The sequence below is a fragment of the Streptomyces sp. NPDC016845 genome (assembly GCF_044332585.1).
GTDB lineage: Bacteria > Actinomycetota > Actinomycetes > Streptomycetales > Streptomycetaceae > Streptomyces.
Map to the genome: position 1 here is coordinate 281924 of NZ_JBIRPI010000006.1, position 56355 is coordinate 338278.

49 protein-coding genes, 2 pseudogenes and 1 riboswitch (2 of these 52 only partly in view) are annotated in these 56355 nt (G+C 72.8%); of the genes and pseudogenes, 27 read left to right on the top strand and 24 right to left on the bottom strand.

From position 1 onward, the window contains the following. On the top strand, positions 1–869 hold the 3' portion of the coding sequence (locus tag ACH4RC_RS19270) for an SMP-30/gluconolactonase/LRE family protein (RefSeq protein WP_398202175.1). It extends 169 nt beyond the left edge of the window; only the last 869 of its 1038 coding nucleotides appear in the window; its start codon lies beyond the left edge, outside the window; its stop codon occupies positions 867–869. Positions 870–950: 81 nt separating this feature from the next. On the opposite strand, the gene ACH4RC_RS19275 is transcribed toward ACH4RC_RS19270, so the two are convergent. Together ACH4RC_RS19275 and ACH4RC_RS19280 are read right to left on the bottom strand one after the other, a co-directional pair. Next, positions 951–1535 carry a TetR family transcriptional regulator gene (locus tag ACH4RC_RS19275; protein ID WP_398202177.1) on the bottom strand — a complete coding sequence of 195 codons (585 nt, stop codon included), beginning with the start codon at positions 1533–1535 and terminating at the stop codon, positions 951–953. 49 nt (positions 1536–1584) lie between these two features. Further along, positions 1585–2466 carry a DUF3152 domain-containing protein gene (locus tag ACH4RC_RS19280; protein ID WP_398202180.1) on the bottom strand — a complete coding sequence of 294 codons (882 nt, stop codon included), beginning with the start codon at positions 2464–2466 and terminating at the stop codon, positions 1585–1587. Between the two features lie 161 nt (positions 2467–2627). Between ACH4RC_RS19280 and ACH4RC_RS19285 the strand changes: the two genes are divergently transcribed. Genes ACH4RC_RS19285 through ACH4RC_RS19295 form a run of 3 tightly spaced genes read left to right on the top strand, consistent with a single transcriptional unit; the run spans position 2628 to position 5532 of the window. Then, entirely contained in the window at positions 2628–3317 is a 690-nt protein-coding gene (locus ACH4RC_RS19285) for a response regulator (protein WP_398202183.1), read from the top strand. Positions 3318–3349: 32 nt separating this feature from the next. Continuing rightward, complete coding sequence (locus ACH4RC_RS19290; protein ID WP_398202330.1) at positions 3350–4834, top strand: sensor histidine kinase; 1485 nt, start codon at positions 3350–3352, stop codon at positions 4832–4834. Then, positions 4831–5532, top strand: coding sequence for a hypothetical protein (locus ACH4RC_RS19295; RefSeq protein ID WP_398202185.1), 702 nt, complete (start codon positions 4831–4833; stop codon positions 5530–5532). Before ACH4RC_RS19290 ends, ACH4RC_RS19295 begins: the two co-directional genes overlap by 4 nt. Here the strand turns inward: ACH4RC_RS19295 and ACH4RC_RS19300 are convergent. Together ACH4RC_RS19300 and ACH4RC_RS19305 are read right to left on the bottom strand one after the other, a co-directional pair. Further along, entirely contained in the window at positions 5501–6043 is a 543-nt protein-coding gene (locus ACH4RC_RS19300; protein WP_398202188.1) for a DUF3592 domain-containing protein, read from the bottom strand. The genes ACH4RC_RS19295 and ACH4RC_RS19300 overlap by 32 nt on opposite strands. An 8-nt stretch (positions 6044–6051) precedes the next feature. After that, positions 6052–6654, bottom strand: coding sequence for a TetR family transcriptional regulator (locus ACH4RC_RS19305; protein WP_398202189.1), 603 nt, complete (start codon positions 6652–6654; stop codon positions 6052–6054). Between the two features lie 110 nt (positions 6655–6764). On the opposite strand from ACH4RC_RS19305, the pseudogene ACH4RC_RS19310 reads away from it, so the two are divergent. Next, positions 6765–7712, top strand: a pseudogene (locus ACH4RC_RS19310) (oxidoreductase); the annotation flags it as partial. 20 nt (positions 7713–7732) lie between these two features. On the opposite strand, the gene ACH4RC_RS19315 reads toward ACH4RC_RS19310, so the two are convergent. Further along, positions 7733–8443: a class I SAM-dependent methyltransferase gene (locus tag ACH4RC_RS19315; RefSeq protein ID WP_398202191.1), complete on the bottom strand. Its 711-nt coding sequence runs from the start codon at positions 8441–8443 to the stop codon at positions 7733–7735. A 306-nt stretch (positions 8444–8749) separates the two neighbouring features. Here ACH4RC_RS19315 and rho point away from each other — a divergent pair, with 306 nt between their 5' ends. The 6 genes from rho (at position 8750) to ACH4RC_RS19345 (ending at position 15856) form a co-directional block, all read left to right on the top strand. Next, a complete protein-coding gene (gene rho, locus ACH4RC_RS19320) occupies positions 8750–9886 on the top strand; it encodes a transcription termination factor Rho (RefSeq protein ID WP_398202192.1) in 1137 nt (378 codons plus the stop codon). A gap of 30 nt (positions 9887–9916) precedes the next feature. Next, entirely contained in the window at positions 9917–10408 is a 492-nt protein-coding gene (locus tag ACH4RC_RS19325; RefSeq protein WP_398202195.1) for a GNAT family N-acetyltransferase, read from the top strand. Between the two features lie 88 nt (positions 10409–10496). Further along, positions 10497–11000 carry an inorganic diphosphatase gene (locus ACH4RC_RS19330; protein WP_398202196.1) on the top strand — a complete coding sequence of 168 codons (504 nt, stop codon included), beginning with the start codon at positions 10497–10499 and terminating at the stop codon, positions 10998–11000. Between the two features lie 28 nt (positions 11001–11028). Further along, a riboswitch (cobalamin riboswitch) is annotated at positions 11029–11252 on the top strand. A gap of 30 nt (positions 11253–11282) precedes the next feature. After that, positions 11283–12434, top strand: coding sequence for a HoxN/HupN/NixA family nickel/cobalt transporter (locus ACH4RC_RS19335; RefSeq protein ID WP_398202199.1), 1152 nt, complete (start codon positions 11283–11285; stop codon positions 12432–12434). Positions 12435–13866: 1432 nt separating this feature from the next. After that, the gene (locus ACH4RC_RS19340) at positions 13867–14844 is read left to right on the top strand and encodes a hypothetical protein (protein ID WP_398202333.1); all 978 of its coding nucleotides are present in this window, start codon (positions 13867–13869) and stop codon (positions 14842–14844) included. 268 nt (positions 14845–15112) lie between these two features. Further along, the gene (locus ACH4RC_RS19345; RefSeq protein ID WP_398202202.1) at positions 15113–15856 is read left to right on the top strand and encodes a dienelactone hydrolase family protein; all 744 of its coding nucleotides are present in this window, start codon (positions 15113–15115) and stop codon (positions 15854–15856) included. A 74-nt stretch (positions 15857–15930) separates the two neighbouring features. Here ACH4RC_RS19345 and ACH4RC_RS19350 read toward each other — a convergent pair whose 3' ends face one another. Further along, a complete protein-coding gene (locus tag ACH4RC_RS19350; RefSeq protein WP_398202205.1) occupies positions 15931–17895 on the bottom strand; it encodes a M13 family metallopeptidase in 1965 nt (654 codons plus the stop codon). 99 nt (positions 17896–17994) lie between these two features. Continuing rightward, positions 17995–20214, bottom strand: a complete 2220-nt coding sequence (locus ACH4RC_RS19355) for an NADP-dependent isocitrate dehydrogenase (RefSeq protein WP_398202208.1) — start codon at positions 20212–20214, stop codon at positions 17995–17997. A gap of 247 nt (positions 20215–20461) precedes the next feature. Between ACH4RC_RS19355 and ACH4RC_RS19360 the strand changes: the two genes are divergently transcribed. Next, positions 20462–21850, top strand: coding sequence for an MFS transporter (locus ACH4RC_RS19360; protein ID WP_398202210.1), 1389 nt, complete (start codon positions 20462–20464; stop codon positions 21848–21850). Between the two features lie 45 nt (positions 21851–21895). Here ACH4RC_RS19360 and ACH4RC_RS19365 read toward each other — a convergent pair whose 3' ends face one another. The 7 genes from ACH4RC_RS19365 to ACH4RC_RS19395 all read right to left on the bottom strand — a co-directional run bounded on the left by ACH4RC_RS19365 (position 21896) and on the right by ACH4RC_RS19395 (position 28907). Next, a complete protein-coding gene (locus ACH4RC_RS19365; RefSeq protein WP_398202212.1) occupies positions 21896–23830 on the bottom strand; it encodes a helix-turn-helix domain-containing protein in 1935 nt (644 codons plus the stop codon). 21 nt (positions 23831–23851) lie between these two features. Further along, the gene (locus ACH4RC_RS19370) at positions 23852–24652 is read right to left on the bottom strand and encodes a 3-hydroxybutyrate dehydrogenase (RefSeq protein WP_398202214.1); all 801 of its coding nucleotides are present in this window, start codon (positions 24650–24652) and stop codon (positions 23852–23854) included. A 107-nt stretch (positions 24653–24759) separates the two neighbouring features. Continuing rightward, entirely contained in the window at positions 24760–25272 is a 513-nt protein-coding gene (ectA, locus tag ACH4RC_RS19375; protein WP_398202217.1) for a diaminobutyrate acetyltransferase, read from the bottom strand. 6 nt (positions 25273–25278) lie between these two features. Then, complete coding sequence (locus tag ACH4RC_RS19380) at positions 25279–25758, bottom strand: NUDIX hydrolase (protein ID WP_398202219.1); 480 nt, start codon at positions 25756–25758, stop codon at positions 25279–25281. Positions 25759–25793: 35 nt separating this feature from the next. Beyond that, positions 25794–27404 (bottom strand): apolipoprotein N-acyltransferase, encoded by a 1611-nt coding sequence (lnt, locus tag ACH4RC_RS19385; RefSeq protein WP_398202222.1) that lies wholly within the window; start codon positions 27402–27404, stop codon positions 25794–25796. A gap of 58 nt (positions 27405–27462) precedes the next feature. After that, positions 27463–28044: a hypothetical protein gene (locus ACH4RC_RS19390; RefSeq protein WP_398202224.1), complete on the bottom strand. Its 582-nt coding sequence runs from the start codon at positions 28042–28044 to the stop codon at positions 27463–27465. A 77-nt stretch (positions 28045–28121) separates the two neighbouring features. Beyond that, positions 28122–28907 (bottom strand): glutamate racemase, encoded by a 786-nt coding sequence (locus tag ACH4RC_RS19395; protein ID WP_398202225.1) that lies wholly within the window; start codon positions 28905–28907, stop codon positions 28122–28124. 58 nt (positions 28908–28965) lie between these two features. Here ACH4RC_RS19395 and ACH4RC_RS19400 point away from each other — a divergent pair, with 58 nt between their 5' ends. Then, positions 28966–30138 carry a glycosyltransferase gene (locus ACH4RC_RS19400; RefSeq protein WP_398202228.1) on the top strand — a complete coding sequence of 391 codons (1173 nt, stop codon included), beginning with the start codon at positions 28966–28968 and terminating at the stop codon, positions 30136–30138. Positions 30139–30147: 9 nt separating this feature from the next. On the opposite strand, the gene ACH4RC_RS19405 is transcribed toward ACH4RC_RS19400, so the two are convergent. Further along, on the bottom strand, positions 30148–31410 hold the full coding sequence (locus tag ACH4RC_RS19405) for a TerD family protein (RefSeq protein ID WP_398202231.1): 1263 nt from the start codon (positions 31408–31410) through the stop codon (positions 30148–30150). A gap of 262 nt (positions 31411–31672) precedes the next feature. Here ACH4RC_RS19405 and ACH4RC_RS19410 point away from each other — a divergent pair, with 262 nt between their 5' ends. From ACH4RC_RS19410 to ACH4RC_RS19425, 4 genes are all read left to right on the top strand, one after another. Further along, on the top strand, positions 31673–32125 hold the full coding sequence (locus ACH4RC_RS19410) for a DUF6643 family protein (protein WP_398202234.1): 453 nt from the start codon (positions 31673–31675) through the stop codon (positions 32123–32125). A gap of 55 nt (positions 32126–32180) precedes the next feature. Next, entirely contained in the window at positions 32181–33002 is an 822-nt protein-coding gene (locus ACH4RC_RS19415) for an MOSC domain-containing protein (RefSeq protein WP_398202236.1), read from the top strand. A gap of 100 nt (positions 33003–33102) precedes the next feature. After that, complete coding sequence (locus ACH4RC_RS19420; protein WP_398202239.1) at positions 33103–33708, top strand: hypothetical protein; 606 nt, start codon at positions 33103–33105, stop codon at positions 33706–33708. 128 nt (positions 33709–33836) lie between these two features. Beyond that, positions 33837–36254, top strand: a complete 2418-nt coding sequence (locus ACH4RC_RS19425; protein ID WP_398202242.1) for a right-handed parallel beta-helix repeat-containing protein — start codon at positions 33837–33839, stop codon at positions 36252–36254. Here ACH4RC_RS19425 and ACH4RC_RS19430 read toward each other — a convergent pair. Beyond that, complete coding sequence (locus ACH4RC_RS19430; RefSeq protein WP_398202245.1) at positions 36224–38671, bottom strand: hypothetical protein; 2448 nt, start codon at positions 38669–38671, stop codon at positions 36224–36226. The genes ACH4RC_RS19425 and ACH4RC_RS19430 overlap by 31 nt on opposite strands. A gap of 236 nt (positions 38672–38907) precedes the next feature. Between ACH4RC_RS19430 and ACH4RC_RS19435 the strand changes: the two genes are divergently transcribed. Together ACH4RC_RS19435 and ACH4RC_RS19440 are read left to right on the top strand one after the other, a co-directional pair. Further along, entirely contained in the window at positions 38908–39753 is an 846-nt protein-coding gene (locus ACH4RC_RS19435) for a DeoR/GlpR family DNA-binding transcription regulator (RefSeq protein ID WP_398202248.1), read from the top strand. An 86-nt stretch (positions 39754–39839) separates the two neighbouring features. Continuing rightward, positions 39840–40322, top strand: a complete 483-nt coding sequence (locus ACH4RC_RS19440) for an SRPBCC family protein (RefSeq protein WP_398202251.1) — start codon at positions 39840–39842, stop codon at positions 40320–40322. A gap of 37 nt (positions 40323–40359) precedes the next feature. Here ACH4RC_RS19440 and ACH4RC_RS19445 read toward each other — a convergent pair whose 3' ends face one another. Then, positions 40360–41535 carry a PLP-dependent cysteine synthase family protein gene (locus ACH4RC_RS19445; protein ID WP_398202254.1) on the bottom strand — a complete coding sequence of 392 codons (1176 nt, stop codon included), beginning with the start codon at positions 41533–41535 and terminating at the stop codon, positions 40360–40362. A gap of 319 nt (positions 41536–41854) precedes the next feature. On the opposite strand from ACH4RC_RS19445, the gene ACH4RC_RS19450 reads away from it, so the two are divergent. Together ACH4RC_RS19450 and ACH4RC_RS19455 are read left to right on the top strand one after the other, a co-directional pair. Then, entirely contained in the window at positions 41855–42169 is a 315-nt protein-coding gene (locus ACH4RC_RS19450; protein ID WP_398202257.1) for a hypothetical protein, read from the top strand. 240 nt (positions 42170–42409) lie between these two features. Then, a complete protein-coding gene (locus tag ACH4RC_RS19455; protein WP_398202259.1) occupies positions 42410–42970 on the top strand; it encodes an ATP-binding protein in 561 nt (186 codons plus the stop codon). A 283-nt stretch (positions 42971–43253) separates the two neighbouring features. Here the strand turns inward: ACH4RC_RS19455 and ACH4RC_RS19460 are convergent, their stop codons facing one another. The 4 genes from ACH4RC_RS19460 to ACH4RC_RS19475 form a co-directional block, all read right to left on the bottom strand. Beyond that, complete coding sequence (locus ACH4RC_RS19460; protein WP_398202262.1) at positions 43254–44510, bottom strand: ROK family protein; 1257 nt, start codon at positions 44508–44510, stop codon at positions 43254–43256. 59 nt (positions 44511–44569) lie between these two features. Beyond that, entirely contained in the window at positions 44570–45220 is a 651-nt protein-coding gene (locus tag ACH4RC_RS19465) for an alpha-ketoglutarate-dependent dioxygenase AlkB family protein (protein WP_398202264.1), read from the bottom strand. A gap of 149 nt (positions 45221–45369) precedes the next feature. Then, positions 45370–46221, bottom strand: a complete 852-nt coding sequence (locus ACH4RC_RS19470) for a ketose-bisphosphate aldolase (protein ID WP_398202266.1) — start codon at positions 46219–46221, stop codon at positions 45370–45372. 40 nt (positions 46222–46261) lie between these two features. After that, positions 46262–47146, bottom strand: a complete 885-nt coding sequence (locus ACH4RC_RS19475) for an SIS domain-containing protein (protein ID WP_398202269.1) — start codon at positions 47144–47146, stop codon at positions 46262–46264. Positions 47147–47288: 142 nt separating this feature from the next. Between ACH4RC_RS19475 and ACH4RC_RS19480 the strand changes: the two genes are divergently transcribed. The 3 genes from ACH4RC_RS19480 to ACH4RC_RS19490 all read left to right on the top strand — a co-directional run bounded on the left by ACH4RC_RS19480 (position 47289) and on the right by ACH4RC_RS19490 (position 50658). Continuing rightward, a complete protein-coding gene (locus ACH4RC_RS19480; protein ID WP_398202272.1) occupies positions 47289–48068 on the top strand; it encodes a DeoR/GlpR family DNA-binding transcription regulator in 780 nt (259 codons plus the stop codon). Positions 48069–48541: 473 nt separating this feature from the next. Next, positions 48542–49759, top strand: a complete 1218-nt coding sequence (locus ACH4RC_RS19485; RefSeq protein ID WP_398202274.1) for an MFS transporter — start codon at positions 48542–48544, stop codon at positions 49757–49759. A 161-nt stretch (positions 49760–49920) separates the two neighbouring features. Further along, positions 49921–50658, top strand: coding sequence for a maleylpyruvate isomerase family mycothiol-dependent enzyme (locus ACH4RC_RS19490; RefSeq protein ID WP_398202334.1), 738 nt, complete (start codon positions 49921–49923; stop codon positions 50656–50658). Positions 50659–50680: 22 nt separating this feature from the next. Here the strand turns inward: ACH4RC_RS19490 and ACH4RC_RS19495 are convergent, their stop codons facing one another. Then, complete coding sequence (locus tag ACH4RC_RS19495; RefSeq protein WP_398202277.1) at positions 50681–51094, bottom strand: MarR family winged helix-turn-helix transcriptional regulator; 414 nt, start codon at positions 51092–51094, stop codon at positions 50681–50683. 86 nt (positions 51095–51180) lie between these two features. Between ACH4RC_RS19495 and ACH4RC_RS19500 the strand changes: the two genes are divergently transcribed. Continuing rightward, the gene (locus ACH4RC_RS19500) at positions 51181–52713 is read left to right on the top strand and encodes an MFS transporter (protein WP_398202280.1); all 1533 of its coding nucleotides are present in this window, start codon (positions 51181–51183) and stop codon (positions 52711–52713) included. A 14-nt stretch (positions 52714–52727) separates the two neighbouring features. Here the strand turns inward: ACH4RC_RS19500 and ACH4RC_RS19505 are convergent. Continuing rightward, positions 52728–52940: pseudogene (locus tag ACH4RC_RS19505) on the bottom strand (response regulator transcription factor); the annotation flags it as partial. 34 nt (positions 52941–52974) lie between these two features. Then, complete coding sequence (locus tag ACH4RC_RS19510) at positions 52975–54198, bottom strand: geranylgeranyl reductase family protein (protein WP_398202282.1); 1224 nt, start codon at positions 54196–54198, stop codon at positions 52975–52977. A gap of 152 nt (positions 54199–54350) precedes the next feature. Between ACH4RC_RS19510 and ACH4RC_RS19515 the strand changes: the two genes are divergently transcribed. Together ACH4RC_RS19515 and ACH4RC_RS19520 are read left to right on the top strand one after the other, a co-directional pair. Next, positions 54351–55712: a dipeptidase gene (locus tag ACH4RC_RS19515; protein ID WP_398202284.1), complete on the top strand. Its 1362-nt coding sequence runs from the start codon at positions 54351–54353 to the stop codon at positions 55710–55712. A gap of 68 nt (positions 55713–55780) precedes the next feature. Continuing rightward, positions 55781–56355, top strand: the 5' portion of a protein-coding gene (locus tag ACH4RC_RS19520; RefSeq protein ID WP_398202286.1) for an MBL fold metallo-hydrolase. Its footprint extends 184 nt past the window's final position; the window shows 575 of its 759 coding nt (coding positions 1–575); it begins with the start codon at positions 55781–55783; its stop codon lies beyond the right edge, outside the window.

The following is a 56355-nucleotide window of genomic DNA, read 5'->3' on the forward strand; positions in this document are numbered from 1 at the left end:
TGCACGAGGCCACCGGCATGACGCTCCTCGAGGGCCCGGTCCTCGACGAGCGTGGCCGCGGGCTCACGCTCGTCGACGTCACCGCGCCGCCCGGCGAACCGAAGGTCCTCTCCGTCGACGTGGCGAGCGGCAAGCACAAGGGCCTCTACACCGACAAGACGGGCGCCTACACCTCCGCCCAGGTCAGCCCGTACGACGACCGGCTCTACCTGAGCGACTTCGCCACGGGCGCCGTCGTCAGCGTCGCCCGGGACGGCTCGGACCCGCGCACCTTCTTCACCGGTGAGGTCGACGGGGCCCGGATGACCCCCGACGACATCGCCTTCGACGACGCGGGCCACCTGTACATCAGCGACGCCCAGGGCACGGAGCCGGACGAGTCCGACGGCCGGATCGTCCGGATCGACCGCGACGGGAAGAAGACGACCGTCCTGGCCGACGGGCTCGCCCAGCCGAACGGGATCATGTTCGACCCCGAGCGGCGCGGCCTGTGGATCAGCGAACTCGCGAAGGACACCGTCTCCTACCTCCTCCTGGACGCCGAGAAGACGACGGTGGCCTCGCGCCACGAAGCGATCCACGTCGACGGCGGCCTGGCCCAGACCGACTCGATCGCGGTGGACGCCGACGGCAACCTCTACCAGGGGCTGCACGGCCGCCCGGCCATCGCTGTCTACAGCGAGTACGGCGCCCGCCTGGCCACCGTCGAGATCCCGGCGAAAGACGCCGCGGGTCTGAAGTCGGCCACCAACGTCGCGATCACTCCGGGCGGCAAGAAGGCGTACATGACCGTGAGCGGTTCCGACGGCGGATACGTCTACGGGTTCACGGCCCTGGGCAAGGGCATCCGCCAGTCGAACGGCGGCTGAGCGCGCCCACGCGTTGTCCGCGTGTTCGTCGTCCGCGTGCAGGTTGTCCGCGTGTTCGTCGTCCGCGTGCGGGTCGTCCGCCTACGCGCTGTCCGACTGTTCGTCGGCCGCCGTCGTCTCCGGCTGCCGCAACGGGCCCACCTCGACGCCGAGCAGCCGCCACGCCCGCAGGGCGACGCGCTCCCGCTCGGCGAGGGTGGGCCCCGCGACGGCCCCGGAGACCATCGCGACCGCCAGCATGAGCTCGTCCGCGGAGAGGTCGCGCCCGGCCGGGCCGAACCCGGCGAGGACGCTGTGGACGCGCCCGGCAAGGGCCCGCGCCTCCGCCCCGTCGCCGCGCACGCGCAGCAGGTCGACGAAGGCGGTGGACCGGGTCAGATGCCAAGTGACCACGCCGAGCACGCTGGTGAGGCTCGCGTCCGGCGCGGCGGCGGCCCGTTCGATCTGCCGCACGTTCTCGTCGAGGACGGCGGTGGCAAGCGCCACGCGGTCGGCGAAGTGCCGGTAGAGGCTGCCCTGGCCGACCCCCGCCCGGCGGGCGACGGCGGACAGCGGCGCGTTCAGCCCCTGCTCGGCGAAGACCTCGCGTGCGGCGGTGATGAGGGCGGCCCGGTTGCGCGCGGCGACCCGGCGCCCCTGATTGGCCGGGCGTTCTTGCTTCGTCACCTGGTCAGCGTAGTTCAGAGCAGTACGGCGGTACGGGGCCGCGGTTCCCCTACGGGACGCTCGGGCCGCCCAGGTACGTGCCGTGCCCGTCGTACGGCCAGGCGTTGGCGCGGCAGCCCTTCAACCCGTCGATCTGCTGCATCATCGCGGGCGCGGGCCGTCCGGGCCCGGGACAGGTCTCGTGGCCGTGGCCGATCCGGTGTCCGACCTCGTGGTTGATGATCAGCGCCCGGTACTCGTGCAGCGGCCCGGCGAACTGCGGTGACCCCGTGTTCCAGCGCTTGAGGTTCACGATGACCTGGTCGCCGACGTCGCAGTTGACCTCGCCGCGCGTGTGCAGCCCGGCCGCGCCGCAGATCCGGTCCACCGTGTCCGGCGTCGCGATCTTCACCTCGAAGTCGTACGGGCCCGAGGCGACGAGCCGGAACCCGTCACGGCCGTCGGCCGTCCAGCCGCGCGGGTCGCCCAGGACGCCGTCGATCTCCTTGGCCGCGGCCTCGGCCGAGATCCCCGTCCCGTGCTCGACCTGCACTTTGTACCGCCGGATCGTGCCCTTGCCGACCGCCGTGCCGGAGGCGGAGGCCGTGTCGAACGTGCCGGGACCGCTCGTCGGCCCCGCAGAACCGGACGCGGGCGCCTTCTCCGACTCCTCCTCCGACCCCTTCTCCGATGCCTGCTTCGACTCCTTCTTCGGCTTCTTCGGCTTCTTCGGCGGGCCGGTGAGCTCCGAAGGTTTCGGCGCCGCGCTGATCCTCGGCTCCCGGGTCCCGGCGCCCGCCTCACCCGACGGACCGGCGGTGCCCTCGTTCCCGTAGACCATCAGCAGGGTCAGCGACGTGATGACCCCGAGCGCGAGCAGTCCGAGCAGGCGCACCCCACCACGGGCACGGGGTCTGCGGCGGCGTACGGAAGGCTTCTTGGCGTGGCGCATGGCCCCAGGTTTGGAAACCCATGTGATGGGACGTGGCGCGCGAGATCACGGAAGGATAACGGGCGGCTGGGGCGGGCGGTCAGTAAGACCATTGCGTAACGACTGCCGCCCGCGCCCCCTCCGCCGTCCGGGGCCGCGACACGCGCGCGCATACTGAACCCATGTCCCGCGTGCTGCTCATCGAGGATGACGACTCCGTCCGCCGGGCCGTCGAACTCGGACTCAGACGCCAGGGGCACGAGGTCCGCACGGCCGTGACCGGGGAGGACGGACTCCTCCGCATGGTCTCCTTCCGCCCCGACGTCCTGGTCCTCGACCTGATGCTGCCGGGGATGGCCGGGCTCGACGTGTGCCGCCGGGTACGGGAGACCGAGCAGTTGCCGATCATCATCGTGACCGCCAAGGGCGACGATGTGGACGTGGTCGTCGGCCTGGAGGCGGGCGCGGACGACTATGTCGTGAAGCCGGTACGGGCCCGGGTCCTGGACGCCCGGATCCGCGCGGTGCTGCGGCGGGCCGATTTGCCGGTCCCGGCAGGCGCCGCCCCGCGCGTCGAGTCGCACGGCTCGCTCTCCATCGACCGGACCGGCCTCGCCGTCGCCCGGCACGGCGAACCGGTCCTGCTCGCCCCCTCCGAACTGCGGCTCCTGCTGACCCTTTCGGCCTCGCCCGGCCAGGTGTTCAGCCGCCAGCAACTCCTCGAAGCCGTCTGGGAGCACAGCTACCACGGTGACATCCGGCTGGTCGACGCCTGCGTGAAGCGGCTGCGTGCCAAGCTGGGCGAGTCCCGCGCGGAGCCCCGCTGCGTCGAGACGGTGCGCGGCTTCGGCTACCGCTTCCGCGCGGCGTGAGCGGGATCCTGGGCAGACGCGGCGCGCTGAGGATGTGGTCCGCCGCCCGGCGCGCCCTGACCGGCCTCCGGGTCCGGCTGCTGCTCTCCTTCGTCCTGGTCGCCGCGGTGAGCGCGCTCGGCACCGGCGCCCTGACCTTCCGGGAGGCGCGGACCGGGGTGCTCCAGCAGAGCCAGGACACCGTGGTCAACCAGTTCCGGCAGAGCGTCGACGCGCTGATCCACACGGTGCCGCCCGCCCCGGTCCAGGCCGATCTCGACCACCTCGTGTCACAGCTCGCGCGCGACCACCGCCAGCAGGGCTGGCGGGTCCTGGGCACGTACGCGCGGCTGACCGCCGACTCGGCGCCCTCCCCCGGGCCCAGCGAACTGACGCCCGAGCTGCGGAAGTCGGTCACCACCCGCGCCGTCGCCGTCTTCCAGCGCGTCCGTACGGAGGGCCACTCCGTCCTGGTCGTCGGTCTGCCGGTCACCTTCGGCGCCGACGCCTCGCAGGCCCGCACCCTGTCCGGCCTCTCGCTCTACCTCGTGGTACCGCAACGAACCGAACAGACCTATGTGAACGCGCTGGTCACCGCGGTCGAACGGGCCACACTGCCCGCCCTCGGGCTCGCCGTCCTGCTGGCCCTGCTGCTCGCGCGCGGAGTGCTCCGCCCCGTACGGGCGCTGCGCGGCGCGACCCGCCGCATGGCCGGCGGGCACCTCGACACCCGGCTCACCGTCCAGGGCTCCGACGAGCTCGCCGAACTGTCGCGGGCGTTCAACGACACCGCTGCCGCCCTAGAGGAGTCCGTCGCCGAGCTGCGCCGCATGGAGGACCGGGCCCGCCGCTTCGCCGCCGATGTCTCGCACGAACTGCGCACCCCGCTGGCCGCTATGAGCGCCGTCACCGATGTCCTCGCCGAAGAGGCGCCGGGTCTCACGGGCGACACCGGGGACGCCGTCCGGCTGATCACGGAGGAGACGGTACGGCTGACCCGGCTCGTCGACGACCTGATGGAGATCTCCCGCTTCGACGCGGGGGCGGCCCGGCTCCACGCGGACGACATCGACGTGGCCGAGTCCCTGCGGCGCACGCTCTCGGCGCGCGGCTGGCTCACGGAGGTCGACACGGACCTGGCGGACGGGGTCCGCGCCCGGGTCGATCCGCGCCGCCTCGACGTGGTGGCCGCCAACCTGGTCGGCAATGCGCTGCGGCACGGCGGCCGGCCGGTGACGCTGACGTTGCGTCCGGCCCAGGACGTGACGGACAGCGGTCCGGGTCCTTGGGTGGTGATCGAGGTCGCCGACCGCGGGCCCGGCATCCCGGAGGCGGCGCTGCCGCACGTCTTCGACCGGTTCTACAAGGCCGGTACCGCCCGGAGCCGCAGCGAGAGCAGCGGCCTGGGCCTCGCCATCACCGCGGAGAACGTCCATCTGCACGGCGGCCGGGTCCACGCCGCCAACCGGCCGGACGGCGGCGCTCTCCTCACCGTCGTCCTGCCCGTGAGCCCCGACGCCGGAAGGGACGCGCAATGAGGCACCGTACGCGGCGGACGGCGCCGCTCCTGGGGACGGCTGCCCTCGCTCTCGGTCTGGCGGGGTGCGGGGTGCCGCCCTCGGAGGTGGTCGAGGTCGGCGAACCGGCGACCGGTATGTCACCGGCGACGGTGGTCTACTTCCTGGCCAGGGACGCGGCGGTCGGTCAGCCGCCAGAGCCGGAAGGCGCTTCGGCAGAGGCCGCTGACGGCGCCGCACCGGATGAGCCGATCGCCGCGGACGGCCCGGGAAGTCTGCAGGGCGTGCCCCGCCCCGCGGCGGCGACCGGCGCCGACCCCGTCTCGTACGCCGTGCGGAAGCTCCTCGCCGGGCCGACCGCCGCGGAGGCCGGCACACTGACGACGGCGCTGCCGCGACTGCCGGACGCGTCACGCCTCGCCGTGGAGACCGGCAGCGCCTCCGGGGCCGTCGTCGTCCGCTTCCCCGCGGGCACCGATCAGCCGTCCGTCACCGGTCTGCGCCAGCTGGCCTGCACGGTCGCAAGGGCCCATCAGGAGGACGGCGCACGACGCGGCGAGCCGGTCCCGGCGCCGTCGGCCGACACCGGTTCGGTCAGCGGGTCCGTCACCGGAGCGGTACCGGAGAGGCTGAGCCCGGTCGAGATCCGCGTCACCGGCGGGCGGCCGGGCGCGGACGGCTGGCAGGTCACCGTGGCGGCCGAGCGGTGCCCTTCGTGAGCGGGACGACCGCGCCGGCCGCGGGGACCCCAGGGTTGGCTCGCCGTCGTCGCCGCACGATCGCGACGGTCGCCCCGCCCCCGGCGATCAGCACTCCGACGCCGCCGAAGATCAGCGGCAGCAGCCACAGCGACTGAAAGCCGTTGATCTTCGCGTCCTCGGGGGATTCGGCCCGGTACAGCACCTCGACCCGCTCCCCCTCGTCGTAGGCGGGCGGCTTGGAGCCCGACGAGTCCGTGAAGGTCCTGCGCTCACCGTCCGCCGGGACGAACTCGACCACCGGGTACGCCACCGGCCCGCCGGAGGACGACCGGTGTTTCCGGGACCCGCTGCTGTGATCCGCGCGCCAGTCGAGGCCGACGACCGTCCCCGGCGCGCGCTCGGCGTTCGCCACGTACGAGGCCGACACCCCTGCCGTGATCGCCCCGATGACCATGAACAGCGCCCCGAACGCGATCAGCGCGAAGGTGATCCACCACGCGGGGCCGCGCCCCCGTGTCCGCGTCCGCACGATTCCCCTCACCGGTCCAGCGCGCCCGCGACGACCGCGAACGCCTCGTCGAGCAAAGCTACGGGGTCCTGCGCCGCGTCGCTCGCGCTCCAGCGCTCCAGGACGACGTGGAACGCGTTGAGCGCGGTGCCCGTGGCGAGGCGCGGGTAGAGGTCGGCCTCGGGGTCCAGGCCGACGCGGGCGGCCAGCTCACCGGCGAGATCGTCGCGCCACTGGACCTGGCGCTCCAGGAAGCGGGCGTGCAGCGCCGGGGTACGCAGGATCAACTGGACGACGCGCAGCGCCCGTTCGGAGTCTGCGGCGCAGGTGGTGACGGGTACCCGCACCGCGTGCAACAGGGCCTCGGCGGGCGCCTCACCGGCCGGGCGCCCGGCGAGAGCGGCGCGCATGTCCGCGCCCATGCCGGCCAGGAACTGGACGACGACGTCCTCCTTGGACGCGAAGTACCGGAAGAAGGTCCGCTTGGAGACTCCGGCCGCCGCGACGATCTCGTCGACGGTGACCGTGTCGAAGCCCTTGAGCGCGAGCAGCTGCAAGGCCGCCTCGGTCAGTTCGTCCGACACGAGCTGTCTCTTGCGCTGGGCCAGGCTCAGCTGGGGTCGCGTGCTCACCCGCACACCCTACATGCGGCTTACATCCCATGCCCTCACCGACACTCGGTAGCATTCTGACACTCAGTATCTTCTTGACACCAAGTGCCACCAAGGTCAGGCTGTGCCGCATGAGTGGAAACAGCGAGAGCGAGCAGGGCGAAGCGCGCGGACGGCGGTGGAGCGCGGACCGGATCCCCGACCAGACCGGACGGGTCGTCGTCATCACGGGGGCGGCCGGTGGTCTCGGCCTGGCCGCCACCAGAGCTCTCGCACGGCGGGGCGCGCAGGTGGTCCTCGCCGTGCGCGACCCGGACAAGGGGCGGGCCGCCGCCGCGACGGTCACCGCGCGCCGGCCGGACGCGCGGCTCGACGTGCGCCGCCTCGACCTCACCGACCTCGACTCGGTGCGGGCCTTCGCCGACGGCCTGCACGCCGACCACCCGCACATCGACCTCCTGCTCAACAACGCCGGGGTGATGGCGCCGCCGCGCACGCTCAGCGCCCAGGGCCATGAGATCCAGTTCGCGACGAACCACCTCGGGCACTTCGCGCTCACCGGCCTGCTGCTCGACCAGCTGAGCCGGGCGCCGCAGCCGCGCGTGGTGACGGTGAGCTCGCTCGAGCACCGCAAGGGCCGCGTCGACTTCGGCGACCTGAGCGGTGAGCGCGGCTACGACCCGATGGCGTTCTACCGGCAGTCGAAGCTGGCCAACGCTCTCTTCGGCCTCGAACTGCACCGACGCCTGGCGGCCGTCGGCTCCCCGCTGCGCAGCGTGCTCGCGCACCCCGGGTACAGCGCGACCGGCCTGCAGACCAACGGCACGGTCCGGCTGCCGCGCCTGGTCTTCGGGTACCTGGCCAGGCCCCTGGCCCAGTCGGCCGACCATGGCGCGCTGCCGCTCCTGTACGCGGCGGCCGAACCCGGCGTCCGGGGCGGCGAGTTCATCGGGCCCGGCGGCCGGGGAGAGCTGCGCGGTGCGCCGACGCGGGTCCGCCCGGCGCCGGCGGCGCTCGACACCGGGGCGGCGCGGCGGCTGTGGGAGGTCTCGGAGGAGCTGACGGATGTGCGCTTCCCCCGGGACCGCGCGGGCACGCCTCAGAGCCTGGTGGCCACGACCAGCCGGCAGCGCGGGCTGCCGTCGGGCCGCTCGCCCAGCTCGGGCAGGTCCCGCAGCGCGACGTCGAACCCGGCCGACGCCAACTCCCGCCGCACGTAGCTCAGCCGGAACGGCCGGTAGTACATGACGAACGGCGGACGCCACACGGCGTTGCGCACGCGCATCACGCCGTCGAAGCCGAGCATCATCCAGTACGCGGGCGACCCCGGCCGCGCCGGAGCGGGCAGCGGGAACGCGAACTGCCCGCCCGGGCGCAGCACTTGACGCACCTGCGTGAAGAGACCCGGGTACTGGCCCGGCAGGAAGTGGCCGAACGCGCCGAAGCTCACCACCAGGTCGAAGACGGGGCGGAAGGGCAGCGCGAGGGCGTCGCCGCGCACGTACGAGGCGGCCGGTTCCTCCCCGCGCGCGACGTCCAGCATGCCCGCGCTGAAATCGACGCCCACGGTCCGCCCGGCGCACACCTCGCGCAGCACACCGAGCCCCGCCCCGGTTCCGCAGCACAGGTCGAGCCCGTCCCCGTACGGGCCGAGGTCGCGCAGCGCCCGCCCGACCGGCGTGAGGACGCTGTCCGGCGTGCGGAACGGGGTCTGGTCGAACTTCGGGGCGAGCAGGTCGTAGCCGCGCTCGACCGACGACAGCGCCTGAACGGCCAGCTCGCGGAGGGTGGGGCCGTGGGGTGTGAACATGGCCGGTCAGCATAGATCGGCGGGGCCGTGAAGTCCGCTGTTGCCGTCCGCCCGGACATGAGTGCTACAGTGCGAGTGGCACGTGTGTACGCCCCTTCCGTGGCGCCGGTGCCGATCCCTTCTCGCTTCTCGGCGATCTGTCTTTCCCAGCGCCTCAGCGCGCGCATCTCTTCCGGCCACGGGCTGTCCTGCCCGTCCCACGGGGCGTGATGTTCCGCCCCGCCGCCCGCCGGTCCCCCTTCCCTTCTCCACTTCCCTTCTTCACTCCGCGTACGAACAGCGTCCGCGAAAGGACCGTGATCGACCATGACCACCACCACACTGGAAGCACCGGACACCTCGGTGAGGACGGCCGCCGCCGGTGTCCTCGACATCGGCGCGAACGGGGCGGGGCACCTGCGCGCCGCCGACCTGCTGCCGACCTCCCACGACGTCCAGGTCCCCGCGGCGCTCGTCCGCCGGCTCGGGCTGCGCAAGGGCGACTTCGTCGACGGGCTGTGCGCGAGGCCGCACACCCTCGCCCAGGTCGAGACCGTCGACGGCGCACCCGTGGACGCCGTCCGAAGCCGCCCCCGCTTCGGCGACCTCACCCCGCTCCACCCGTCCGAGCGGCTGCGCATGGAGAGCCCGGCGAGCAGCCTCGGGGGCCGCGTCGTCGACCTCTTCGCGCCGGTCGGCAAGGGGCAGCGCGGCCTGCTCGTCGCGCCGCCGAAGACCGGCAAGACCGTCCTGCTGCAGCAGCTCGCCGCCGCCGTCGCCGCCAACCACCCCGAGGCCCACCTCATGGTGGTGCTCGTCGACGAACGCCCCGAGGAGGTCACCGACATGCGGCGCTCCGTGCGCGGCGACGTGTACGCCTCCACCTTCGACCAGCACGCCAAGGCGCACATCGCGCTCGCGGAACTCGCCGTCGAACGCGCCAAGCGCCTGGTCGAGCGGGGCCGCGACGTGGTCATCCTGCTGGACTCCCTCACCCGGCTGTGCCGCGCCCACAACAACGCGGCCTCCTCAGGCGGCCGCACCCTGTCCGGCGGAGTCGACGCCGCCGCGCTGCTCGGCCCGAAGCGGCTGTTCGGAGCCGCCCGCAACACCGAGGAGGCCGGCTCCCTGACGATCCTCGCCACCGCCCTCGTCGACACCGGCTCCCGCGCCGACGACTACTTCTTCGAGGAGCTGAAGAGCACCGGCAACATGGAGCTGCGCCTCGACCGCGCACTCGCCGACCGCCGCGTCCACCCGGCCGTCGAGATCGCCCCGTCCGGCACGCGCCGCGAGGAACTCCTGCTCTCCGGGCCCGAGTTGGCGGCCCGGCGCGGGCTGCGCCGGGCGCTCCAGAACCGGGACGGCCACTCCTCCTATGAAGCGCTGCTCGACAAACTGCGCCACACCCCCGACAACGCCGCGTTCCTGCGCCAGGTCCACACGACGGTGCCCACGAGCTGAGGCCGCGATCAGATACGTAACATTCGAGGCATGACATCGAGCATCACGCGGCGCGGCGGTGGTCCCGCCGTCACGGTGCGCCGGGCCACGGCGCGCGACGCCAAGCGCCTGACCCGGCTCGTACGCGGCTCCCGCGCTTACGAGGGGCCGTACGCGGCGATGGTCGCGGAGTACCGGGTCGGCCCCGACTACATCGAGGCGCACCGGGTCTTCGTCGCGGCATCCCTGGCCGACGACCGCGTGCTCGGCTTCTACTCCCTGCTCCTCGCCCCGCCGGAGCTGGACCTGATGTTCGTCGCGAACGACGCGCAGGGGCTGGGCATCGGGCGGCTGCTCGTCGCGCACATGCGGGACGAGGCGCACACCGCGGGGCTCGACCACGTACGCGTCGTCGCCCATCCGCCGGCCGAGGGCTTCTACCGCAGTGTCGGGGCGCACCGCACGGGCACGGCCGTCGCACGCCCCCCGGTCGTCGCATGGGACCGGCCAGAACTCGTCTTCCCCATCGCCCCCGCAGCCTGAGGAGCTGTCCGAGGGGTTCCGCCCCCGGCCCGCGCGGCGCACACTCGGTGGCAATTCGAGCGGGCGGCAATGCGGCAAGGAGGCCACATTGGGCGGCAGCGAGACGCGCGGCGACGCGTTCGACGTGATCGTGGAGATCCCGCAGGGCTCCAGGAACAAGTACGAGATGGACCACGAGATCGGGCGGATCCGGCTCGACCGGATGCTGTTCACCTCGACCCAGTACCCCGCGGACTACGGCTACGTACAAGGCACCCTCGGCGGCGACGGCGATCCCCTGGACGCGCTCGTGCTGACCGGTGACGCGACGTTCCCCGGCTGCGTCATCCAGTGCCGGGCCATCGGCATGTTCGTGATGAGCGACGAGAAGGGCCCGGACGAGAAGATCCTGTGCGTGCCCGCGCACGACCCGCGCCACACGGACATCCAGGACATCGACGACCTCCCCGAGTTCGACCGCCTGGAGATCACCCACTTCTTCGAGGTCTACAAGGACCTGGAGCCCGGCAAGTCCGTGGAGGGCTCGCACTGGGAGGGGCGGGAGAAGGCGTACGAGGAGATCGGGCGGGCGCGCGAACGCCGGGATCGGTAGCCGCCCGTGGCGCCGCGGCGGCCGTCCTCTATGGTGGGCGGGCCGTGGTGCTCGGGAAGACCGGTGACGGCCCCCAGGGGTCAAGTCCGGAGCGGCCCTCGCCACTGTGATCGGGTTCCGCGCCGTCCCTCCCGGGCCGGTGGGGAGCGCTCCGTTCCCTCACGCCACTGGCTGCCTCCGGGCGGCTGGGAAGGCAGGAGCGGTGCGCCATGCCCGTAAGCCAGGAGACCGGCCACGGCATCTCACGAAGTGATCCACGAGGTGCTGGAGCGTGATCAAGGCATGGCCCTGCCCGGAAACTCCCCTGTCGACTCCCCGGTCGGCTCTTCCGCCGACTCCTCCGTCGGCTCCCCCGTCGGCTCCCCCGCTTTCCGCTGGCGCCGTGAGGACACCGTCCGTACGGCGGGTCTCCTGGCGGTGATCGCGGTGCTGCACGTCGTCGCGTTCGGTGTGCTGTTCCTCCTGGTCGTCCCCGAGCACTACGAGGTCGGCAACAAGGCGTTCGGCATCGGGCTCGGCATCACCGCGTACACGCTCGGGATGCGGCACGCGTTCGACGCCGACCACATCGCGGCCATCGACAACACGACCCGCAAGCTGATGGCCGACGGCAAGCGCCCCGTCTCGGTCGGGTTCTGGTTCGCGCTCGGCCACTCCAGTGTGGTCGTCGCCATGGCGGCGCTGGTGGCGGGCGGCGCGGCGCTCGCCGGAACCCTGCTCAACGACGAGTCCCGCACGCACCAGGTCCTGGGCGTGGTGGGCACGACGGTGTCGGGCACGTTCCTGTACCTGATCGCGGCGCTCAACCTGGTGGCGCTGCTGGGCATCCTGAAGGTGTTCCGGGCGATGCGCGAGGGCTCGTACGACGAGCGGGAACTGGAACAGCACCTGGACTCGCGGGGATTCATGAACCGCATCCTCGGCCGCTTCACCAGGTCGATCACCCGCCCCGGCCAGATGTACCCGCTCGGCTTCCTCTTCGGCCTCGGCTTCGACACGGCGACCGAGGTGACGCTGATGGTGATGGCGGGCAGCGGGGCCGCGGCCGGACTGCCCTGGTACGCGATCCTCTGCCTGCCGCTGCTCTTCGCGGCGGGCATGAGCCTGTTCGACACGCTGGACGGGACGTTCATGAACTTCGCGTACCAGTGGGCTTTCTCCAACCCGGTGCGCAAGGTGTTCTACAACCTGACCATCACCGGCCTGTCGATCGCGGTCGCGTTCTTCATCGGCACGATCGAGCTGGTCGGCGTCCTGCACGAGAAACTCGCCCTGACGGACGCGGTGACCGGCTGGATCGCCGGCCTCGACCTCGACAACGTGGGCTACGTGATCGTCGGCCTGTTCGTCGCGGTGTGGGCGGCGGCGCTCGCGTACTGGCGTCTCGCCCGGGTCGAACAGCGCTGGTCGGCGCGGGTCGCCGAGGGTGGTTAGAACGGAGCTCGTGGGTCCTCCGTGACGAGGGCGCACAGGGGGGCGCGCGAAAGCGGGCCGTTCGGCCCCACCACGAGGGTCACTCGGCCCGCTTACTCCGGCAGCCCCCCTGGGGATACTGCTGAGCAGAGCCTCCCGTGCCCTCGCTCTCCCGCCGCGGCGCACGGTCGAGGCCCGGGCCCGCCGGTCGCAGTAGGGGGAGCTGCAATCGGCGGGCCCGGCAACCTGCCCAGGGGGGACCGGGTGTTGTGTACTCGGGGCGGGGGTGGCGCGGGTGGTTCCGCCGGGGTGATCGCGCACGGGGCGAGGTCTGTGCGGACGGGCTTGGCGAGCTGGTTCTGTGCCGGGGGCGTTCCGTGCGGGTGGCTCCGCCGAGGTGATCCCGCCGAGGTGACTCCGCGCTGGGCACGCCCTGCGCGGGCGACCTCACGGAGGTACCTCCGGCGCCGAACGCCTCCTGCGCGAGCGACCCCGCCGGGGTACTCGGCGCCGGATGAGTCTTACGCGGGGTGAGTCCTGTGCGGGGTGTGGTCCGTGGGGGGCACGCTTACGTGCGGGGTGCGGTCCGTGCGCGGTGCGCGCCGTGGGGGGTGCGTTGTGTGGGGGGGCACGCTTACGTGCGGAGTGCGGTCCGTGCGCGGTGCGGTCCGTGCGCGGTGCGCGCCGTGGGGGTGCGGTCCGTGCGGGGCACGCTTACGTGCGGGGTGCGCTTTGTACGGGTGCGGTCCGTACGGGGCGGGCTCCGTGCGGGGCGGGCTCCGTGCGGGGTGCGCTCTGCGGGGTGCGTTCTGTGCGGGAGAACTCCATGCGTGCGCTTCGTGCGGGGCACGCTTCGTGCGGTGCGCTTCGTGCGCGGCGCGCTCCATGTGGTGGTGTCGCCGAGGTCGTTCTCTGCGGGCGGAGCTATGGCCTGCCCGCCGGGGGCGCGTCGCCTTGGAACCCGGCGCGGTCGGGACCAACCCCCACAGGGCGGACAGGGCTGACCTGCCCGTCGCAGCCTGGTCGGGGCGGGCCTCACCGGGGCCGAGCCGCCCGGGGCGATAAGGTATCGGGTCGAACCGCACGCGCCCGAGCACTCAGGAGCACCTACGTGACCGTAGCCATCGACTCGTCCGAGGCACCCGTTCCGTCCGGCGAGAACAACGGGGAGACGACCGCCGCGGAGCCCACGCCCGGTGCCGACGTGCCGGCGGCACGGCACGCCGGCGCGGACGAGGAGACGGCCGGGCCGCTGGGCATCGCCGCCACCTGGGCTCCCCCCGCCGACCAGGCCGAACAGCCCGGTCAGGTCAGCGTGCCCGGCCCGGCCGTTCCCGACGGCGAGACCGCGGCGACCCCGTCGCCCGACCTTTCCGGCCAGGAGGCAGCCGACTCCGACAACTTCTGGCAGCCCGCGGACGCCGAGGACGCCCCGCGCGAGGTTCCTGAGGCGATCTCTCGGGATGCCAAGGAGTTCGGGGTCTACGCCCGTACCGGTGGATGGACGTTCGCGCTGAAGGTGGCCAGGAGTGTGCGGCCCGGGGGCCAGCCCGCGGGGGAATCGCCGAAGGTCTCCGCCCGGAAGTTCGCCGAGCTGGCGGAGTGCTCCGCCGACCGTGTCATGCGGTTCTACAAGGCATGGGACAGGGCGGCGGACGACGGCGTGGTCCCGCAGTTCGAGGCGCTGGCGCCGGGCGCCGAGATCGAGTTGCCGGACGCCGACCTGTGGCTGCAGTACTACGTCTCCCGTTCCAGCGCGACCAGCGTGCGCGGCCAGGCCATCACCGAGGCCGCGGAGGCGGAGGGCATCCGGCCCACCAAGGCCCTGGAGGTCGCCGAGAACCCGACGGCGCTGCGGGCCGCGATCCTCGCCGACCCGGGCACCGCGGAGGCGGCCCGTAAGGCGCTGCTCGACCGCCTCGACGAGGACCCGCTGCTCCGCTCGGACCTGGCCCGCGACATCGTGCGTACGGACGATCTGAAGAAGGCCGTCGCCGAGGAGTCCAAGACCGGCGACCGGCTCGAATACGTACGCAAGATCGCCGAGGAGGGCCAGGTCAAGACGGCCGCGGGCCAGAAGATCGAGGCCCCGCGGCAACTCCGCGAGGAGGCCGAGCGGCACCTCTCCCTGATCGACGAGCTCGACGAGGACGAGGAGGCGGGCGAGTGGGCCCGCGAGGCGTACGACTCCGTGCGCACGCTGATCGCGGAGACCGTCGAGGCGGACCCCGAGCTGCGGGTGCAGGAGCGGCGCGCGAAGTTCTACAGCAGCCTGCAGAAGGCGACGAAGGCGTTCGAGGAGCTGACCTTCGACGACGTCCAGGAGATCGACGACATCTACGAGGACGACATGGTGCGCCGCCTGGAAGAGCTGCAGACGGCCATCTCGGCGTGCATCTCCGCGCTGCAGATCGCCCAGCAGAAGGGCTGATCGCCGCCCCGCCCACAACACCCCGATGCCCGGCCTCCCTCGTGGGAGCGCCGGGCATTGATGGTCATGGCGCAGATCTCGACGACGGTCCTGGTGCCGCGGATCGGCCCGAAGACCATCATCCCCGGCGGACGCAGGACCCGGACGCGGCACCGGTCGTTCACATGCGACTCGTGCTGGTCCACATACGGCGGCCCCTGCGCATGTCCCGACGGAGGCAGTGGCATCGTGGGGAACGATCACCGAGCTTCAGCCCAGGAGGCACCCCATGGCGGACACCCCCGACACCTCGAACACCCCCGGCGCCCCTCGCGCCACCGGCCGTACGGCCCACCAGAACGTGACGTTCGACAGCAACGGCACCCCCGCCCACGGCTACCTGGCCCTGCCGCCCACGGGCAGCGGCCCGGGCGTCATCGTCATCCAGGAGTGGTGGGGCCTGACCGACCACATCGCCGACGTGACCAACCGCCTCGCGGGCGAGGGCTACGTGGCGCTCGCGCCCGACCTGTACGGCGGCAACGTGGCGCACGACTCCGGCGAGGCGCTGCGCATGATGCGGGACCTGCCGGTCGAGCGCGGCGTCGAACTGCTCTCCGGCGCCGTCGACCACCTGCTTTCGCTGCCCGAGGTCACCTCGGACTCCGTCGGCGCGGTCGGCTTCTGCATGGGCGGCGGCTTCGTCCTCCACCTGGCGGCCAAGGACCCGCGGGTCGGCGCGGCCGTCCCGTTCTACGGCGTCATCCAGGGCGAGGTCCCCGACTTCTCGCGGCTCAAGGCCCAGATCCTCGGCCACTACGGCGAACAGGACGAGGCGATCCCGGTCCCCACCCTCGACGGCCTGCGCCGCACCATCAAGGACCAGTCGGGCATCGAGGCGGACCTGCGCCTCTACCCGGCGGGCCACGCCTTCTTCAACGACGGCCGCCCGGAGGCGTACGACCCGGAGGCATCGGCGAAGGCCTGGACGGCGACGCTGGACTTCCTGCGATCGAACCTCTCCGGCGTCTGAGGAGCGGGGTGGGGCGGAGCCCCGAGACGGTGCGGCCGGACGGCATCAGCTGTCCGGCCCCGCCGCCGCACCGACTACCAGATCCGCACCCGGTCAGCCGGATCGAGCCACAACCCGTCCCCCACGGCAGTGGCGAACGCCGAGTGGAACTCATCCAGGTTCCGCACGATGTTCGCCCGGAACTCCGGCGGCGAGTGCGGGTCGATCGTCAGGTACTGCTGCTCCTGCTCCTTGCGCCGCTTGGTGCGCCAGCAGTACGCCCAGTTCAGGAAGAGCCGCTGCGAGCCGCTGAGCCCGTCCTCGCCGGCCGGCACCTCCGCACCGTCGAGCGAGATCAGATAAGCGGTGTGCCCGATGGTGAGGCCGCCGAGGTCGCCGATGTTCTCGCCCACGGTCAGTGACCCGTTGACGTACTCGCCGGGCAGGTTGCGCGGCGAGAAGCCGTCGTACTGCTTGATGAGCGCCTTCGACTTGCCATCGAAGGCGGCCTTGTCGTCGGCGGTCCACCAGTCGTTGAGGTTGCCCTGGCCGTCGTACTGGGCGCCCTGGTCGTCGAAGCCGTGGCCGATCTCGTGGCCGATGACGGCGCCGATGCCGCCGTAGTTCTCGGCGGCGTCCGCGTCCGGCGAGAAGAACGGCTTCTGCAGGATGCCGGCCGGGAAGCAGATCTCGTTGGTGCCCGGGTTGTAGTAGGCGTTGACGGTCTGCGGCAGCATGAACCACTCGTCGCGGTCGACCGGGGCACCGATCTTGGCCATCTGGCGGTCGTGCTCGAAGGCGTCGGCGGCGTGCGCGTTGGCCACCAGGTCGTCGGCGACGACGGTGAGCGCCGAGTAGTCGCGGAACCGGTCCGGATAGCCGATCTTCGGGCGGAACGTGGCGAGCTTCTCGTAGGCCCGTTCCTTCGTCTCGTCGGTCATCCAGTCCAGGGCGGCAATGGACTGCCGGTACGCCGCGAGCAGGTTGGCGACCAGGTCGTCCATGAGCGCCTTGGACGTGGGCGGGAAGTGCCGGGCCACGTACTCCTTGCCGACGGCCTCGCCCATGGCGCCCTCGACGAAGGCGACGGCGCGCTTCCAGCGGGCGCGCAGCTCGGGGGTGCCGTTCAGCGTGCGCCCGTAGAACTCGAAGTTGTTGCGGACGAACGCGGAGGACAGGTACGGGGCGCTGCCTCGCACCACGCGCACCGTCAGCCAGTCGCGCCACTGCTCGATGGGCGTCTCGGCGAGGACCGTGGAGAGGTGGGCGAGGTAGGAGGGCTGGCGGACGCAGGACCGGGCGAGCGTGTCGTCGTTGCCGCCGAGCCCGGTGACGTAGCCGCGCCAGTCGAACTCCGGGGCAAGCGTGGTGAGTTCGTCGAACGTCGTCAGGTTGTACGTCTTCTGCACGTCCCGCGTCTCGGCGCGCTCCCAGTGTCCGGCGGCGAGCCGGGTCTCCAGGGCGAGCACGGTGCGCGCGGCGGCGGCCGGGTCGGCGTGCTCGGCGAGTGTGAGCAGCTCGGTGAGGTAGCCCTCGTACTTCTCGCGCGTCTCGGCGAACTTCTCGTCGCGGTAGTACGACTCGTCGGGCAGGCCGAGGCCGCCCTGGAGGATGTTGTAGAGGTAGCGGTCGGAGTCGCGGTCGTCGGTGTCGATGTAGGCGCCGAAGAGGCCGGAGCCGCCGATGCGCTCGAAGCGGCCGATGAAGGCGGCGAGCTGGCGCACGTCGGCGAGCCCCGCCACCTCCGCGAGCAGGGGGCGCACCGGGTCGAGGCCGCGGGCCTCGGCGGCGTCCTCGTCCATGAACGACGCGTAGAGGTCGGCGATCTTGCGCGCCTCGTCCGGTGCGAGGCCGGTGGTGCCGCCCGCCGCGGTCTCCTGAATGATCTGCCTGACCTGCTGCTCGGCGACGTCGACGAGCTGCACGAAGGGGCCCCAGCTGGAGCGGTCGTCGGGGATCGGCTCGGTCGCGAGCCAGCGGCCGTTCACGTGGCCGAAGAGGTCGTCCTGCGGTCGGATCTCCGGGTCCATGCCCGGACGTGCGTCATCCAGAGTGCTCATCAACGCAGCCTACCCAGGTCAGAGCGGGAAAAGCTGCTCGGCTACGCCACCGCCCCGGACGGCGGGGAGCCGTCCGGGGCGGTGTGGCGCGCTGCTGGATCAGGCGAGGGTCGCGAGCGCCTCGTTCAGCGTCTGCGACGGACGCATGACGGACGCGGCCTTCGCCGGGTCGGGCTGGAAGTAGCCGCCGATGTCGGCCGGGCTGCCCTGGACGGCGAGCAGCTCGTCGACGATCTTCTGCTCGTTCGCGGCGAGCTTCTCGGCGAACGCGGCGAAGGCCTTGGCCAGCTCCGCGTCGTCGGTCTGCTTGGCCAGCTCCTGGGCCCAGTACAGGGCCAGGTAGAAGTGGCTGCCGCGGTTGTCGATGCCGCCGACGCGGCGGGTCGGCGACTTGTCCTCGTTGAGGAAGGTGCCGGTGGCGCGGTCGAGGGTCTCGCCGAGGACCTTCGCGCGGGCGTTGTCCGTGGTGGTGGCGAGGTGCTCGAAGGAGACGGCCAGGGCGAGGAACTCACCGAGGGAGTCCCAGCGCAGGTAGTTCTCCTTGACGAGCTGCTGGACGTGCTTCGGGGCGGAGCCGCCGGCGCCCGTCTCGAAGAGGCCGCCGCCGTTCATCAGCGGGACGACGGAGAGCATCTTGGCGCTGGTGCCCAGCTCCAGGATGGGGAAGAGGTCGGTGAGGTAGTCGCGGAGCACGTTGCCGGTGACCGAGATGGTGTCGAGGCCCTGGCGGATGCGCTCGACGGAGAGCTTGGTGGCGTCCTCCGGGGAAAGGATGCGGATGTCCAGGCCCTCGGTGTCGAACTCCGGCAGGTACTGCTCGACCTTCTTGATCAGCTGGGCGTCGTGGGCGCGGCCCTCGTCCAGCCAGAACACGGCCGGGTTGCCGGTGGCGCGGGCGCGCGTGACGGCCAGCTTGACCCAGTCCTTGATGGGCGCGTCCTTGGTCTGGCAGGCGCGGAAGATGTCGCCCTCGGAGACGGCCTGCTCCAGGACGACGTCGCCGGCCTTGTTGACCAGGCGGACGGTGCCGGTCGTCGGGATCTCGAAGGTCTTGTCGTGCGAGCCGTACTCCTCGGCCTTCTGCGCCATGAGGCCGACGTTCGGCACGGAGCCCATGGTCGAGGGGTCGAAGGCGCCGTTGGCGCGGCAGTCGTCGATGACGACCTGGTAGACGCCCGCGTAGGAGGAGTCCGGGATGACGGCGAGGGTGTCGGCCTCGGCGCCGTTCGCGTCCCACATGTGGCCGGAGGTGCGGATCATCGCCGGCATGGAGGCGTCGATGATGACGTCGGACGGCACGTGCAGGTTGGTGATGCCGCGGTCGGAGTCGACCATGGCCAGGCCCGGGCCCGCGGCCAGCTCGGCCTCGAAGGACGCCTTGATGTCGGCGCCGTTCGACAGGGACTCCAGGCCCTTGTAGATGCCGCCGAGACCGTCGTTCGGGGTGAGTCCCGCGGCGGCCAGGTCGGCGCCGAAGCGGGCGAAGGTCTCGGGGAAGAAGGCGCGGACGACGTGGCCGAAGATGATCGGGTCGGAGACCTTCATCATGGTGGCCTTCAGGTGCGCGGAGAAGAGGACGCCCTCTTCCTTGGCGCGGGCGACCTGCGCGGTCAGGAACTCGCGCAGGGCGGCGACGCGCAGTACGGAGGCGTCGACGACCTCACCGGCGAGGACCGGGACCGACTCGCGCAGGACGGTGGTGGTGCCGTTGTCGGCGACCAGCTCGATGCGCAGGGCGTCGTCGGCGGCGATGACGGTGGACTTCTCGGTCGAGCGGAAGTCGTTGACGCCCATGGTGGAGACGTTCGTCTTCGAGTCGGCGGACCAGGCGCCCATGCGGTGCGGGTGGGCCTTGGCGTAGTTCTTCACCGAGGCGGGGGCGCGGCGGTCCGAGTTGCCCTCGCGCAGGACGGGGTTCACGGCGGAACCCTTGACCTTGTCGTAGCGGGCGCGGATCTCGCGCTCCTCGTCGGTCTTCGGCTCGTCGGGGTACGCGGGCAGCGCGTAGCCCTGCTCCTGGAGCTCGGCGACGGCGGCCTTGAGCTGCGGGATGGACGCCGAGATGTTCGGCAGCTTGATGATGTTGGCCTGCGGCGTCTTCGCCAGCTCGCCCAGCTCGGCGAGGGCGTCGGGGATGCGCTGCCCCTCCTCCAGGTACTCCGGGAACACGGCGAGGATGCGGCCGGCCAGGGAGATGTCACGGGTCTCGACGCGCACACCGGCGGTGGACGCGTAGGCCTCGATGACCGGCAGGAAGGAGTACGTCGCGAGGGCCGGGGCCTCGTCAGTGTGCGTGTAAATAATGGTCGAGTCAGTCACCGGGGGCTCCGCTCCACGTCTTCCATCGTCGGTCTGCAGTCGTGCGCATATTGCTCGACATCAAGATATCTCGTGCCGGGCCCGTCTTCGAAGGGGCCCCGCCCCCGCCGTGCCGGTGGCGGCCGCACGCACACCCACGGGCCGAACTATGGGTGTCCACCACATGTGCGCTCGATCAGCGCGTTTCTACGGTGTGGCGACACGAACCCGTCCCCCGTCCCCGTGACCCGCCCGGAAGTGGTGACCCATGGCCGCCTCTGCATCCGCTCCGCCGACACCCGCCAGCCTCAAGCGCATCGTCGCCGCAAGCCTCATCGGCACCACCATCGAGTGGTACGACTTCTTCCTCTACGGCTCCGCCGCCGCCCTCGTCTTCAACAAGCTGTTCTTCCCCGGGTCCGACCCGCTCGTCGGCACCCTGCTCTCGTTCCTGACCTACGCCGTCGGGTTCGCGGCGCGTCCGCTCGGCGCGCTCGTCTTCGGTCACTACGGCGACCGCCTCGGCCGCAAGAAGCTGCTGGTCCTGAGCCTGCTCATGATGGGTGGCGCGACCTTCGCCATCGGTCTGCTGCCCACCTACGCGAGCATCGGCGCGGCGGCGCCCGTCCTGCTGACCCTGCTGCGCCTGGTCCAGGGCTTCGCCCTCGGCGGCGAGTGGGGCGGGGCGGTCCTGCTCGTCTCCGAGCACGGGGACGCCGGGCGGCGCGGTTTCTGGGCGTCGTGGCCGCAGACCGGAGCGCCCGCCGGACAGCTCCTCGCGACCGGTGTCCTGTCCGCCCTGACCGCGCTGATCTCGGACGACGCGTTCACCTCGTGGGGCTGGCGCATCCCGTTCCTGCTCTCCGGGGTGCTCGTGATGGTCGGCCTGTGGATACGTCTCTCCGTCGATGAGTCGCCCGTCTTCAAGGAGGCCCTGGCCCGCGCCGAGACCCGTAAGGCGAAGGACGCGAGCGCCGTGGAGAAGATGCCGCTCGTCGCGGTCCTGCGCCACCACTGGCGTGACGTCCTGGTCGCGATCGGCGCCCGCATGGCCGAGAACATCAGCTACTACGTGATCACGGCCTTCATCCTCGTGTACGCCACCACGTCGGCCGGGGTCTCCAAGCAGACCGCGCTGAACGCCGTCCTCATCGCGTCCGCCGTGCACTTCGCGGCCATTCCGGCCTGGGGTGCGCTCTCGGACCGGGTGGGGCGGCGACCGGTGTACCTCCTCGGCGCGGCGGGCGTCGGTCTGTGGATGTTCCCGTTCTTCTCCCTCATCGACACGGGGAGCTTCGGCAACCTGCTTCTCGCCGTCACCGTCGGGCTGGTCCTGCACGGTGCGATGTACGCCCCGCAGGCCGCCTTCTTCTCCGAGATGTTCGCGACCCGGATGCGCTACTCGGGTGCCTCGATCGGGGCCCAGTTCGCCTCGGTCGCGGCGGGCGCGCCCGCGCCGCTCATCGCGACGGCGCTGCTCGCGGAGTACGACAGCTCGACGCCGATCACGCTGTACGTGATCGGCGCCGCGCTCATCACCCTGATCGCCGTCGGCGTCGCGAAGGAGACCCGCCACCGCGACCTCTCCGACATCGGGCCGGAGGACGGCCCGGCTGAGCCGGCCGCCGAGCGCCGGGCGGACGTGCACAGCGTCTGACGGCCCCGGCCGGGCACCGGCCCCGTACGCCGCACGCGTACGGGGTCAGCGCGTGTCCGGGCCCGCGAGGCGGTGCAGGCGCAGCGCCAGCTGGATCTCCAGGGCCTGTGCGGGCGCCTGCCAGTCGGCGCCGAGCAGCCGCCCGATCCGCTCCAGGCGCTGGGCGACGGTGTTCACGTGGACGTGCAGGGTGTCCTTCGTGCGGGCCGGGCTCATGCCGGACGCGAAGTAGGCGTCGAGGGTGCGCACGAGGTCGGTCCCCCGGCGTTCGTCGTAGGTGACGACCGCGCCGATGGTGCGGGCGACGAAGCCGCCGATGTCGCGGCTGTCGGCGAGCAGCAGCCCGAGGAACCCGAAGTCCTCGGCCGCCGCGCCCTCGCCGGCCCGGCCGAGCAGGCGCAGCGCGTCGAGGCAGCGGCGGGCCTCGGCGTAGGCGCCGGTGGCGGCGTCGGCCCGGGTGGCGAGGTCCGCGACGGGGGCGGAGGCGCCGACGGTGACCGGTTCGTGGATCGCCGCCGACAGCCGCTTGGCGACGTGCGCCGCGATGTCGGAGGCCGTGCCGTCCGCGCCCAGGGGAAGGAGCAGGACCGTACCGCCGTCGCGCGCGGCGGCGAGGCCGTGCCGGGTCGCCGCCAGGTGGTTGGCGGCCGACCACAGGCGGCGGCGCGTGGCGGCCTCCTGTTCGGCGTCGGCGCCGGCCGTCTCGGGGCGGGCCGCGCACACGACGTGGGCGGTGTCCAGGTCGGCGTGGAGCCGGACGGCCCGCTCGCGCAGCAGGCGCGGATCGTGGTCGCGGGCGTCGAGCAGGTCGTCGAGGAGCTCACCTCGCACGCGCTGCTCGGCCTCGGCGGCGGAGCGGCGCGCGAGGAGCAGCAGGGACGTGACCATGGCGGCGCGCTCCAGGGTGCGCTGGTCGACGGGGTCGAGGCGGGTCTGGCCGCGCAGGACCAGGGCGCCGAGGAGTTCGCCTCCGGCGGCGACGGCCGCGACCCAGTCGGCGCCGCGGCGCACCGCGTGGCCCTCGGCGCGGGACGCCTCGACCGCCTCGCCGGGTGCGGTGTCCGCGTCGGTGAACGTGACCGTCCCGTCGAGGACCTGGGAGACGGCGGCGGCCACGTCGTGCACGCCGCCGCCGCGCAGCACCAGTTCGGCGAGGCGGTCGTGGACGTCGGAGGCGCGCTCGATGACGCCGCTGCGGTCGCGGATGATCGCGTTGGCCCGCTCCAGTTCGCCGAGCGCCTCGCGGGTCTCGGTGAGCAGGTTCGCGGTGTCGATGGCGGCGGCGGCGAGCGCCGCGAACGAGCCGAGCAGCGCGATCTCCTCGCGTGCGAAGACCCGCGCGCGGCGGTCTGCGGCGAAGAGCACGCCGATCACGTGCGGCCCGAGCGACAGCGGCACGCCGAGGATGGCGACGAGGCCCTCGTCCCGGACCCCGGCGTCGATGGTGCGGGTGTGCTGGAAACGCACGTCCTGCCCGTAGTTGTCGGTGACGTAGGGCCGTGCGGTCTGCGCGACGAGCCCGCCGAGCCCCTCCCCCATCCCGAGCCGCAACTGCTGGAACCGGGCGGCGACGGAGCCCTCCGTCACGCGCATGTACGTGTCTGCGCGCGGCGGGTCGTTCAGCGTCAGGTACGCCACGTCGGTGCCGAGGAGCGAGCGGGCCCGCTGCACGATGGCCTGGAGCACGGCGTCGAGGTCCCGGAGTCCGGCCAGGTCGTGGGCGGTCTCGAAGAGTGCGGACAGCTCGGCCTCGCGGCGCCGTCTGCCCTCCATCTCCTCCCGCACGCCGAGCGCGAGCCGCTTGGCGCGCTCAAGGGCCGCTATGCGTACGGGGTCGGCGCCCTCGGCGCGCGCGAGCAGCACCGGCTGTTCGTAGGCGTCGGCGGAGGCGCCCCGGGCGAGCAGTTCCAGGTACGGGGCCTGGCTGTCGGCGTACTCGTCCTGCTCGGTCTGCGCCGGGTGTGGTGGGTGCTGCTCCATGCTCAACAGGATCACCCGTGCTCAGTGGGCGGTCCAGCCTCCGTCGAGGGTCAGCGACGCCCCTGTCATGAAGGACGCCTGCGGCGTGCACAGGTAGGCGACCGCCTCCGCGACCTCGCCGGGTTCGATGAGCCGCTTGAGCGCGCTGTCCCGCAGCAGCACCTCGCTGACCACCCGCTCCTCGTCGATCCCGTGCGCGGCGGCCTGGTCGGCGATCTGCTTCTCGACGAGCGGGGTGCGCACGTAGGCCGGGTTGACGCAGTTCGAGGTGACCCCGTGCGGGGCGCCTTCGAGCGCCGCCGTCTTCGACAACCCTTCGAGGCCGTGCTTCGCCGCGACGTACGCCGATTTGTACGCGGAGGCGCGCAGGCCGTGCACCGACGACACGTTGACGATGCGGCCCCAGCCCTGCTCGTACATGTGCGGCAGTGCGCCCCGGATCAGCCGGAACGGGGCCTCCAGCATCACCGTCAGGACCGTGTGGAACACCTCGGGCGGGAACTGCTCGATGGGGCGGACCAGTTGGAGCCCCGCGTTGTTGACGAGTACGTCGACGCCGCCCGTGGCCGCGGCCTCTGCGGCGTCGAGGTCGGTCAGGTCGAGGACGTACGGCTCGACGCCGTCGGTCTCCCCGGCCAGCGCGTCGAGCCCCTCCCGGTCCAGGTCGACCGCTCTGACCTTGGCGCCCGCGGCGGCGAGCCGCAGGACGCAGGCCCGGCCGATGCCGCCGGCGGCGCCGGTGACGAGTGCGGTGCGTCCGCCGAGGTCGAGCGGTGCGGCCTGGGCGAGGGGTGCGGCGGCGAGTGGGGTGCGCGGGGTCATGCTCCGCACCCTAGGCAGCGTACGGACGCCTCCCGATGTGGGTGGCACCCATACTTCGGCGCCCGTTCATGGTCCGCCGACACCCCGGCCGGGATGACGGTGCCCTCTCATGGTCCGCCCGCTCCCCCGGCCGGGGTGAGCGGTCCGATGCGGAACAGTACTTCCGGCTCGTGGTCCGTGCCCGGGAAGTCCTCGGGGCCCCACAGCGCGCCGCGGACCAGGTCGGTGTGGCGGTCGCGGGCGAAGGCGGACAGCCAGCGCTCCGAGGCGTGGTTGTCCGGGGCGACCGTGGCCTCGACGTAGCGGAAACGGTCGTCGGCGAGGAGGCCCAGCATCCGGCGGGCCAGACCTTGCCCCTGAAAGGCGGCGTCCACCGCGGTCTGCCAGAGGAAGAGCGTGTCCGGGGCCTCGGGCCGCGCGAACCCCGCGATGTAGCCGTGGACGCCGTCGGCCGTGCGCGCGACCGCCGAGGTGGCGGCGAAGTCGCGGCACCAGAGCACATAGAAGTAGGACGAGTTGACGTCCAGCCCGGGCGCGTCACGGGCCACGCGCCACAGGTCGGGGCCGTCGGTCGGCAGCGGCCGTCCGACCGTCACCTCAGCGCTGTCGGGCAAGGCCACGGCAGCTCACCTCTCCCCGATGCCCTCGAACCAGGTGGGCGCGTCCTCGGTGGCCAGCTTGATCCGGTGCAGTTCGAACGTGTCGAGGCGCGGCAGGGCGTCCAGGGCGAACCAGTCGACCTCGAGCGACTCGTCGTCGTTGACCCGGCAGTCGGTGGTCGTGGCGCGGCACAGGAAGGTGATGTCCATGTACTGGCACTGGTCGCCGTTGTCGTACGTGATCGGTTCGAGCGCCTGGACGAGCAGGACGCGCTCGGCGACGCACTCGACGCCGGTCTCCTCCTCGACCTCGCGCGTCGCGACGTGGGCCGGCTGCTCGCCCGGCTCGGCGATCCCGCCCGGCAGACCCCACCGGCCCGTGTCGCTGCGGCGGTGGAGGAGCACCCGCTGCTCGTCGTCGAGGACGACGGCGGTGACGCCCGGCAGGTGGAGCAGCTGGTGGCCGGCGCTGGCCCGGATCGTGCGGATGAACTCTGGAGTCGCCATGCCCACGACCCTATCCGTACGGCAGAAGGGCCCGGTCAGTCCTGTACGCGCCGTTCCTTGCGGCCCCGCACGAAGGCTCCGGCGAGCCCCGCGGCGCCGAGGAGGACCAGGAGCGCCTCGGGCCAGGCGCCCACGCGGGTGGCGAGCGTCCGCGAGGTCCGCCTGGGCACGTCGGCGAGGAGCGTGTCCGCCTCGAACATGCCGGTGTGCTGGGCCACGGACCCGTCGGGCCGGATGACGGCGCTGATGCCGCTCGTGACCGGGACCATGACGGCCCTGCCGTGCTCGACCGCGCGCACCCGGTCCATGGCGAGCTGCTGATAGGTCATCTGGCTGCGCTCGAACGTGGCGTTGTTGCTCGGCACGGACAGGATCTGCGCGCCCTCGTTGACCTGGTCGCGCACGACGTCGTCGAAGGCGGCCTCGTAACAGGTCACATTGCCGATCTTCGTGCCCGCCATGTCGAAGGCGACGGCCTTGTCGCCCGGCACGAACTCGCCCGCGCGGTCGACGTCCTTGCTGAAGATCCGGAAGAAGCCGCGGTACGGCATGTACTCGCCGAACGGCTGCAGGTGCCGCTTGTCGTAGGTGGCGCCGGGGCCGGTCTCCGGGTCCCACAGGATCAGCCGGTTGCGCTCCGTGCCGTCCTTCGCGGTGACGACGGCGCCCACCGAGATCGGGGCGCCGATGGCCTGCGCGGCCTTGCTGATCTCGTCGTACGCGTCCTGGTTGACGTACGGGTCGATGTCGGAGGAGTTCTCCGGCCACAGGACCAGGTCGGGCCGCTTCACCTCACCCGACTTGATCTTCGCGGCGAGCTTCATCGTCTCGCGTACGTGGTAGTCCAGGACGGCCCGGCGCTGGGCGTTGAAGTCGAGGCCCATCCGCGGCACGTTGCCCTGGATGAGCGCCACGCGCGCGGTGCCGGCCTGTGCCGCGTTCGACACGAGGGGCGAGGCCGCGGCTCCGGCGATCACGGGGGCGACGGTGATCACCGCGGCGATGACAGCCGCACGGTCGCGTACGAGGTGTACGCCGCCGATGCCGGAACGGCGCGAGGAGAGGACGCGGAGCGCGAGCGCGGCGAGGCCGAAGCCGCACAGCACCACGGCGAAGCCGAGCAGCGGGGTGCCGCCCAGCGAGGCGAGCGGCAGGAACACGCCGCTGGGCTGCCCGAAGGCGACCTTGCCCCAGGGGAAGCCGCCGAACGGGAAGCGTGCGCGCAGCGCCTCGTCCGCGATCCAGACGCCGGCCGCCCACAGCGGCCACAGCGGGAGCCGCGACACGTACGCGATGCCGAGTCCGGCGACGGCGACGAGCAGCGCCTCGGCGGCGGCGAGCGCCAGCCACGGCAGCGGGCCGACGTCGACGCCGGTCCAGGAGAGGAGCGGCACCAGGTAGGCCAGGCCGAAGAGGAGGCCGAGGCCGAAGCCCGCGCGCAGCCGCCGCCCGTGCGCGGCCAGCCCGAACAAGGCGAAGGAGATGGGCGCCAGCCAGGGCAGCTCGCGCGGCGGGAAGCTCGCCCAGAGCAGCAGCCCGGCGATCACCATGAGGCCGACGGGCACGAGCCGTCGCGGACGAGAGGGGCGAGCGGGCGGTGCGGCGGGCTCGTCCGAGCCGGCGACGGGCGGTGCGGTGGCGGTCACCCGGGGAGTGTACGGCGCTCCACTGTCGACGGAACATGCCGGTCGGACAGGCCCTGGGTCAGAGAATCGGCCCCGTCGGCTTCGGCTTCGGCTTCGGCTTCGGCGTGAGGCGGGTGCGGATGTGACGGACGGCGCTCTCCGCGTCGTCCACGGTCACCGTGAACCTGCGGCCGTCACCGAGGATCAGCACCAGGCCCTCGCCGCGGCGCACCACGACGGCCGTGCCGATCTCGGGGCGCCAGCGGTAGCCCCAGCCACCCCACTGCCGCGGCGTGACGCTCGGCGCGAAGTCCGCGTCGACGACATGGGCGAGCGGGATCTTGCGGCGCGGCAGCCCGACGTGGCCGCAGCGCACCTCCAGGTGGTCCTTGTCGACCTTCACGGCGACGTGGAGGAAGGCGAGAGTGCCGAAGAGGATGAGCAGTCCGGCGGCGATGAGTCCGACCACCGACATCGCCAGGGCGGCGATGCCCGTGGCCCACGAGCTGACCACGGCAAGCTCGATGCCGAGCGCGAGGCAGGCGAACCCGCCCAGTGCCAGGAGCCACTGCACGCGGTTGCGTGCGCGGCCGGTCCAGATCTCGCTCCCGTGGGCGGAAGTGCGTCGCCCGGGGTGCTTGTCGGCGGCGTTTTCCCTCATGCACACGAGCCTACTCATGTTCCGGGGGGAAGGCACCAGATCGCGGAGCGTCACCGCTCCGCATAAGGGCGCGCAGCTCAGCAGAGTTCGCTGACGGCCTGCAACGACCGCCCCTCGGCGTACGTGAGAGCGGCTTCCGGGAGTGTCTCCGTACGGCCACTGAGGATGACGGTGAGTGACCCGCGCGCGTGGGGCTTGGGAGCGGGCCGCTCGCCGATGCGGCGCAGCGCCTGCGCGGCGACGGCACCGGCGCTGCCGAACAGTGCGAGCGGCGCGGCTCCGGGCCGCTGCACGGCGGCGCGGATGCGCTCGGCGACCAGCTCGTAGTGGGTGCAGCCCAGGACGACGGCCGTGACGTCGGGCGGGGTGAGCGCGGCGGCGGCCGCGACGGCCTTCTCGATGCCGTCCTCGTCGGCCCACTGCACCGCGTCGGCGAGCCCGGGGCAGGGCACCTCGGTGACCTCGACGCCTGCCGCGAAATCGCGGATGAGGCCCCGCTGGTAGGGGCTGCCGGTGGTGGCGGGGGTGGCCCAGATCGCGATCGGGCCGCCGCCGGTCGCGGCGGGCTTGATCGCGGGGACCGTGCCGATGACGGGGATCGCCGGTTCGAGCGCGGCGCGGACGGCGGGCAGGGCGTGCACGGTCGCCGTGTTGCAGGCGATGATCAGCGCGTCGGGGCGGTGCGCGGCGGCGGCCTCGCAGGCGGCGAGCGCGCGCCGCGTGACGTCCTCGGGGGTGCGCGGACCCCACGGCATGCTGTCGGGGTCGGAGGAGAGCACGAGATCGGCGTCGGGCCGCAGGTTCCGTACCGCCACGGCCGCCGCGAGCAGGCCGATTCCCGAGTCCATGAGCGCGATCTTCACCCGGAAACCATAGACGATGGGTCCGGCGGGACGGCGTGGGTGGGGCAGACTGCGGCGGATGGACGTCGTTGTGTGGATCACCGCGGCCTCGCTCGCCGCATGGCTGTGGTTGCTGCTCTGCCAGGGCTTCTTCTGGCGCACCGACCTGCGCCTCCCGCCGCGTACCGAGCCCGGGACCTGGCCGGACGTGTGTGTCGTCGTGCCGGCCCGCGACGAGGCGGCGGTCCTGCCGGACAGCCTGCCCTCACTGCTCGCGCAGGACTATCCGGGGCGGGCCGAGATCTTCCTCGTGGACGACGGCAGCAGCGACGGTACGGGCGAGGTGGCGCGGGCCCTTGCCGCGCGCCACGGCGGGCTGCCGCTGACGGTCGACTCCCCCGGCGAACCGCCCGCGGGCTGGACGGGGAAGCTGTGGGCGGTCCGGCACGGCATCGGTCTGGCACGCGCGCGTGGCCCGGAGTTCCTGCTGCTCACCGACGCGGACATCGCCCACGAGCCGGACAGTCTGCGCGGCCTGGTGGCGGCGGCGCACACGGGCGGCTTCGATCTGGTGTCGCAGATGGCGCGGCTGCGGGTGGCGAGCGCGTGGGAGCGGCTCGTGGTGCCCGCGTTCGTCTACTTCTTCGCGCAGCTCTACCCGCTGCGGCGCATCGCGAAGAAGGGCTCGCGCACGGCCGCCGCGGCGGGCGGCTGTGTCCTGCTGCGGACGACGGCGGCGGAGCGGGCGCGCATCCCGGACGCCATCCGGCAGGCGGTCATCGACGACGTGTCGCTCGCGCGCGCGGTGAAGCGCTCCGGCGGCCACATCTGGCTGGGTCTCGCCGAGCGCGTCGACAGCGTGCGGCCCTATCCGCGCCTGGCGGATCTGTGGCGCATGGTGTCGCGCAGCGCGTACGCGCAGTTGCGCCACAACCCGCTGGTCCTGCTCGGCACCGTCCTCGGCCTCGCCCTGGTCTACCTCGTCCCGCCGGCCGCCCTCTGTACGGGGCTGGTCGCGGGCAGCGCGCCGACCGCGCTGCTCGGGGCGCTCGCGTGGGCGGTGATGACGGCGACGTACCTGCCGATGCTCCGCTACTACCGTCAGCCCTGGTGGCTCGGCCCGCTGCTGCCCTTCACCGCGTTCCTGTACCTCCTGATGACGGTGGACTCGGCGGTGCAGCACTACCGGGGGCGGGGCGCGGCCTGGAAGGGCCGTACGTACGCCCGCCCCGACGCCGCCCCCGAACAGTGACCACCGGCGCTACTTGCGGCCCGGCGTCCAGTTCATGCCCCACCCGTAGACCTGGTCGACGGTGCGCTGCGGGCTGACACCGCGCTCGGGGACCAGGTAGCGGGCCTCGCGCTGGACGGTCAGGTCGCCGCCGTCGTTGGTGATCAGGGCGAGGGCGCACACCGTGGAGGGCACCGTGCACTCGTCCAGGGAGAAGTCGATGGGCGCCCCGTTGAGGGGTTGCAGCGTCACGGTCGCGTGGAGGTCGGCGAAGCTGCGCGCGCCCTCGTAGATGGTCACGAAGATGAGGATGCGGCGGAACGCGTCCGTGTGGTCGAGGTTGACGCTCAGGTTCTCGCCGGTGGCGACGGTTCCGCTGCGGTCGTCGCCGTCGAGGTGGATGTACGGGGGCTGGTGCAGCGAGCCGAACGCGTTGCCCAGGGCCTGGACGACCCCCTTGCGTCCGTCGGCGAGTTCGAAGAGGGCGCACAGGTCGAGGTCGAGGTCCCGGTGCCTGGCGGTCGCCCGGCCGCGCTTGCTCCCCCAGCCGCTGAACTGCTTGCGCATCTCCCAGTTGAGGTTGACGCGCATCGTGCCCGACGTGCCGCCCTGCTTCGACAGGGAGACGGTGGGCGCCGCCTTGGTGAGCGTGACCTTGGTGAGGCGTACGGGTTCGGGGGCGGGCGGGGCCGCCGGCGCGGGCGGCGCGTTCACCGGGGGCGCGGGGGCGGCGACCGGAGCGGCGGGCGCGGACGGCGCCGCGTGCTGCGGCTCGTCCACGCTGATCCCGTAGTCCGTGGCGAGCCCTTCGAGGCCGCTGTCGTACCCCTGGCCGACCGCGCGGAACTTCCAGGCGCCCTGGCGCCGGTACAGCTCGCCGAGCACGAACGCGGTCTCCACCGTGGCCTCGGCGTCGAAGCGGGCGAGTTCGGTGCCGGCGGCCGCGTCGAGCACCCGGATGTAGAGGCCCGGTACCCGGCCGAACGTGCCGCCGTCCGCGGATGCGGCGAGGACGATCCGCTCGATGTCCGCCTCCACGCGCGCGAGGTCGACCGCAAGGGTGTCCGTGACGGCGTCGCCCGCCGTGCTCTTGCCCTCGTACCGGACCGCGCCCGAGGCGTGCGCGGGCTGGTTGTAGAAGACGAAGTCGGCGTCGGAGCGCACCTTTCCGGCGGCGACGAGGAGGAGCGCCGAGGCGTCGGCGTCGGGGACACCGGGGCCGGATCGCCATCCCAGTTCGACGCGCACGGCCGGGGCCGGCACGGCGACATTCGAACCTTTGGCCATTGTCATGTCTGCCCCCAAGTCGAGATCCCGGATTACTCCGTCAACCTATTTCCCCGTCCCGGAGACGACCGCACAAGGACGCGTGAAGATCACCGTCGAACCCGTCGGTAACGTGTCAGGAACGCGGCATTTACACGATCCCGACGTCCCGTGGTGACCGTTTTCCCCAAGTTCGCTCACATTGGGGACATGCGGTCACGCCCGACACACAAAAGAACCCTCTTATCGGTCTCCCCAACGACCACATCGTGGGCTTAACTTATGTGCCATGACCTCCCCCCGCTCCACCTATGGCGGCGGTTACTACTCCGCGCCGTCCTTCCCGGACACACCGATCTACGACTCCCTCGTCGCAGAACGTGGCACTCCCCAGATCGCCCCGATCCGGGTTCCCTCCGCGTACGACACCGGTAGTCATCTGCCCGCGCTGCCGGCCGCCCTGCCCGCACTGCCGGCCGCCCCGTCGCCGCAGTACGGATACGCGCCGCAACAGCAGCACGCCCCGATGCAGCCGGCGATGCAGCCCGCGATGCACTCGGCGCCGACCGCCTACATCCCGCAACAGGCGGCCGCGCCGCGCGGGTATCCGGGCCCGCAGGCACAGCCGCAGCGCCCGGCGCCCGGCACCGGCTACGAGTCGATGCGCCCGGCCGCGCCCCGGCCCGCCCCGGCCCCGTACGAGGATCCGTACAACAACCGCCAGCAGTACCGCGGTTACTGAGGCGCCGAAACCTTGCTGCGTGAGGGCTGTCAGTGCCTGCTGGCAGGATGGCCCCATGTCGCAAGCAGTGCTGAGCTCGATCCATGTCTACCCGCTGAAGGCGGTTCGGGGGCACGCGCCGCGTGAGGCGGTCGTGGAACCGTGGGGGCTCGCGGGGGACCGCCGCTGGGTGCTGATCGACGCCGAGCAGAAGACCGTCACACAGCGCCGGCACCCGCGGCTCGCGCTGGCCGCCGCCGAGCAGCTGCCCGGCGGCGTCCGGGTGTCCGCGCCCGGCATGGACCCGCTCACCGTCGAGGTACCCGACGCCGCCACCCTGACTCCGTTCACGCTCTGGAAGGACAAGGTCGAGGCGGTGCTCGCCGACCCGCGCGCGCACGCGTGGTGGAGCGCCTACCTGGGGTCCGGCATACAGATGCTGTACCTGGACGACCCGGCGACCAGGCGGCCCGTCGACCCGGAGTACGCCCGCCCCGGCGAGACCGTCAGCTTCGCCGACGGCTACCCGCTGCTCGTGACCACGCTCTCCTCCCTCGACGCCCTCAACTCGCTGATCGCGCAGGGCGACCATGCGGACGAGGGCCCACTGCCCATGAACCGTTTCCGGCCAAGTGTGGTCGTCGCCGGGACGGCGCCCTGGGCCGAGGACGACTGGACCCGCATCGCCATCGGCGAGGCCACCTTCCGCGTCACCAAGAAGTGCGGCCGCTGCGTGGTGACCACCACGGACCAGGACACGGCCGAGCGCGGCAAGGAGCCGCTGCGCACCCTCTCCCGCCATCGCCGCTTCGGTGACCAGCTGTGCTTCGGGACGAACGTGGTTCCGGAGACGCCCGGTGCGGTGCGGGTGGGAGATCCGGTCCGCGTGCTCGAATAACCGTCACCCGGTAGGGAACCCGGAGGCCCGGCATGCTCGTTGGAGGACAGTGGCGGCCCGCTGGTTCGGGGCAGGACGGGGACGGAAGGGGGTGCGGTCCGTGCGGACGATCACCGGCCTCTGGCGCTGGCGCCGCAATCCGCTGTGCCGAAGGACAGACCTGGCCGAAGCCTGGGTCGCGCTCGTCGCGCTGATCCTCATGGCCGTGGCCGCACCGGTCACCGGCGCCGTCGCGGGGACGCTCTCGCGCGACGCCCTCTACCGCTCGGTCCAGAAGCAGCACGCCCAGCGCCACGAGGTCAGGGCGACGGTGGTGCGGAAGCTGGCGCAGCCGCCGATCGACCCCGATCCGGAGACCTCCACCGCACGGGACGCCCACAGCCGTGTCCTGGCCACGTGGACAGCACCGGACGGCTCGAACCACCGCGACCGCGTCGTCGCCGCACTGAGCTCCCCGCACGTGGGCGACACCTTCCCGCTCTGGATCGACGGCACGGGCCATGTCGTGGGCCGCCCGCTCGACCGGGCCACCGCCGCCACCCACGCGGTGCTCGCCGGGATCGGCGCAGCCGCCGCCCTGACCGGACTCGTGGAGGGCGCCCGCCGCCTCGTCGTCTGGCGCATGGTCCGTCGCCGGTACGCGCGCCTGGACCGCGCCTGGGACATCGCCGGTCCCGACTGGGGCCGGACCGGCACGGGCAGCTGACCAGGGTTCGGCTCCGGTCAACCCCCGAGGTCCGCGCACGCTACGGTGGACCCATCTTTCGCAGGACACGCGCCGGGCAGGGCGCGAGGACGACCCGCGGGACGACGAGGTGGGGGCAGATCAGCGCCATGGCACAGGGCACGGTCCAGGTGACGCACACCGGCACATCGCGGTGGCGGCGCCGCACGGGTGAGTACGCGTCGCTGGCCGCCGCGCTCGAGGCAGCCGGCGACGGCGACATACTGACCATCGCCCCCGGCACGTACAGAGAGAACCTCGTCGTCGCGCGCGCGGTGACCCTGCGCGGCCCGGACGGCTCCCCCGGCTCGGTGCGCATCGCGCCCGTCGACGGGGTGCCGCTGACGGTGCGCGCCTCGGCGACGGTGCAGGACCTGCACGTCGAGGGCCAGGACGCGGCGGCGCCCGCGCTTCTCGTCGAGGAAGGCGCCCCCGAACTCACCGACATACGCGTGGTCACCCGCTCCGCCTCCGGGATCGAGGTGCGCGGCGGCGCCCGCCCGACCGTGCGGCGCTGCACCGTGGACAACCCGGCGGGCATCGGTATCGCCGTCCTGGACGGCGGGGGCGGGGTCTTCGAGGAGTGCGAGGTCGTCGCCGCCGGGCAGGCCGGGGTCGCCGTCCGCGGGGGCGCGCACCCGCGCCTGGAGCGCTGCCGGGTGCACCACACCTCGGGCTCCGGGCTCTCCGCGACCGGCGAGCACACCGGCCTGGAGGCCGTCGGCTGCGAGATCTACGAGGTCAAGGGCTCGGGCGTGCAGGTCACCGGCCGGGCCGCGGCCCACCTCACCGACTGCGATGTGCACCGCACCACGGCCGACGGCATCACGCTCGACACGGACGCGGTCCTCACCCTCGCGGATTGCCGCATCCATGACATCCCCGAGAACGCGATCGATCTGCGCTCCCGCTCCGTGCTCACCCTCACCCGCTCCACCGTGCGCCGGTTCGGGCGCAACGGCCTGTCGGTGTGGGACCCCGGCACGCGCGTGGACGCCAACCAGTGCGAGATCCACGACAGTACGGGCGACTACCCGGCGGTGTGGGTGAGCGACGGCGCGACCGCCGTGCTCGACGCGTGCCGGGTGCACGACGTGCCGGACGCCCTGTTCGTGCTCGACCGCGGCTCCCGCGTCGACGTCGTCGACAGCGACCTCTTCCAGGTGCGCAACACGGCTGTGTCGGTGAGCGACGGGGCGACCGCGCAGCTCGACGACTGCCGTATCCGCGAGGCCGCGACCGGCGCCTGGTTCCGCGACCACGGCAGCGGCGGCACCCTCGCCAACTGCACGGTCGACGCGGTGCAGACCGGCGTCATCGTCACCAAGGGCGCCGACCCGACGATCGAGCGCTGCACGATCACCTCCCCCGCCGAGGCGGGCTTCTACGTGTCCGCGGGCGGCCGGGGCAGCCTCACCGGCTGCCGCGTCACCGGCAGCGGCGGCTACGGCTTCCATGTGATCGACGGCTGCCGCACCACCCTGAAGAGGTGCCGTACCGAGCGGTGCGCGCGCGGTGGCTACGAGTTCGCCGAGGACGGCCCGCTCGTCGAGGAGTGCACCAGCGACGAGAGCGGCGGCGTCCGCCCCGGCTCCGCCACGACACCCCCTCCGGCCCCGGGACCAGCCGTGCAGACCGTCACGCAGACGGTCGGGCTGCTCGGCACGGTGCCCGGCCCGCGGCCCACGGCGCCCGCGGCGGAGGAGCCGAAGCCGACCCGTACGTCGAAGGACGTACTGAGCGAACTCGACGCGCTGGTGGGCCTGGAGGACGTCAAGCGGGAGGTGCGCGCGCTCACCGACATGATCGAGGTGGGGCGCAGGCGCCAGGAGGCCGGGCTCAAGGCGGCGTCCGTCCGCCGCCACCTGGTGTTCACGGGCTCCCCCGGCACCGGCAAGACGACGGTGGCCCGTCTGTACGGCGAGATCCTCGCCGGGCTCGGCGTCCTGGAGCAGGGCCATCTCGTCGAGGTGTCCCGTGTCGACCTGGTCGGCGAGCACATCGGCTCGACGGCGATCCGTACCCAGGAGGCGTTCCAGCGGGCGCACGGCGGCGTGCTGTTCATCGACGAGGCGTACGCCCTCTCCCCCGAGGACTCCGGGCGCGACTTCGGCCGTGAGGCGATCGACACGCTCGTGAAGCTCATGGAGGACCAGCGGGACTCCGTCGTCGTCATCGTCGCCGGTTACACGGCGGAGATGGAGCGGTTCCTGTCGGTCAACCCCGGTGTCGCGTCCCGTTTCTCACGGACGATCACCTTCTCCGACTACGTGCCGGAGGAGCTGCTGCGCATCGTGGAGCAGCAGGCCGAGGAGCACGAGTACCGGCTCGCCCAGGGGACGCCGGAAGCGCTGCTCAAGTACTTCACGGCGCTCCCGAAGGGCCCGGCGTTCGGCAACGGCCGCACCGCGCGGCAGACGTTCGAGTCGATGGTGGAGCGGCACGCGGGCCGGGTCGCGCAGGTCGACGAGCCGAGCACCGAAGAGCTGACGCTCCTCTACCCGGACGACCTGCCCGAACTGCCCTGAACCTTTGCCTCGGGCCGCTGCTGCGGGACGCCCGGCGTGAGCCGGGCGAGCAGCCGCCCCCGCTCCTCGGCGAAGACCGGGTCGGCCTGGTAGTCGCTGTGGCCCAGGATCGGCGCGGGCAGCGGGTGCCGCTCGGTGCGGCCGTAGGCGAGCGGGTCGAGGAGCGCCGGGTGGTCGACGACGGGGCCGCACTTGCCGGTCAGGTTGACCGGGCCGCCGATGGGGTCGGTCTCGCGGTGCAGGTTGCGCCAGCAGTCGACCTGCCGGTGCAGGGAGGCCAGGGCGGCGGGGCCGAAGTGCGCCGGGAACCAGCGCCCGTAGAGCCGCTCGATCGGTGAGCCGTAGGTGAGCAGTCCGACGCGCTTGCGCACGGCGGGGTGCAGTTGCCAGGCGGCCGCGGCGGCGAGGACGCTGCCCTGGGAGTGTCCCGACAGGATGAGGCGGCCGCCCGTGGTGCGGGTCCAGGTGGCCATGCGCCAGGTCAGGTCGGGGACGGCGCGCTCCGCGTAGCAAGGCGGGGCGAAAGGGTGTGCGGCGCGCGGCCAGAAGGTGCCCACGTCCCAGAGGATGCCGATGGTGCGGCGCGCGGAGGGGTCCTTGTAGGCGCGGCGGCCCCAGGTGACGAACAGTATGAATCCGGCGCCGATGAACCAGGAGCCGAGCGCCTGCGCGGTGTCGGCGGCGCCCTGGACGATCGGGTACGAGCCTTCGGCGGCCACGCCGGGCACCTCGCCCGTGGCCCAGGCGCCGGCGACGGCGAGGGCGCCGAGGAGCAGCGTCACCGCCGAGACGACGCCCGCGATCACAGGCGCCTTGTCGGTGAGGGCGGCACGCGCGCGTGTGCCCGCGATGTGCTCGGTGCGGGCCGCGTCGGTGACCTCGCCCGGCTCGGTGGTCTCGTCGGGGCGGGCGTCGAGGTGGTAGTCCTCGGCGACCCGGGCCTTCTCGCGCTTCTTCACGCGCGCGGTGCGAACGGCGAGCGCGGCGCACAGCACGGCGAGGACGACGAGGAGCGGCGGGATGACGGACGCCTGCCAGGAGAGCAGGACGGGCGGCCCGTCGATGAGACCGCTGGTGCCGTCGAGCCAGTCGGCGACGCGCTGCGCGATGCCGCCGGTCATCACGCCGCCGAGGGCGCAAGCGATCATCGCTGTGGCCGGGCCGCCGAGGCCCCGCAGCACGGTGCGCGGGTCGCGGGCCCTGCGGTAGATGACCTTCGCGACGACGGCGAGCGCCACCACCAGGGCGCCCTCGACCAGGGCGATGCCGCCGAAGACGGCGTCCCCGGGCAGGCGGCCCGAGGAGCGCCATTCGGGGCGCGACCAGGCCGCGTACAGCATGCTCAGGGCGAGCAGGGCGAGCGCCGCGTACGGCAGAGCGCGTACGACGGCGCGGTCCAGGGTGATGTCCAGGGTGTTCTCGCTGCGGCCCCGGTGGACGACGACGCCGACGACGGCGACCGCCCCGGCGAGCAGGCCGCCGACCAGGACCCAGCCCAGGATGTCGAGAAGTGCGGGCCCGCCGGGGGCCCGGTCGTGGCGGGCGGCGGACGTGCCGACGGCGGCGGCGACGGTCAGCAGTCCGGCGGCGGCGTGCGCGGCGCGCAGCCGGGCGACCAGGCGGCGCCCGTACCAGAAGCCGGGCTTGCCGAGGGCGGTGCTGCCGTCCCCGTTGTCGGGCTCGGGCTGGTGCGGGAGCGGGAGCTGGGACTCGTAGGCGCTCCAGGTGCGGTGCGAGAGGTACCACAGGAGGGCCGTCAGGGCGGTGGGGACGAGCGCGGCGAGGGCGAGGCGGCGGCCGGGCTGGCTCCACCAGCCGCCGTCGCCGTGCGCGTCCACGGAGAGGAAGCCGAGCCAGGCGCGCTGTTCGCCGCAGGCCGCGGTGCCCGCGCACTGCCAGGCCGTCAGGTCGAGCGCGACCTCGCACGCGGCGGCGACGAAGAGCACGGTGAGGGTGAGTCCGGCGAGGCGGACGAGCAGGCCGTACAGGCGCACGGCGCGCGTCCTGCGGCGGGCGTTGGGCCGCATCCAGTGGGCGAGGTTGACGACCATGAAGGGCAGCAGAAGGAGCCACAGGGCCCGTGATCCGTTGCCGGAGGTGAGGTTGCACCACACGTACGCCTCGGGCACCGGCTTGCCGCGGTAGTCCTCGGGGCGGCTCTCCGCGTCGACGTCCCCGGCGCGGCGGAACATCGCCGCCGTCTCGTCGCCCGCCACCCGGACCGTGCGCGGGTCGTCGAGCATGGTTTGGGGTGTGGTGCCGCCCACGCCGTGGACGAGCAGTTCGAGGGCGGTCTCGTCGGCCGCCGCCGTCACGGCGGTGCCGTCGGTGTGGCCGGCCTTGCCCTCGGTGTGGGCCGTCTTGCCGTTGGTGTCGTTCGTCGTGCCGTCGGTCCGGTCGTCGTTCTCGCGCGCCATCGTGTGTGTCCCCCGTTCCTCAACACCAGCAGGATCCCCGCTCGGCGCGCGCGTGCACCTTCTCCGTCACGGAATCTCCCCGATCGTTGCGGCACCGATGTGTGCGGTGCCCCGGCGGGGGGTGGTACGGCGGTGGTACGGCTGTCGGTGGCACATGCGAGGATGACGGCGCAGCAGAGCACATCGTGTGGCAGCCCGCGCGAGAGGCGGGATTCGGCGAAGGGAACCGACGGGACGTGAGCGAGAATCAGAACCTCCTCGCGGAGCAGCGCCGCTCCCTGATCCTCGACGAGGTCCGCCGCCGCGGCGGTGTCCGGGTCAACGAACTGACCAGGAAGCTCGGCGTCTCCGACATGACGGTCCGCCGCGACCTCGACGCGCTGGCCCGCCAGGGCGTCCTGGAGAAGGTGCACGGCGGCGCCGTCCCGGTCGTCGAGGCCAGCTCGCACGAGCCGGGGTTCGAGGCCAAGTCCGGGCTCGAGCTGACCGCCAAGGAGGACATCGCGCGCGCCGCGGCGACGCTGGCCGCGCCCGGCACCGCGATCGCCCTGTCGGGGGGTACGACGACGTACGCGCTCGCGCAGCGACTGCTCGACGTGCCGGATCTGACGGTGGTGACGAACTCGGTGCGGGTCGCCGACGTGTTCCATGTGGCGCAGCGCAGTTCGGGCACCCGGCAGGGGGCCGCGACCGTGGTCCTCACCGGTGGGGTGCGCACGCCGTCCGACTCCCTGGTGGGGCCCGTCGCCGACCAGGCCGTCGCGGCGCTCCACTTCGACGTGCTCTTCCTCGGCGTGCACGGCATCAGCCCGGAGGCCGGTCTGTCGACGCCGAACCTCGCGGAGGCGGAGACGAACCGGCGGCTCGTGCAGTCCGCGCGGCGCGTGGTGGTCGTCGCCGACCACACCAAGTGGGGGACGGTGGGCCTGAGTTCGTTCGCCTCCCTCGACCAGGTGGACACGCTGGTGACGGACGCGGGGCTGCCGGTGGAGGCGCGCGCCGAGATCGGTGAGCACGTGCGGCTCGTCGTGGCCGGGGAGCCGGTGTCCTCCGGGGGCGGCGAGAGCGGTACAGACATCTGACGGGGCGGCGGCTAGGGTGACCGTACTCGGTCAAACGCCCGTGTCCGCATGCCCGTTGGGGCCCCCTGCCAGGAGGCTGAACGTTCATGGCGCGCCAACTCCGCCCCGTCGGACTCGACTTCGTCGAGACCGCTCCGCTCCGGCTCGTGTTCGCCCGTGAGGTGTCGGCCTCGCCGGAGGCGGTGTACAGGGCGCTGGCCGAGGAGGTCGCCGAGTGGCCCCGGTGGTTCTCCGCGGTGACGCTGGCACGGCCGCTGGAGGGCGGGGCGCGGCGGGAGATCCGGCTCAAGGGCGGGACCCGGTTCCTGGAGACGGTCGTCGCCGCGGAGCCCGGTGCGGTGTACGCGTACCGGGTCGACCGGACCAATGCGCCCGGGGTGCGGGCGCTGCTCGAGGAGTGGCGGGTCGTGGGGGTGCCCGGTGGGGCTCGGGTGCAATGGACTTTCGCGGCGGACGGGGCGGCTCTGTTCCGGGTGGGGCTCAAGGCGGGGCGGGCCGGGCTCGGGCGGGCGTTCCGTGACGCGGTCGGGGCGCTCGACCGGCGGCTGGCCTCTGCGCCCCGCGCTTGAACTCAGGTCATGGCGCTCCGCCCGGGGGACCCGCTCCTCAGTCGCCGGAGGGGCTTGAGGAGGCGCCGGGCCACTTGCCCGTTGCCAGTAGCTGGTCGATCGTCCGGGCGTAAGGGGTGATGTCCAGGCCCTGGCGCTCCAGCCAGTCGTCCGCGTAGTACTTGTCGAGGTAGCGGTCGCCCGGGTCGCACAGCAGGGTGACCACGCTGCCCTTGCGGCCCTCGGCCACCATCTCCGCGACGATCTTGAGGGCGCTCCACAGGCCCGTGCCGGTCGAGCCGCCCGCCTTGCGGCCGATGGCGCGTTCCAGGGCGCGGACGGCGGCGACGCTCGCCGCGTCGGGGACCTTCATCATGCGGTCGATGGCGCCGGGGACGAAGCTGGGCTCCATGCGGGGGCGGCCGATGCCCTCGATGCGGGAGCCGCAGTCGCTGGTGGCGTCGGGGTCGTCCGTCGTCCAGCCCTCGAAGAAGCAGGAGTTCTCGGGGTCGGCGACGCAGATACGGGTGTCGTGCTGCATGTAGTGCACGTAGCGCGCGAGGGTCGCGGAGGTGCCGCCGGTGCCGGCCGTGGCCACGATCCAGGTGGGGCAGGGGTAGCGCTCCAGCTCCAGCTGGCGGTAGATCGACTCGGCGATGTTGTTGTTGCCGCGCCAGTCCGTCGCCCGTTCCGCGTAGGTGAACTGGTCCATGTAGTGCCCGCCGGTGCGGGCGGCGAGCGCCGCCGACTCCTCGTACATCGTCCGCGGGTCGTCGACGAAGTGGCAGCGGCCGCCGTGGAACTCGATCAGCCGGCACTTCTCGGCGCTCGTCGTACGCGGCATCACCGCGATGAAGGGGACGCCGATCAGCTTCGCGAAGTACGCCTCCGAGACCGCCGTGGAGCCGCTGGACGCCTCGATGACGGGGCGGCCCGGCCGGATCCAGCCGTTGCACAGGCCGTAGAGGAAGAGCGAGCGGGCCAGGCGGTGCTTGAGACTGCCGGTGGGGTGCGTCGACTCGTCCTTCAGATAGAGGTCGATGCCCCAGTGCTCGGGAAGCGGGAAGCGCAGCAGGTGGGTGTCGGCCGAGCGGTTGTTGTCGGCCTGGACCTTGCGGACGGCCTCTTTGAGCCATGTCCGGTATGCGGTGTCGGTGTGGTCGATGTCGAGCGTCGGCAGCGGCTCACCGGCCGCGCCGTCGCCTGCGGGACGATCCTGCTTGCTCGTGCTCACCGCGCGGCTCCTTCACGTCGTTCCGCGCTTCGGCCAGGGCGGAACATGTCGGAGCGACGTGTCTGGCGAGCCGGTGCGGACCCGGTCGGAACTGACCGGACGCCTCGATCATAGACACCTTCCACACGCTTCTCACCTGCATAAACACCCCTTTGAGGGGCTCAAAGGGAGACCTGGCGACAGGTGGGAACGCCCGTACGTCGTGACGCATATACCGGATGCGTCTGCTGCTTCACACCGCGTCCACATGTGTACTGGTGCTCCTGGCCAGGTACGTGCAAACTGCACCGCACGGACGCACTCGAGGGGGCGAAACGGCATGGCGGAGCCGGAGTTCACGGCGACGGGCGTGCGGATCGGGCGGCGGCTGCGCTCGCTGACCCGGGCCGGACAGATCCGGATCGCGGGCGGCAGGCTCGAACTGCTCACGAGTTACGGCAGTGAGATCGACAGCGCGCCCTTGCGTGAAGTCCGCGCGGGCAAGCCCTGGTTCGGCCCCGACGACAGCGCCACGGCGGAGGTCGACGGGCGGCGGTACCTGTTGCGGCTCGGCGACCAGAGCCCGGACGCCGGACCGCCGACGGCGCGCCGGTTCATCGAGGCGGTACGCAGCGCCGCGGCGCGCACCCCCTAGAGTTCCGCCGCCCGTCCGTCGTCCGTCCGAGGCCCGTTCGTCGCCTCGTGCGGGCGAGCGCCGAAGTTGCAGCGCCGCATCCCCTGGGTCACGCTGGTCACGCATCACTACTCAGGGTTTACCGGCGATGACGCTGCGAACCAGCCCGCCGGACACGTAGCGGGCGGTCCTGCCACAGCGTGATCGCACCGCTCGATCCGTACTCGTCTTCTTCCGGACCTATTTCGGGGAGTCGCAGCCGTGATCAGCCAGCCGAGCAGGCATTGCACGGTGGAGCTCCAAGCCCTGCCGTCGCGGATCGGACAGGTCCGCAGAATCGTATCGGCGCAGTTGCGCTACTGGCATCTCGACCCGTTGATCGACCTCGCGGAGCTCGGCATCACCGAGCTTCTCACCAACGTGCACCGGCATGTCGAGCCGGACAAGAACTGCACGGTCGAGATCGAACTGCGCAGGGAGCGGCTGACGCTCTCGGTGCACGACCACGACCCACGCCTTCCCGAGATACGGGACGACGACGTGCCCGCCGACGCCGTGTGCGGCGACGCGTCCTGCGACGACCTGGCCGCGCTCTCGACCTGCGGCCGCGGCCTCGCGATGGTCGCCGCGGTCAGCGAGAGCTGGGGGGTCAGGCCGCACGGCGACGGCGGCAAGGTCGTCTGGTTCACCCTGCCCGCCCCGGCCCCCGCGAAGGCGCTGCCGCCGGCTCCGGTCCGCACCGCGGTGACGCCCTTGCGCGGCGACGCGTCCGCACACCGCGTGTCGCACCACGCTCCCGCCCGGTCGGCCGTCCCAGGCTGACCGGGCGGTGACACTCCGCGTCCGCGGGGGGATGCGGGGCCGGGCCGGTGCCGGGCCGGGGCGTACGTCACCCCGTGACGGCACTGGCTGCGAGGAGCGCCCCGCGCTCGCGGCGAGGGTACTGGGGCGAGTACGCCCGATGGCGCGAACGCGGTGACGACCGCCCGGGTGCCGGACGGCGCCGGCACGACTGCGACCGCCACCGACGACCGCCCGGGTGCCGCCCTCGCCGGAACAGCGCTGCCGCGCGGGAGGCAGTTCACGCGGGGCCCGCAGCTACAGCTCAGACCTCGGTGAGCGCTCCGAGCGGGTCGTCGAGCACCGGCTGCCAGGCCAGCTCGGCGGCGCCGACCAGGCTGTTGTGGTCCAGCGTGCACGCCAGGATGGGGACGCCGCCGCTGCGCCCCCACAGGCTGCGGTCGGCGACGACGGCGCGCAGCCGTTCGGGGGCGGCGTCCAGGAGCGTGCGGTGCAGGCCGCCGAGGATGATGCGGTCCGGGTTGAGGATGTTGACGAGCCCGGCGAGGCCGAGGCCGAGCCGGTCGACGAGCGCCTCCAAGGCCGTCCGCACCCCGCGGTCGTCCGGCGCCTCGGCGAGGAGCGCGCGGGCCTGGTCCAGGAGGGAACCGTCGGGGTCCGGGTCGCGGCCCGCGGCGACGAGGAAGGCCAGCGGGTCGGCCTCGACGTCGAGGCAGCCGCGGCTGCCGCAGTGGCAGGGGCGGCCCTCGGGGTTGACCGTGAGGTGCCCGACCTCGAGGGCGAGCCCCGAACTACCGGTGTGCAGGCGGCCGTCGATGACGAGGGCGCCGCCGACGCCGCGGTGTCCCGTGGCGACGCACAGCAGGTCGCGGGCGCCGCGTCCGGCGCCGTGCCGGTGCTCGGCGAGCGCGGCGAGGTTCACGTCGTTCGCGGCGAACGCCGGGATGCCGAGGTCCGCCTCGCGCACGCAGTCGGCGAAGATCTGCCGCACGGGAGCCCCGGCGGGCCACGCCAGGTGCAGCGGGTTGAGGGCCGTGCCCTCGGGCTCCGCGACGGCGGACGGCACGGCGAGCCCCGCGCCGACGCACCGCCGCCCCGTCGTCTCCAGGAGCCGGACGCCCGCCTCCACCACGGAGCGCAGTACGTCCGCCGGGTCCGGGTCGATGATCGCGCAGCCGGGGGTGGTGGCGACGATGCGGCCGCCGAGCCCGACGAGGGCCGCGCGGTATCCGTCGGAGTGCACCTGCGCGGCGAGCGCCACCGGGCCGTCCTCGGCGACGGAGAGGCGGTGCGAGGGGCGGCCCTGCGAACCGGCGGCGGCGCTCGGCCTGGCGTCGATCCGGATGAGCCCGAGCGCTTCGAGTTCGGCGGCGACGGCGCCCGCGGTCGCGCGGGTCACCCCGAGTTCGGCGGTGAGGACGGCGCGGGTCGGCGCCCGCCCGGTGTGGACGAGTTCGAGCGCGGGACCGAGCGCGCTGCGGCCCCGCTCCAGGCGCGGTGGCCGCGCGGGCCCGCCGCCCGCCGTGTGGCCCCCGGTTCCGGAGGCCGCCCTGCCGCCCATCAGCAACTCCTCGCCCTGATCACGGTCAGGAATGGTATCCGGTGAACACCGTGACGTTGTCAGAGTCCGCTGACGCGCAGGGTGATGTTGAGCCGTCCCTCCAGACCCGCTTCCGGCGGCGCGGTGCCGCTCAGGGTGCGCGGCACCCCGTGGTACGCGAACCGCGACGGACCGCCGAACACGAAGAGATCGCCGCTGTGCAGCTCCACGTCGGTGTACGGCTTGGTCCGCGTCTCGGTGTTCCCGAACCGGAAGACACAGGTGTCGCCGAGGCTGAGCGAGACGACCGGCGCGGCCGACCGCTCGTCGCGGTCCTTGTGCATCCCCATACGGGCGTCGCCGTCGTAGTAGTTGATCAGCGCGATGTCGTACGGGTCCTGAGCTGCCCCCTGTCCGTACGCGGCGCGGACCGCGCGCCGCCCCAGCTCCGCCAGCTCGGGCGGCATCGCCTTCACCGGCTGCCCGTCGCCGTCGACGGCGGTGCGCGCGTACCCGTACGGGAACCAGTGCCGGCCGAGACCGAACTGCCGGACCGTCATCCGGCCCCCGCCGGGAAGGCGCACCTCGCGCAGCCCGGCGGGCGGGCGCGCCCAGGTCCGGCACGACTCGACGAGGGCGCGCTGCTCGGCCGGGCCGAGCCAGTCCGGGACGTGGACCGCGCCGGGCGCGATCTCCTCGGGCGGGCGGGCGAACAGTCCGGGTCCGGTCATGCCCACCATCCTGGGCCCTCGGCCCTGCCCCCCGCACGGCACCCTCCCGGCGCCGGTCCGCCCGCCGGTACACCTCGCCGAGAAGGCGGGCACGGCCGTCATCGGTCGCGGCGGCCGGTGCCGGGCACACGTGCGGGCGGAACAAGGGCTCAGCCCCGCAGCACCGTGATGAGCTCGCCGACGGTGCGGGACATGGCCTCGCGGCCGGCCGTCAGGTACTTGCGGGAGTCGACGGCGTCGGGGTGCTCCGCGAGGAACTCCTTGATGGCGGCGGTCATCGCGATGTTGAGGGCCGTTCCGACGTTGACCTTCGCGATGCCGCCGCGAACCGCCGCCGCCAGCTCGTCGTCGGGCACCCCGGACGACCCGTGCAGCACGAGCGGCACGTTCAGGCCGTCCGCGAGCCGCTTGAGGAGGTCGTGGTCGAGGGCGGCGGTGCGGGTGGTCATGGCGTGCGAGGAGCCGACCGCGACGGCGAGGGCGTCCACACCCGCGTCCGAGACGAACGCGCGCGCCTCCCCCGGGTCCGTACGGGCGCCGGGCGCGTGCGCGTCGAGCGGCGCGGCCCCGTCCTTGCCGCCGACCTCGCCCAGCTCTGCCTCCACCCACAGGCCGTGCGCGTGGCCCCAGTCGGCGGCGGCGCGGGTCGCGGCGAGGTTCTCGTCGTAGGGCAGGCGCGCGGCGTCGTACATCACCGAGCTGAACCCGGCGTCGGCGGCCTGCCGCAGCAGTTCGTCGCTCTGTACATGGTCGAGGTGGAGGGCGACGTCGACGCGGGCCGCGTCGGCGACGGCGGCCGCGGCGCGGGCCAGCGGCAGGAGCCGGCCGTAGCGGTAGCGGACCGCGTTCTCGGAGATCTGCAGGATGACGGGCGCGTCCACGGACTCGGCGCCCGCGACGACGGCCTCGACGTGTTCGAGCGTGATGACGTTGAAGGCGGCGACGGCGCCGCGACGGGCCGCGGCCCCGCCGACGAGTGTCCCTGTGGCTGCGAGGGGCACTGCCCCTCCTCTCAAGTGCGCAAGTGGATGACGGCGGCGGTCAGTTGGCGATCAGGATCACCGAGCGCGTGAGGTGGCGCGGCTGGTCGGGGTCGAGGCCCTGACGGGCGGCGACGGCGACGGCGAGGCGCTGGGCGCGGACGAGTTCGGCGAGCGGGTCGAGGCGGCCCTCGACCCACTGGGCGCCGGTCGCGCCGACCTGTCCGGCCAGGCCCTCGGGCGCCTCGCCGATCATCCAGGTGGCGGTGCCGGCGGTGGTGACGCTGATCGGGCCGTGGCGGTACTCCATCGCGGGGTACGCCTCGGTCCACGACAGGGACGCCTCGCGCATCTTCAGCGCGGCCTCGTTGGCGAGGCCGACCGTCCAGCCGCGGCCGAGGAAGGTGAACTGGCCGCACTCCACGAGCCCTTCGGGCAGCGGTTCGGCGAGCGCGGTGCGCGCGTCGGCGACGGCCTGCTCGGTGTGGAGGCCGAGGTGGGCGCGGAGCAGGGTGAGCGCGGTGGTCGCGAAGCGGGTCTGCACCACGGACTGCTCGTCGGCGAAGTCGAGGACCACGAGGTCGTCGGCGGCCGACTTGATCGGCGTGGCCGGGTCGCCGGTGATCGCGGTCGTGCGCACCTTGCCCTTGAGCGCGGTGAGGAGGTCGAGGACCTCGGTGGTGGTGCCGGAGCGGGTCAGCGCCACGACATGGTCGTAGGAGCGCCCCGACGGGAACTCCGACGCCGCGAAGGCGTCGGTCTCGCCCTGGCCCGCCTGCTCGCGCAGCACGGCCGCGGCCTGCGCCATGAACCACGAGGTGCCACAGCCGACGATCGCGACCCGCTCCCCCCGCGCCGGAAGGGCGGCCTTGTGCGTGCGGGCCAGCTCGGCGGCGCGCGTCCAGCACTCCGGCTGGCTGTTCAGCTCGTTCTCGACGTGACTCATGTCCGTACCCACTCCCCGGTGGTCCATTTCACGGTGCTGCTTGTTCGTGCAAGATATAGCGAGCTTTCAATCAGTATCAAGCATTCGTGCGCAAACGGCTATGGTCTGTCCGACCGAGCCGATCGACGATTGGAGGTCGCGGATGTCCCGCGACGCCCGCTGGAAGTCCCTCCTGGAGCTGCTCGTCGAGCGCGGCCGGCTCGACGTGGAGGAGGCGGCGACCGAGCTGGGCGTCTCCGCGGCGACGATCCGGCGCGACTTCGACCAGCTCGCGGAGCAGCAGATGCTCGTACGCACGCGCGGCGGCGCCGTCGTGCACGGCGTCAGCTACGAACTCCCGCTGCGCTACAAGACCGCCCTCGGCGCCGCCGAGAAACAGCGCATCGCCAAGGCGGTCGCCGAACTCCTCACGCCCGGCGAGGCGGTGGGCCTGACCGGCGGCACGACGACGACGGAGGTCGCCCGCGCCCTCGCCGTCCGCCCCGACCTCGCCTCCGGCACCCCGGCGCTGACCATCGTCACGAACGCCCTGAACATCGCCAACGAGCTGGCGGTGCGCCCCCAGTTCAAGATCGTCCTGACCGGTGGGGTCGCGCGCCCGCAGTCGTACGAGCTGATCGGCCCGCTGGCCGACGGCGTACTCGGCCAGATCACCCTGGACACGGCGGTGCTCGGCGTCGTCGGCCTCGACGTCACGCACGGCGCCTCCGCGCACGACGAGGCGGAGGCGGCGATCAACCGCCTGCTCTGCGAGCGCGCGGAACGGGTCGTGGTGGCAGCGGACTCCAGCAAGCTCGGCCAGCGGGCCTTCGCCCGCATCTGCGACGTCTCCCAGGTCGACATCCTGGTCACGGACACAGCGGCCGGGAAGGAGGCGCTGGCGCGGTTCGAGGAGGTAGGGGTACGGGTGGTCGCGGTGTGAGCGCGGCGGGCCCGGGGTGAGCGCGGCGGGCCCGGGATGAGCGCGGCGGGCCCGGGATGAGCGCGGCGGGCCCGGGGTGAGGCGCGCGGGGACATGCCCCGCGCGCCTTTCTCGTGCCGCATGGCCGCGGCGCCCGCCCGCGCGGACGAGCAGGCATCACCACGGGCCGCCGACGAGCGGGCCCGAACCGGCATGGACGGCGGCGAAGTCCATCGCGGCCCGCACAGACCCGGCGGCAGCGCGGCGCGCTCGGCAGGAACGCCCAGCGCGGATCGCGCATGCCGCCGCCCGCACAGACCGGCGGCAGCGCGGCGCGCTCGGCAGGAACGCCCAGCGCGGATCGCGCATGTCGCGGCCCGCACAGACCCGGCGGCCGCGCGCCACGCAGGGCACACATCACGCCCGCCCCGCCCGCGTCGCGGCCCGCACCAACCCCCTTGTCCCGAACGCGGCCCTCCACCTACTCTGATTTTGTGCCGCTACTGAACAAACTTGGGACCGTCAGCGCCGACGGACCGCAGCGCTCGCCCCTGTCCCGCCTGCGTACCGTGCTCACCGTCTTCTTCGCCCTCGACGGGTTCGTCTTCGCGGGCTGGGTGGTGCGCATCCCCGCGATCAAGGAGCAGACGGGGGCCTCCGCGAGCACGCTCGGGCTCGCACTGCTCGGCGTCTCGGCAGGGGCGGTCGTCACGATGATGCTGACGGGCGGATTGTGCCGCCGGTTCGGCAGTCACGCGGTGACGGTGGCGTGCGGAGTGCTGCTCCCGCTCACCGTCGCCCTGCCACCGCTCACCCACTCACCGCTCGCGCTCGGCCTCGTCCTGCTGGCCTTCGGGGCGGCGTACGGCGGCATGAACGTGGCGATGAACAGCGCGGCCGTCGACCTCGTCGCCGCGCTCCGCCGACCGGTCATGCCGAGCTTCCACGCCGCGTTCAGCCTCGGCGGCATGGCGGGCTCGGGCCTCGGCGGCCTGGTCGCGGGAGATCTCTCCCCGACCCGGCACCTCCTCGCCATCACCGTGATCGGCCTCGTGGTCACCGCGGCGGCCGCGCCGACCCTGCTCCGTCAGACCCCGCCGACCCCGCCGGCCCCGCCGGAACGCGTCCAGGACGAGGACGCCGCACCGCGCCCCGTCGGCCGCCGCGCCCCCCACGGCCTGGTCATCGTCTTCGGCCTCATCGCCCTGTGCACGGCCTACGGGGAAGGGGCCCTGGCCGACTGGAGCGCACTCCACCTCGAAGAGGACCTGCACGCGCACCCAGGCGTAGCGGCCGCCAGTTACTCCTGTTTCGCGTTCGCCATGACGATCGGCCGGCTCTCCGGCACGGCCCTGCTCGAACGGCTCGGCAGGACCCGCACGATGGTGTACGGCGGGGCGACCGGCGCGGCCGGCATGCTGCTCGGCGCGCTCGCACCCTCGGTGTGGCTGACCCTCATTGGCTTCGCGGTCACCGGGCTCGGCCTGGCGAACCTCTTCCCCGTCGCCATCGAACGCGCCGGCGCCCTCGCGGGCCCGACCGGCGTCGCCGCCGCCTCGACCCTCGGCTACGGCGGCATGCTGCTCGGCCCGCCCGCGATCGGTTTCATGGCGGACTGGCTCTCCCTGCCCACGGCCCTGACGAGCGTCGCGCTGCTCGCGGCGATCGCCGCGACCATAGGCTTCGCGACCCGCAACGTTGCGACCCCCTGAGAGCCTGACTGGGCCTGCCTGGGGCTGCCTGATCCTGCCTGGGCCTGCCTTCGAGACCGGGGAACCCGGGCCGCCGACCGCACCCCCCGCATCTCGATCCCCGGAAACACCGCCCCCGGACGCGCGTCACCCGGCACACTCGCCCCATGGAGATACGTCCCTTGGAAACGGCCGAACACCTTCACGTCCTCGACACCGAGGGGCGCCGGCTCGCGGTCGCCGCCGAGCAGGCGGGCGTCGACGCCAAGGTGCCGACCTGCCCCGGGTGGCAGATCAGGGACCTGCTGCGGCACACGGGCATGGTGCACCGCTGGGCCGCGGCGCACGTCGCCGAGGAACACCGGGAACCGCAGCCGGACGGGGGTCTGCCCGATCTCGACGGGGAGGAACTCCTCGACTGGTTCCGGCGCGGACACACGTACCTGGTCGACACGTTGACGCAGGCGCCGCCCACCGTGTCGTGCTGGTCGTTCCTGCCCGCCCCCAGCCCGCTCGCGTTCTGGGCACGGCGCCAGGCCCACGAGACGACCGTGCACCGGGTCGACGCCCAGTCGGCGCTGACGACCGCGCAGGACCCGATCGCCGAGGACGTCGCGGTCGACGGGATAGAGGAGCTTCTGCTCGGCATGCACGCCCGCAAGAAGAGCCAGGTGCGCTCCGACGAACCGAAAGTGCTGCGCGTACGGGCGACGGACGCCGACGCGACCTGGACCGTCCGCATCACGCAGGACCCGCCCGCGACCGAGCGCGGCGGTGCGGGCGAGGCCGACTGCGAACTCGCGGGCCCCGCCGCGCGCCTCTACCTCTCGCTCTGGAACCGGCTGCCGTTCCCGTCCCTGACGGGCGACGCCGCGGTGGCCGCGCTGTGGCGCGAGCGATCGGCGATCACCTGGGGCTGACCTCCGGGGCCCGCGCCTGAAGTCAGGCGTCGGGCTCCAGCATCCGGCTCAGGACCGCCCGCTGCAACGGCCTTACCTCGCCGTGCAGTTCGCGCCCCTTGGGCGTCAGGCAGACCCGCACCCCGCGCCGGTCCTCGCTGCACATCCCGCGCTCCACGAGCCCGTCCTTCTCGAGGCGGCCGATGAGGCGGGACAGAGCGCTCTGGCTCAGATGGACCTGCCCGGCGATCTCCTGTACCCGGAAACCCCCGGCGTCCTCCGCCGCGCCCTCGGCGAGCACGTCGAGAACCTCGAAGTCGCTGGCGCCCAGGCCGTGCTGGTGCAGCGCACGGTCGAGTTCGCACATGGTGCGCGCGTGTACGGCGAGTATGTCCCGCCACTGATCCACGAGGTCCGGCGCCGCCGCGGCCCTCGCTTCCGACTTCTGTGCCGCCATGCTCGCACGGTAGCAGAAGAACCCTCTTTATTGCATCAGCATTAAATGCACTTGCACTCAATGCGTGTGCATGTACATTGCTGCGCATGACTTCTCCGCTCTCCGCTGCTCCCTCCTCACCCGAGGCGTCCCAGGAGCACTGGTCCCCCCGGCTCTGGGGCACGCTGCTCGTCCTGTGCGCCGCGATGTTCCTCGACGCGCTCGACGTGTCGATGGTCGGCGTCGCCCTGCCCTCGATCGGCTCGGAACTGGATCTGTCGACCTCCACGCTGCAATGGGTCGTCAGCGGCTACATCCTCGGCTACGGCGGCCTGTTGCTGCTCGGCGGCCGCGCGGCCGACCTGCTCGGGCGGCGCCGCGTCTTCCTCGTAGCCCTCGGCGTCTTCGCGGTCGCCTCCCTGCTCGGCGGGCTCGTCGACTCGGGGCCGCTGCTCATCGCGAGCCGCTTCATCAAGGGCCTGAGCGCCGCGTTCACCGCACCGGCCGGCCTGTCGATCATCACGACGACGTTCGCGGAGGGCCCGGTGCGCAACCGCGCCCTGTCCATCTACACCACCTGCGCCGCCACCGGCTTCTCCATGGGCCTCGTCCTGTCAGGCCTCCTTACGGAGGCGAGCTGGCGCCTGACCATGCTCCTTCCCGCGCCGATCGCCGTGATCGCGCTGCTCCTCGGCCTCAAGCTGATCCCGCACAGCGCCAAGGAGGAGAACCACCGCGGCTACGACATCCCCGGCGCCGTCACCGGCACCCTCGCCATGCTGCTGCTCGTCTTCACCGTGGTGCAGGCCCCGGAGTCCGGCTGGGGATCGGCCCGCACCCTGCTCTCCTTCCTCGCCGTCGCGGTACTGCTCACCGTGTTCGTCCGTATCGAGCGCCGCTCGCCGGGACCGCTGATCCGGCTCGGGGTACTGCGCTCCGGCTCGCAGATCCGCGCCCAGATCGGCGCGATGACCTTCTTCGGCTCCTACGTCAGCTTCCAGTTCCTCGCGACGCTGTACCTGCAGTCGCTGCTCGGCTGGTCGGCGCTGAGCATGGCGCTCGCCTTCCTCCCGGCGGGCGCGCTCGTCGCCCTGTCCTCGACGAAGGTCGGCGCGATCGTGGACCGCTTCGGCACCCCGCGCGTGATCGCGGCGGGCTTCGCATGCATGGTGCTCGGCTACGCCCTGTTCCTGCGCATCGACCTCGACCCCGTCTACGCGGCCGTCATCCTGCCGACGATGCTGCTGATCGGCGCCGCGTGCGCCCTGGTGTTCCCGTCCCTGAACATCCAGGCCACCAACGGCGTCCACGACGACGAGCAGGGCATGGTCTCCGGTCTGCTCAACACCTCAGTGCAGGTGGGCGGCGCGATCTTCCTCGCGGTGGTGACGGCGGTGATCACGGCCGGCGCCCCCGAGGGCTCCTCGCCGCAGGCGGTCCTCGACAGCTTCCGCCCCGGTCTCATCGTGATCACCGCGGTCGCGCTGGTGGGTCTGCTCGTGACTCTGACGGGCCTGCGCGCGGGCCGTGCGCAAGACACCGTCGTCGTCGTGAAGTCCGTACCGCAGACATCCGTACCCCAGGGATCCGTACCCCAGGAGGCGGCGGCCGTCGAGGAGGGACTCGCCCTGCGCGACTGACCGATCGGCTGGGCTCACCCCAGCCAGCCGGGCCGTACGAGCCCCGACTCGTAGGCGAGGACGACCAGTTGGGCGCGGTCCCGCGCGCCCAGCTTGACCAGCGTCCGGCTCACATGGGTCTTGGCGGTGAGCGGGCTGACGACGAGGCGGCGCGTGATCTCCGCGTCGGACAGCCCGATGCCGACGAGCGCCATCACCTCCCGCTCCCGCTCGGTGAGGCCGGCCGACGACGACGCCGCCGCCGCGATGCGACGGCCCGCGTCAGCGGTCGAGCCGGGTCAGCGCCTTCCCCGCCAGCGGATGGGTGCGGACCAGTTCGCCCAGCGTCGTCGAACCCCGGGTGATGCGCGCGAACGCGTTCCACGCCGGGCGGAACCCGGTGAGCACGGTGTGCAGCAGCCCGGGCTTGCGCTCGAAGACGGTCAGCATCCGCTTGCCGACGGCCATCTCGACGCCGAGCCCCGCCTTGATGGCGAAGGCGTAGTTCAGCGCCTGGCGGCGGGCGTCCACCGCGTCGTGCGCCTCGGCGACGCGCACCGCCCACTCCCCCGCGAGACGGCCCGAGCGCAGCGCGAACGAGATGCCCTCACGGGTCCACGGTTCGAGCAGACCGGCCGCGTCGCCGCAGACCAGGACCCGGCCGCGGGAGAGCGGCGAGTCCTCGGCGCGGCAGCGCGTCAGGTGCCCGGAGGAGACCGCGGGCTCGAAACCGGCGAGCCCGAGCCGCCCGATGAAGTCCTCCAAGTACCGCTTGGTGGCGGCCCCTTCACCGCGGGCCGAGATGACGCCGACGGTGAGGGTGTCGTCCTTGGGGAAGACCCAGCCGTAGCTGCCGGGCATCGGGCCCCAGTCGATGAGGACCCGGCCGCGCCAGTCGTCCGCGACGGCCTGCGGAACCGGGATCTCCGCCTCCAGGCCGAGGTCGACCTGGTCCAGCTTGACGCCGACGTGCGCGCCTATGCGGCTCGCGCTGCCGTCCGCGCCGACCACGGCGCGGGCCAGGATCGTCTCGCCGTCCTGGAGGACCACGGCGACCGTGCGCCGGTCGGGGACCTCGGTGCCGTGCTGCTCGACACGGGAGACGGCGGTGCCGGTGCGCAGTTCGGCGCCCGCCTTCTGGGCGTGCTCGACGAGCTGCGCGTCGAACTCGGGCCGGTTGATGAGCCCGAACAGCATGTTCTTCGAGCGGCGGGTGCGCGCGTACTTGCCGTTCAAGGAGAACGTCACCGCGTTCACCCGGTCCTTCAGCGGCAGCTCGAAGCCGGGCGGCAGCGAGTCCCGGGACGGGCCGATGATGCCACCGCCGCACGTCTTGTACCGCGGGATCTCCGCCTTCTCCAGGAGCAGCACCCGCCGTCCGGCGACCGCGGCCGCGTACGCGGCGGACGCTCCCGCGGGCCCTGCGCCCACCACGACGACGTCCCACACCTCCATGGCCCGCTCGTCGCCCATGTCGCCCTCGCCCGTCGAGTTCTCGCTGCTCACGATGGTCTACTGCTCCCGATCAGCTGCCTGCCGCACGTTTCTCACGCATCCTACGGCGGGCCGCCCCGTGACCCGCTGCGGGAGGATCATGGGAGGATCGTCGCCACACCCTGCACACCCTGCACACCGTCGCACCTACGAGGAGCGTGCCCATGTCGCCGCATCCGATCGCCGAGACCGTCGCCTCCCTGCTCCCGCGGGCCAAGGCCGAACTGGCCGAACTGGTGGCCTTCAAATCGGTGGCGGACTTCGCTCAGTACCCCAAGAGCGAGAGCGAGGGCGCCGCCGCCTGGGTCGCGGACGCGCTGCGCGCCGAAGGCTTCCAGGACGTGGCCCTGCTCGACACCCCCGACGGCACGCAGTCCGTGTACGGCTTCCTGGCAGGCCCCGAGGGCGCGCCGACCGTGCTGCTCTACGCGCACTACGACGTGCAGCCGCCGCTGGACGAGGAGGCGTGGGTGACGCCCCCGTTCGAGCTCACCGAGCGGGAGGACGGCCGCTGGTACGGGCGCGGCGCCGCCGACTGCAAGGGCGGCGTGCTGCTTCACCTCCTCGCGATCCGCGCCCTGAAGGCGAACGGCGGTGTGCCGGTCAGCATCAAGGTCATCGCCGAGGGCTCCGAGGAGCAGGGCACCGGCGGCCTGGAGCGCTACGCCGAACAGCACCCGGAGCTGCTGCGCGCCGACACCATCGTGATCGGCGACGCGGGCAACTTCCGCGTCGGCCTGCCCACCGCGACGGCCACGCTGCGCGGCATGACCCTGGTCCGCGTCGAGATCGACACCCTCGAAGGCAATCTGCACTCCGGCCAGTTCGGCGGCGCGGCTCCCGACGCGCTCGGCGCCCTGGTCCGCGTACTGGACTCGCTGCGCGCCGAGGACGGCTCGACGACCGTCGACGGGCTGGAGCCCGGCGCGGCCTGGGACGGCCTCCAGTACGAGGAGGACGCGTTCCGCAAGGACGCCAAGGTGCTCGACGGGGTCGAGCTGATCGGCTCCGGTACGGTCGCCGACCGCATCTGGGCGCGGCCCGCCGTCACCGTCCTCGGCATCGACTGCCCGCCGGTGGTCGGCGCGACGCCGTCCGTGCAGGCCGGTGCCCGCGCGCTGATCAGCCTGCGGGTGCCGCCGGGCACGGACGCCGCCGAGGCGACGAAACTCCTGATGGCGCACGTCGAGGCGCACACCCCGTGGGGCGCCCGCGTCCGCGTCGAGCAGGTCGGCCAGGGCCAGCCGTTCCGCGCGGACACGACGAGCCCCGCGTACGCCGCGATGGCCGACGCGATGGCGGAGGCGTACGACGGCCAGGAGATGCAGTACGCGGGCCAGGGCGGCTCCATCCCGCTCTGCAACACCCTCGCCTCGCTCTACCCCGAGGCCGAGATCCTCCTGATCGGCCTCAGCGAGCCGGAAGCGCAGATCCACGCGGTGAACGAAAGCGTGTCGCCGGAGGAGCTGGAGCGTCTGTCGGTGGCGGAGGCCCGCTTCCTCCAGAAGTACGCCGCCGCCAACTAGCCGGGCGGTTTCTTCGCCGAGAGCCGAGAAGTACGAGGTCGTGTCCGCGGCGTCCGTACGGTCGCCCCATGACGACCCATCCGCCCTACCCGCCGACGGACACGATCGACCTCACACCCCGGCTCCGCCTCCTGCGCTTCCCGGTCGGCCAGGCCTACCTCTGGCGCGACGGCACCGGCCCCGGTGCCGAGCTGACCCTGATCGACGCGGGCGCGGCCGGTGCCGGGCGGCCGGTCGCCGAGGCCGTACGTGAGTGGGGGCACGCCCCCGAGGACGTACGGCGGATCGTCCTCACGCACTTCCACGAGGACCACGCGGGCGGCGCCGGGGAGTTCGCGCGGCTGAGCGGCGCCGAGGTGTACGCCCACCACCTCGACGCACCGTACGTACGCGGCGGGGTCCCGGGGCCCCGGCCCGTCCACGAGGAGTGGGAGCGCCCGATCCACGAGCAGGCGCTGGCCCGGCTGCCGCCCCGCCCCGCTCACCCCGAACTGCCGTCCGCCGTACGGGGGTTGGCGGACGGTGACGTGCTCGCGTTCGGGGGCGGGGCGCGGGTGGTCGACGCGCCGGGGCACACGGACGGCTCCATCGCCCTGCATCTGCCCGAGCACGGCGCCCTGTTCACCGGCGACGCGGTGGCCGT

Excerpts from the sequence above, each read along its gene's own strand:
- rho (WP_398202192.1), top strand. The coding sequence starts at position 8,750 with ATGACCACCACCACACTGGAAGCACCGGACACCTCGGTGAGGACGGCC.
- ACH4RC_RS19410 (WP_398202234.1), top strand. The coding sequence starts at position 31,673 with ATGACCTCCCCCCGCTCCACCTATGGCGGCGGTTACTACTCCGCGCCG.
- ACH4RC_RS19405 (WP_398202231.1), bottom strand. The coding sequence starts at position 31,410 with ATGACAATGGCCAAAGGTTCGAATGTCGCCGTGCCGGCCCCGGCCGTG.
- ACH4RC_RS19345 (WP_398202202.1), top strand. The coding sequence starts at position 15,113 with ATGGCGGACACCCCCGACACCTCGAACACCCCCGGCGCCCCTCGCGCC.
- ACH4RC_RS19360 (WP_398202210.1), top strand. The coding sequence starts at position 20,462 with ATGGCCGCCTCTGCATCCGCTCCGCCGACACCCGCCAGCCTCAAGCGC.
- ACH4RC_RS19425 (WP_398202242.1), top strand. The coding sequence starts at position 33,837 with ATGGCACAGGGCACGGTCCAGGTGACGCACACCGGCACATCGCGGTGG.
- ACH4RC_RS19430 (WP_398202245.1), bottom strand. The coding sequence starts at position 38,671 with ATGGCGCGCGAGAACGACGACCGGACCGACGGCACGACGAACGACACC.
- ACH4RC_RS19500 (WP_398202280.1), top strand. The coding sequence starts at position 51,181 with ATGACTTCTCCGCTCTCCGCTGCTCCCTCCTCACCCGAGGCGTCCCAG.
- ACH4RC_RS19350 (WP_398202205.1), bottom strand. The coding sequence starts at position 17,895 with ATGAGCACTCTGGATGACGCACGTCCGGGCATGGACCCGGAGATCCGA.
- ACH4RC_RS19290 (WP_398202330.1), top strand. The coding sequence starts at position 3,350 with ATGTGGTCCGCCGCCCGGCGCGCCCTGACCGGCCTCCGGGTCCGGCTG.
- ACH4RC_RS19495 (WP_398202277.1), bottom strand. The coding sequence starts at position 51,094 with ATGGCGGCACAGAAGTCGGAAGCGAGGGCCGCGGCGGCGCCGGACCTC.
- ACH4RC_RS19285 (WP_398202183.1), top strand. The coding sequence starts at position 2,628 with ATGTCCCGCGTGCTGCTCATCGAGGATGACGACTCCGTCCGCCGGGCC.
- ACH4RC_RS19440 (WP_398202251.1), top strand. The coding sequence starts at position 39,840 with ATGGCGCGCCAACTCCGCCCCGTCGGACTCGACTTCGTCGAGACCGCT.
- ACH4RC_RS19465 (WP_398202264.1), bottom strand. The coding sequence starts at position 45,220 with ATGACCGGACCCGGACTGTTCGCCCGCCCGCCCGAGGAGATCGCGCCC.
- ACH4RC_RS19415 (WP_398202236.1), top strand. The coding sequence starts at position 32,181 with ATGTCGCAAGCAGTGCTGAGCTCGATCCATGTCTACCCGCTGAAGGCG.
- ACH4RC_RS19450 (WP_398202257.1), top strand. The coding sequence starts at position 41,855 with ATGGCGGAGCCGGAGTTCACGGCGACGGGCGTGCGGATCGGGCGGCGG.
- ACH4RC_RS19335 (WP_398202199.1), top strand. The coding sequence starts at position 11,283 with ATGGCCCTGCCCGGAAACTCCCCTGTCGACTCCCCGGTCGGCTCTTCC.
- ACH4RC_RS19365 (WP_398202212.1), bottom strand. The coding sequence starts at position 23,830 with ATGGAGCAGCACCCACCACACCCGGCGCAGACCGAGCAGGACGAGTAC.
- ACH4RC_RS19295 (WP_398202185.1), top strand. The coding sequence starts at position 4,831 with ATGAGGCACCGTACGCGGCGGACGGCGCCGCTCCTGGGGACGGCTGCC.
- ACH4RC_RS19480 (WP_398202272.1), top strand. The coding sequence starts at position 47,289 with ATGTCCCGCGACGCCCGCTGGAAGTCCCTCCTGGAGCTGCTCGTCGAG.
- ACH4RC_RS19400 (WP_398202228.1), top strand. The coding sequence starts at position 28,966 with ATGGACGTCGTTGTGTGGATCACCGCGGCCTCGCTCGCCGCATGGCTG.
- ACH4RC_RS19380 (WP_398202219.1), bottom strand. The coding sequence starts at position 25,758 with ATGGCGACTCCAGAGTTCATCCGCACGATCCGGGCCAGCGCCGGCCAC.
- ACH4RC_RS19280 (WP_398202180.1), bottom strand. The coding sequence starts at position 2,466 with ATGCGCCACGCCAAGAAGCCTTCCGTACGCCGCCGCAGACCCCGTGCC.
- ACH4RC_RS19475 (WP_398202269.1), bottom strand. The coding sequence starts at position 47,146 with ATGAGTCACGTCGAGAACGAGCTGAACAGCCAGCCGGAGTGCTGGACG.
- ACH4RC_RS19370 (WP_398202214.1), bottom strand. The coding sequence starts at position 24,652 with ATGACCCCGCGCACCCCACTCGCCGCCGCACCCCTCGCCCAGGCCGCA.
- ACH4RC_RS19460 (WP_398202262.1), bottom strand. The coding sequence starts at position 44,510 with ATGGGCGGCAGGGCGGCCTCCGGAACCGGGGGCCACACGGCGGGCGGC.
- ACH4RC_RS19515 (WP_398202284.1), top strand. The coding sequence starts at position 54,351 with ATGTCGCCGCATCCGATCGCCGAGACCGTCGCCTCCCTGCTCCCGCGG.
- ACH4RC_RS19390 (WP_398202224.1), bottom strand. The coding sequence starts at position 28,044 with ATGAGGGAAAACGCCGCCGACAAGCACCCCGGGCGACGCACTTCCGCC.
- ACH4RC_RS19325 (WP_398202195.1), top strand. The coding sequence starts at position 9,917 with ATGACATCGAGCATCACGCGGCGCGGCGGTGGTCCCGCCGTCACGGTG.
- ACH4RC_RS19315 (WP_398202191.1), bottom strand. The coding sequence starts at position 8,443 with ATGTTCACACCCCACGGCCCCACCCTCCGCGAGCTGGCCGTTCAGGCG.